This is a genomic window from Salinispora sp. H7-4, from assembly GCF_013416675.1.
Classification (GTDB): domain Bacteria; phylum Actinomycetota; class Actinomycetes; order Mycobacteriales; family Micromonosporaceae; genus Micromonospora; species Micromonospora vitiensis.
Window position 1 is genome coordinate 190,745 of the sequence record NZ_JABZED010000003.1, and the last position, 57,671, is coordinate 248,415.

A 57,671-nucleotide genomic window follows, 5' to 3' on the forward strand; every position below is an offset into this window, starting at 1 on the left:
ACGCACGAACCCGGCTGGAAGGCGCCAGCGCACCGGATAGCGGCCAAACTGGTCGCTTGGGCAGCGAAGGCACCGAGTCCGAAGGCGGCTGGGGCAGCGAAGGCTACATGCCCGAGGACAACCGAGGCAGCGAGGGCCACGACTACAAGCGCCACGACTACAAGGGCCACGACTACAAGGGCTACGAGTCCAAGGGCCACGACTACAAGGGCCACGACTACAAGGGCCACGACTACAAGGGCCACGACTACAAGGGCTACGAGTCCAAGGGCCACGAGTCCAAGGGCCACGACTACAAGCGCCACGACTACAAGGGCTACGAGTCGGCTGGAGACCACGGTGACCGGGGCGGGGACCGCTGGGAGCACAAGCGGGACTACGTCTACTACGGCGAAGCCATGGTTGACCGGAACGCCAAGCCGGGCACCTACAAGCTCGAGGGCTCGTGTGGCGAGGGCGAACTGGTCGTCCTGCCGCGGGGCGGTGTCGCTGGTGGTGACGGCGGCATGAGCGCCGGCACCAACTTGGGCCTCGCCGCCGGTGGGGCTGGTCTGGTCGGCGCGGCCGCCCTGGGCGGTCTGGTGCTGCTTCGCCGTCGGACCAATGGTTCCCTGGTCTGAGGTGACGACGACCCGGGCCGGTGGCCGCCACGGATTCTCGTGGCGTGCCACCGGCCCTGTCGTCCTCGTCTTGCTCGCCCTGGCCGGCTTCGGCCTGATCGGGGCATCGCTTCCGGATAGTCCCACGGCCCGACCCCCGCAGCCTCCCGCGCTGGCCAACTCTCCAGTCGGGGCAGCGGCCACCAGCCCGGAAGCCGCCCAGCCTGCCCCCTCTGGCCTCCCCCGCTCGGTGCCCAGCCAGATCGTCATCCCCAAGATCGGCGTCCATTCATCGATCATGAAAATCGGGACCAATCCGGACGGTACGGTCGAGGTACCTCCGCTCGATCAGGCGCAGCTGGCCGGCTGGTACGAGCCGGGAGCGAGCCCGGGCGAAATCGGTAACGCCGTGCTTGTCGGACACGTCGACTCGGCGGAGCTCGGCCCCGCGGTCTTCTTCTCCCTCGGTGACCTGCGACCTGGCGACACGGTTGGTGTGCTCCGGGAGGACGGCGAGCAGGTCGACTTCACCGTCGAGTCGGTGCAGTCCTACCCGAAGACCGATTTCCCGACCGAACTGGTCTACGGCCCCACGGACCAGGTCGCACTACGGGTGGTGACCTGTGGTGGCATCTTCGACGAGGCGGCCGGCGACTACCCGGACAACATCGTCGTGTTCGCCACCCAGGCCCAGGCCAAATGACCCAGGTATCGGAGGTCCCGGCGGCCGAGGCACGGCCGCCGGGACACCGTCCGGGTCAGGATGCCGCCGAGGTCCGCACCAGGGTTCGGATCTGACGCAGCAGCACCGACAGGGCGGCCAGGTCGGCCCGGGACTCGTCGAACTCCCCCATCGCCCGCTGGGCACGGTGGATCGAGGTGGCGTTCGACTGCTCCCACTGCTGCACCCGCTCCACCGGTGGCAGATCGCCTGGAGTACCACCCAACACCTCGGTGGTCAGCGCGGCGAGCGCGGCGTACAGGTCGTACCGCAGTGCCATCCGGGCCAGTGTCTGCCACCGGTCCTCTCGCGGCAGCAGCGAGATCTTCGACAGCAGCGAGTCCACCCGGAACCGGTCCGACAGGACGAAATAGACCGATGCGACTTCGGACACGTCCCGCCCACTGCTCGCCGCGGTCTCGACGACATCCAGCAGGCCGAAGCTGTACATCAGCCGGACCGTCTGCTGCGCCAGGTCCCGCGGCAGCCCCTTGGCGACCGTCGACTCGATGTGCGCCGCGATGGCCTCCCGCTCGCTGCCGTAGAAGAGCGTCTCCATCCGTGGTAGCAGATGGGCGACCCCGTCACGCAGCCGCGCGATCTCCGCCGACACGTCGATCGGAGAGCGGCGGTTGGTCACCAGCCACCGCACCGCCCGGTCCAGCAGGCGCCGGAAGTCCAGGTAGACATCGGTCTGCAGGTCAGGGGCGACTCGATTGTCCAACTCCTCGACGGCGTTCCAGATCTTGCGCAGCCCGAACACCTCGCGGACCACCACGTACGCGCGGAGTACATCGCCGGCGCTCGCCCCGGTCTCCTCGACCACCCGGTAGACGAACGAGATTCCGCCTCGGTTGATCGTCTCGTTCACCAGCATGGTGGTGACGATGTCCCGGCGCAACCGGTGGCGGGACATCCGGTCGGCGAACCGCTCCCGCATCGGCGTGGGGAAGTAGTTGACCAGCAGTTCGGTCGTCCACTCCTCGTCGGCCAGGCCTTCCGCCAGGATCTCCTTCTCAAGCACGATCTTGACGTACGCGAGTAGCACCGCGAACTCCGGCGCCGTCATCCCGGACTCCATCCGGACGGCCAGTTCCTCGTCCGGTGGTAGCGCCTCCAGCGCCCGGTCCAGGGCACCTGAGCGCTCCAGGGCAACGATCATTCGCCGGTGCACCGGCAACAGCGACGGCGCCTGAGCCTGTGCGTTGCTGATCGCCCGCGCCTGGTCGTAGTTGTCCCGCAGCACCAACTCGGCGACCTCGTCGGTCATCTCGGCGAGCAACTCGTCCCGCTCACCAACGGTCAGCTCGCCGTCGGCGACCGCCGTGTTGAGCAGGATCTTGATGTTCACCTCGTGGTCCGAACAGTCCACCCCGGCCGCGTTGTCGATGAAGTCGGTGTAGATCCGACCTCCCGCCTCGGCGTACTCGATCCGGCCGAGCTGGGTGCAGCCCAGGTTGCCCCCCTCACCGACCACCCGGCAGCGCAGGTCCTTGCCGTCAACCCGGATCGCGTCGTTGGACTTGTCCCCCACCTCGACGTTGGTCTGGCTCGATGCCTTGATATAGGTGCCGATGCCGCCGTTCCAGAACAGGTCGACCGAGGCGGTGAGGATCGCCTTCATCAACTCCTGCGGGCTGAGCTGGGACACGCCGTCCTCGAGGCCGAGCGCCGCCCGCACCTGAGGCGAGATCGGCACCGACTTCGCGGTACGGAGGAACACGCCGCCCCCCTCGGAGATCAACTCCGGGTTGTACTCCTCCCACGTCGACCGGGACAGGTCGAACAGCCGCTTCCGCTCCACCCAGGAGGTGGCGGCGTCCGGATTCGGGTCGAGGAAGATGTGCCGGTGGTCGAAGGCGGCCACCAGCCGGATGTGCCGCGACAGCAGCATCCCGTTGCCGAAGACGTCACCGGACATGTCGCCGACGCCGACCACCGTGAATTCCTGGTTCTGGGTGTCGTGCCCCAACTCCCGGAAGTGCCGCTTCACCGACTCCCAGGCGCCGCGGGCGGTGATCCCCATCTTCTTGTGGTCGTAGCCCGCCGATCCGCCGGAGGCGAACGCGTCACCCAGCCAGAAGTTGTGGGCCGTGGAGATCTCGTTGGCGATGTCGGAGAAGGTGGCGGTGCCCTTGTCCGCCGCGACAACCATGTACGGGTCGTCCCCGTCGTGGCGAACCACATCCGGCGGCGGCACGATCTCGCCGCTGACAATGTTGTCGGTGGCGTCCAGCAGCGCGGCGATGAACTCCTGGTAGCAGGCCACGGCTTCGTCCCGGTCGCCCGGCTTCTGCTTGAGCACGAAGCCACCCTTGGCACCGACCGGGACGATCACGGCGTTCTTCACCATCTGCGCCTTGACCAGACCGAGTACCTCGGTACGGAAGTCCTCCCGCCGGTCGGACCAGCGCAACCCGCCCCGGGCCACCGGCCCGAAGCGCAGGTGCACCCCCTCGAACCGGGGCGAGTACACGAAGATCTCGAACCGGGGCCGCGGCGCCGGCAGGTCCGGAATCGCCTGCGGATCCAGCTTCAGGGCAACATACGGCTTCGGCCGCCCGTCAACGCGCTTCTGGTAGAAGCTCGTCCGCAGGGTGGCCTGGATCAGAGTCAGGTACGACCGGAGGATTCGGTCCTGGTCGAGGCTGGCCACGTCGTCGAGCGCGGCACGTAGCTCGGCGACCAGCTCCCTGCTCTGCTGCTGACGCTGCTCGGCGCTCGTCGAGCCCGGCGCGAACCGGGCCTCGAAGAGCCGCACCAGCAGGGCCGCGATCCGCGGATACGCGATGAAGGTCGACTCCATGTAGTCCTGGGAGAAGACCGTGCCCGCCTGGCGCAGATACTTGGCGTACGCCCGCAACACGACCACCTGCCGCCAGGTGAGGCCGGCGCGCAGGACCAGCGCGTTGAAGCCGTCCACCTCGGCCTCGCCCCGCCACGCGGCCGCGAAGGCGTTCTCCACGTGCGGGCGAACCTCGGCCAGCTCCTGGTGCCCCTCCGGCAACCGCAGGCCGAAGTCGTACAGCCAGATCCGACCGTCGATGCGCTCCACCTCGTACGGGTGCTCGTCAACCGCCTTCACCCCGAGCGAGTGCAGCACCGGCAGCACCGCCGAGAGCATCATTGGCTCGCCGTACCGGTAGACCTTGAACCGGACGTCCATCGACTCGTCGCCGCCGGCCACCCGGCTCGCCGCACGAGGCGCCAGCTGCTTCCGGAACAGGTGCATCTCCAGTTGCCCGGGCTCCTCCAGCAGCTCCAGCTTCGCCAGGTCCTTCATCGCCTCGTACGGCGTGTGCCCGTCCTTGTAGCCCTCCGGGAAGGCGTCGGCGTACCGGGAGAAGAGATGCTTGGCCTGCTCGTCGCCGAGCTTGCGCTCCAGCACCAGCCGGTAGTCGTCGTCCCAGAGGCGGGTGGCGTCGGCCAGCTCCTCGGCGAGCAGGTCGGCGTCGATATCCCCCGGTGGCTTTGTCGGGTCGGTGCGCACGATGAAGTGCACCCGGGCCAGCATCGACTCGGTAACCCGGGTGGTGTAGTCGACCCCGACCCCGTTCAGCTCCCGCAGCAGGATGTCCTGCATCCGCAGCCGGTTCTGGGTGGTGAACCGGTCCCGCGGCAGGTAGATCAGGCAGGAGATGAAGCGTCCGTACGCGTCCCGGCGCAGAAACACCCGCAGTTGCCGGCGGCCCGCCATCCGCAGCACACCGATCACCGCGTGGTAGAGGTCATCGGTCTTGATCTGGAACAGCTCGTCGCGCGGATAGGTCTCCAGGATCTGGAGCAGATCCTTGCCGGAGTGGCTGCGCTGGCTCAGCCCGGACCGATCGACCACCTCCGCCACCTTGCGCCGCACCACCGGCAGTTCCTGCACGCTGGTGCGGTACGCGGCGGTGGCGAACAGCCCGATGAACCGACGTTCGCCGACCACCTCGCCGGCCTCGTCGAACACCTTGAAGCCGATGTAGTCCAGGTACGCGGATCGGTGCACGGTCGCCCGGGAGTTCGCCTTGGTGATGACCAGCAGGCGCTTCTCGGTAACCCGCTCGTGCGCCTCGGGCGTCATCGACGACAACGCCCGGGACTCCGTGGAATCCGAGCGCAGGATCCCGAGGCCGGTGCCGAGCACCGCGCGCAGGGCCTGGCCACCCGTCTCCCCCTCGGAGTCCACCAGGCGGTACTCCCGGTAGCCGAGGAAGGTGAAGTGGTCGTGGGCGAGCCAGCGCAGCAGCTCGACCGAGTCGGTGATGTCCTTCTCCGGCACTGGCGGCCGGTTCTCGCTGTTCCGGGCGGCCGCCAGCTCGTCGGCGAGCGTCAGCGCCTGCTGGCGCATCCTGGGCCAGTCCTCGACCGCCTCCCGTACGTCGGTGAGCACGCGTTGCAGCTCCCGACGCAGGTTGTCCCGGTCCGCCGCGTCCCGGACCGGGTCGATCTCGATCCGCATCCAGCTCTCGACCAGGCCACCGGTGGTCACCTCGTCGGGCTCCACGTCGGCGGCCACCTCGATCAGCCGGCCCAGCGGCTCGCGCCGAATCACCAACAGCGGATGGACCAGCAGGTGCACATCCAGGTGGTGCGAATTGAGCAGGGCGGTCACCGAGTCCACCAGGAACGGCATGTCGTCGGTGACGATCTCGACCACCGAGTGGTGCTGGTCGGCATCCGGCTCGTGGATGCGCAGTTTGAGTTCGCCCGGTACCCGCTGCTCGGCCAGTTCCCGGTGGGTACGGACGGAGCCGAGCATCTCCTCAGCCGTGAAGCCGATCAGTTCCTCATCGGGCGCGAACCGCCAGTAACGGCGAACCAGCGACGCCGAGTCGTGGTCGTCGCCGGCGAGCGCGATCGCCTGGGCCACCAAGCGCTCCGCGTTGGGTACCGTCTCGTCGAAGTCCGAATCCTCGGCGTCCTCCCCCAAGGCGTTGGCGGGCAGGCCCAAGTCGTAGATCGAGTCGATGCTCGAACCAGTCAAGCCGGTCACACCAGTCTCGACGTCACCGAACCCGTCGGAATCGGTCGCCGAATCGAAGTTGTCGTCCCGGCCGGTATCAACCTGCCGGAGGTCGGGTCCCGGTTTGGTAGCCGGACGCCGGTCCATCGGTGCCACTCCCCTCGACCCACCGCGTCGTGGGTCACTCTGCGCCCAGCCTAGGCCCTGCCCATCCGCGCCTTGGTCGGCGGACCATCATCCAGACGTCCGGTTCGGGACTGCCGTCTTTCACCTACTGCGATAGGGGTCGACCCACCCCCGGGTTACCCCGCCTCCGGACATTCATCACCCAATCGGAGCCTGTCTTCGGCGTCTCGGCCTCCAACTGGGGTGGGCCCGGAACCGGGCGCCGCTCTTCCGGACCCAGCCGCAGCACCGCTGCGGGCTGCCGGGGCAACCGGCTGGGCGGCGTTAGCTGGTTGGTCGCCTCACGGCCTGCGCAGCGGGCACCTCGGGAGCAACAGGCGCCCCCGCGCCGGTCGGGGGCGCCGGGGCCTGCGGGGGCTCCGAGGGCTGTGCCACCTTGGCCGGCTCACCCTGGTTGACGAGGTGAACCGGTGGCTCCGCACTCCGGCGGCGCTCCGACCCCCGCCGGAGTGCGGCAACGGTAGGCCGCCGGGGCGGGACCGATCCCGACGCGGTGACCGGGCGGAGGCCACCGACCAGGGTGTTAACGATCTCCGCGGCGTACGAACCGTCCGGGTCGTAGTCTGGGTCGAAAACGGTCAGCTCGACGCCAAGGCAGTGCGGGGTGTCGACCAGGCCGGCAAGCAGACTCTCCAGTTCGGCGAAGGCGATTCCGCCCGGGTCGGGAGCGTCAACGGCGGGCATCACGGCCGGATCCAGCACATCCACGTCAACGTGCAGCCAGTAGCCGGCGCAGTGGGTGAGCTGGTCGTGCGCCCACTGCGCGGTCCGGGCCGCACCCTCCGCGCGCAGCGCCGGTACCGATCGGGTGGTGATCCCGGCAGCTTGGAGGTCGAGCCGATAGTCGTCCTGCGCCCGGATGCCCAGCACCACCACGTCGATATCCCGAAAGTACGGCCGCCGGCCTTCAATAGCGGTCAGATCCAGCTGACCGCGACCGGTGACCAGGGCCAACCCCTCACCGGCCGCCGCGCCCACGTAGGAGGCGTTGCCGGGGTGCCGAAAGTCCGAATGCCCGTCGACGAAGACGAGCCCGACCCGACCCCCCACCGCCGCGCCGAGCCGGTGCATGGCCAGCGCCGAGCCGAGCACGACCGAGCAGTCCCCGCCGAGCACCAGCGGAAACTCACCTCGATCTATGACCGCTCCAATCCGGTCGGCGAGCGCCACCGAGTAGTTGGCTATCTCATACGCGTGACATACGCCATCGCCGGGCCGCCAGTCGCCCGGGTCGTACCGGGACGGGGTCAGGCAGCCGGCGTCCCGGGCCCGAAGCCGGCTGAGCAGGCCCTGGTCGCGCAGCGCACCAGGAGCCTTGCCGCAGCCCGGCACCGAGGTGGCGGTGGGTGGCCGTAGCCCGAGGTTGGTGGGCGCGTCGAGGACGGCGATCCGGCGCGTCATGGGCTCCCGTCCTCAAGCTCGTGCGGGCCGGTCGGCACACCGGCCCGCGCCGACATGACTGGATCAGAACAGGGCGCTGGCCAGTGCCCGACGGGCCAGCGCCACCGCGGAATCGTCGGGCCCGGCAATGGTGAAGAGGCCGACCAGGTGCTGACGCACCTTCTCGCGGTCCTCGCCGGCGGTACGGCGAACCAGTCCGACCAGCCGTTGGTAGGCCTGTTCCGCCATCCCGCCGAGCATCTCGACATCGGCGGCGAGCAGCTGGGCGTCGATGTCGTCGGTGGCCGTGGCCGCCGCGGCGAGCACCGCCTGCGGGTCGGCACCGGCGACCCGACGGGCCAGCCCGACCTGGGCCAGCCCCGCCTCCGCCGCGGCGTCCGACGGCGCCTCGGCCAGGATCTTGCGGTACGCCTGCTCCGCCGCGTCCAGGTCACCGTTGAGCAGCGATTCGTCGGCCTCGTCCAACCGCGGGTCGGCCGTCTCGGCCACGCTCGCGCCACCAGCCTTGAGAACCGCCTGGATCCACTGCCGTAGCTGCGCCTCGGGCACCACCCCGGAGAACGCGTCGACCGGCTGGCCGCCGACCACCGCGTAGACCATCGGGATGCCCTGCACCCGGAACATCTGCGCCAGCCGGGGGTTGGCGTCCACGTCGACCTTGGCCAGCACCCAGGCGCCGCCGCCCTCGACGGCGAGCCGCTCAAGCACCGGCGAGAGCTGTTTGCAGGGTTCGCACCACTCGGCCCAGAAGTCGACGACCACCGGCGTGCTGAGCGACCGTTCGAGGACCTCGGTCTGGAAGGTCGCCTCGGTGACAGCAATGACGGCGGCGGTGCTCCCGGCGCCGTCATCGGACGGGCCGGACTGGGCAGGCGCGGGGGCCGGGGAGGGTGCGGGGGTGCGCAGCGCGCTGAGGTCTACCGCGCCGCGGGTGAAGATCGACGGGGTGATCCGTGGGTCGCTCATGGTTACCTAGTCTCGCACGGGTGACGCCAATCTCCGCCCTTCGGTGATGCCGAAGGTCACGGTTCTCACGCAGGTCACCACACCTCCCCGCCGCGCCTGCGGGATGCCGGCGATCAGAAGCGTGCCGGCTCGCGGTAGACGCCCCACTCGAGGCGTAACGCGTCACAGATCTCGCCCAGGGTCGCCTCGGCACGGACCGCGTCGAGCATCGCCGGGATCATGTTCCCGCTGGTCCGGCTGACCGCGACCATCCGCTCCAACGCCGCGCTGACCTCGGCATCATCCCGGGCTGCCTTCCGCTCGCCGAGGGTGCGCCGCTGTTCCAGCTCGACCTCGTGCGAGATCCGCAGGATCTCCAGGTCCTTGGCGACCGTGCCGGTGTGGCAGTTGACCCCGACGATCTTCTTTTCGCCCTTCTCCAGCGCCCGCTGGTAGGCGAACGCCGCCTCGGCGATGTGCCCGGTGAACCAACCATCCTCAATGCCTCGGAGGATTCCCGAGGTCATCGGACCGATCTCGTGTGGTCCCTCACCACCGAGCTGCCGGATCCGGGCGAAGATCTCCTCCGCCTCGGCCTCGATCTTGTCGGTGAGCGCCTCGACGTACCAGGAGCCGCCCAGCGGGTCGGCCACGTTGGTCACCCCGGTCTCCTCCATCAACACCTGCTGGGTCCGCAGGGCGATCTCGGCTGACTCGTCGGTGGGCAGGGCCAGGGTTTCGTCGAGGGCGTTGGTGTGCAGCGAGTTGGTGCCGCCGAGCACGGCCGCGAGGGCCTCCACGGCCGTGCGGACCACGTTGTTGACCGGCTGCTGCGCGGTCAGCGAGACCCCGGCGGTCTGGGTGTGGAAGCGCAGCCACTGCGCCTTCTCGCTGGTGGCCCCGTAGACGTCGCGCAGCCAGCGGGCCCAGATCCGGCGGGCGGCACGGAACTTCGCGACCTCCTCGAAGAAGTCCACATGGGAATCGAAGAAGAAGCTCAGGCCCGGGGCGAAGACGTTCACGTCGAGCCCGCGGGAGAGGCCCAGCTCGACGTAGCCGAAGCCGTCGGCGAGGGTGTACGCCAGCTCCTGCGCGGCCGTCGAGCCCGCCTCCCGGATGTGGTAGCCGGAGACGGAGAGCGGCTTGTATCGGGGAATCTCCCGGGCGCAGTACTCCATCAGGTCGCCGATCAGGCGCAGGTGCGGCTCCGGGTCGAAGAGCCACTCCTTCTGTGCGATGTACTCCTTGAAGATGTCCGTCTGCAGGGTGCCGTCCAGGCGGGAGAGGTCCGCGCCCTGCCGCTCGGCAGCGATCAGATACATGCAGAAGACCGGGACGGCCGGCCCGGAGATGGTCATACTCGTCGTGACCCCGGCCAGGTCGATGCCGTCGAAGAGCACCTCCATGTCGGCGGCGCTGTCCACCGCCACCCCGCAGTGCCCGACCTCGCCGAGTGACTGCGGTTCATCCGAGTCACGACCCATCAGCGTGGGCATGTCGAAGGCGACGGAGAGCCCGCCGCCCCCCGCGCCCAGGATCATCTTGTAGCGCTCGTTGGTCTGCCGGGCGTTACCGAAGCCGGCGAACTGCCGGATGGTCCAGGCCCGCCCCCGGTACCCGGTCGGGTGTAGACCACGGGTGTACGGGAACTCACCCGGCCAGCCGATCCGCTCGAAGCCGGGGTGGTCCACCCCCTCCGGCGGCCCGTACACGGGGGCGACAGTCATCCCGGAGAGCGTGGTGAAGTCGGCGTCCCGTTTACGTGCGGCATCGTAGCGGTCCTGCCAGCGTTTGCGTCCAGCGGCGATCTCGTCGGCGTTCATCCGCGGGGCTCCTCCTCGGGTCTGCGACTCCACCTCCGAGTGTAGATCCTGTCCTGAACGCTCGCTAAGGACGTTAGTACCGGCCGGTAGGGTTACCGGTGCTGTCGCCGGCGATCTGGGTGAGGAGCTGATCAGCCGCCGCGTACGGGTCGAGCGAACCCGCGGCCACCCGGGCAGCGAGCGTCGACAGCTCGGTACCGTCCCGCAGCGAACCGATGCGGGCCCGGAGCGCGCCCAGCGCGATCGCCTCCACCTCAGCGGCGGCCCGTGCCTCCTGACGCCGGCGGAGTTCACCCCGCTCGACCAGCCAACCCCGGTGCTTGTCGATCGCCGCGGCGACGTCGTCGACCCCCTCACCGCGTACGGCGACAGCACGCACCACCGCGGGCCGCCACTGCCCCGGCCCTCGCTCCCCCAGTGCGATCATGCCCTGGATGTCCCGGACCGTGGCATCGGCGCCGTCCCGGTCGGCCTTGTTGACCACGAACACGTCGGCGATCTCCAGGATGCCGGCCTTGACCGCCTGGATCGCGTCCCCCATTCCGGGCGCGAGCAGCACGAGCGTGGTGTCCGCGAGCGAGGCGACCTCCACCTCCGCCTGACCCACGCCAACGGTCTCCACCAGGACCACGTCGCAGCCGGCACCCTCCAGCACCCGGACCGCCTGCGGCGTTGCCGCCGAAAGCCCACCGAGGTGCCCCCGGCTGGACATGGAACGGATGTAGACGCCGGGATCGGTGGCGTGGTCCTGCATCCGGACCCGGTCGCCGAGGATCGCCCCACCGGTGAACGGGCTGGACGGGTCGATGGCCAGCACGCCGACCCGGCGTCCCCGGGAACGCAGCGCGCGCACCAACTCGTTGGTGGTGGTCGACTTACCCACTCCCGGCGAACCCGTCAGGCCGACCACCTGGGCCTGGCCCGCGTACGGGGCGAGAGCCGCCGCGATCCGCGGCAGCGTCTCGTCCCCGGATTCGACCAACGTGATGAGCCGGGCGACCGCCCGGGGGTCACCCGCGCGGGCCCGCTCAACGAGCATGGGAATGTCCCGGCTGCGGCGCACCGGCGGCGCGGCCGGGACATTGTTGACGGCGTCAGTCATGGTGCCTTTCGTTCCCCACCAGGAGGGCTCGCCGGTCTGGCTCACCCCTGGCTCTCGGCCCCCGCTGGGACGTGGATGATCAGCGCGTCGCCCTGGCCACCGCCGCCGCAGAGCGCCGCCGCGCCGGTGCCGCCGCCACGCCGCTTGAGCTCCAGCGCCAGGGTCAGGACCAGCCGGGCACCGGACATACCGATCGGGTGCCCGAGGGCGATCGCACCGCCGTTGACGTTGACCTTGTCCGGGCTGATCCCGAGGTCACGGGTTGACTGGATGCCCACCTGCGCGAACGCCTCGTTGATCTCGATCAGATCCAGATCGTTGATGGTGAGGCCGGCCTTCCGGAGCGCGTGGCCGATCGCGTTGGACGGCTGCGAGTGCAGCGAGTTGTCCGGGCCGGCGACGTTGCCGTGCGCACCGATCTCGGCCAGCCAGGTCAGCCCCAGCTCCTTGGCCTTGGCTTTACTCATCACCAGCACGGCGGCAGCCCCGTCGGAGATCGGCGACGAACTGCCGGCGGTGATACTGCCATCCGGGGCGAAGGCCGGGCGTAGCTTCGCCAACGACTCCGCGGTGGCGTCCGGACGAATGCCCTCGTCCTCGCTGATCACCAGCGGCTCACCCTTGCGCTGCGGAAGCACGACCGGGGTGATCTCTTCGGTGAAATGCCCGTTCTTCTGGGCTGCGGCGGCACGCTGGTGGCTTCCCGCGGCGAAGGCGTCCTGCTCCGCACGGCTGATCCCCTTGGTGCTGCCGTGCCGCTCGGTCGACTCCCCCATCGAGCAGCAGTCCCAGGCGTCGGTGAGCCCGTCGAGGGCCATGTGGTCCTTGATCACCACGTCGCCGTACTTGTAGCCACCCCGCTGCCCCAACAGCAGATGCGGGGCGTTGGTCATCGACTCCATGCCGCCGGCCACGACGACGTCGAACTCCCCAGCTCTGATCAACTGATCGGCCAGGGCGATCGCGTCCAGCCCGGAGAGGCAGACCTTGTTGATGGTCAGCGCCGGAACGGAGAGCGGGATGCCCGCCTCGGCGGCTGCCTGCCGGGCCGGAATCTGACCGGCACCCGCCTGCAGCACCTGCCCCATGATCACGTACTGGACCTGGTCGGGGGCAACCTCGGCACGTTCCAGCGCCGCCTTGATCGCCACGCCACCAAGCCGGGTCGCGGAAAGATCCTTGAGATTTCCCAGCAGTCGACCCATCGGGGTTCGAGCGCCGCTGACGATCACCGAAGCCATACCTGCCTCCGAGGGTCCCGACCTGTACGCCTTAACGATTGTTAGGACGCACCTTAGCTTCTGAGCGCAGATCGGCGACGGTGACCCCGCGCACATCGACGACGCACGGTAGGGCCGACCCGGTGCACACCCGCGTCGCCCCGCCGCGCAAGGGGCGCCCGAACGCCCGGGTGGCCGCCCGGACAGGCTGCCGCAGCGCCTTCCGGTGGCGCGGGTCAGCGCCTTCCGGTGGCGCGCGTCAGCGCCTTCCGGTGGCGTGAGATTGCCAACCGGCCGGGCTCCCCGCGCACCCGTTCGGCCAGACTGACGCCATGGCCGAGCATCCCCCCGTCGAGTCCGCTGCGGACCACGGCACAGACATCGGATTACGTCGCATCGACCACATCGGTATCGCCGTACCCGACCTGGACGAGGCGATCGACTTCTACCAGCGCGCCTTCGGTATGCGGTGCGTACACACCGAGACCAACGAGGAGCAGGGCGTCCGCGAGGCGATGCTGGCAGTCGGCCCGACTGCCGCCGGCGGCTGCGTGCAGCTGCTCGCCCCCCTCTCGCCGGCGTCCACGATCGCGCGGTTCCTCGACCGGCAGGGCCCGGGCGTGCAACAGGTCGCGTACACGGTCGCCGACATCGACGTAGCCTGCACGAAGCTACGCGAGCGGGGTCTCCGCCTGCTGTACGAACAGCCGAAGCGGGGCACCGCGAACTCCCGGATCAATTTCGTCCACCCGAAGGACGCCGGTGGCGTCCTGGTCGAGTTGGTCGAGCCCGCCACAGTCCACTGAGACAGGGTGGGCCCGCCCTGCTCCCTGCCGAGCCGGGCCCACCCATCAATCGATGCACTTTTTCACACAGCACTTCCGAGCAAAGCTACCGTTCAGTAACGTCCGCCTCCACAGCAGCGTGGTCGATGCCGGATGCGTCAATGCCGAGACGGTGACTGACCTCCGGGCGCCGACGACGGCACGCCCCTGCCGGTGACGCGCGGGGCAGACGAACGGGAGGTCGAAGTGCAGGACATCCTCGAAACAATCATGGCTGCGGAGGGTTCGGCGCAGCCCGAACGTGAACTCGCCGGTGTTGCACGGCTCCCGATTCCGCAGTCCTACCGAGGCGTCGTCGTGCGCGCCGAGGAGACACAGATTTTCGACGGGATGGCCACGCGGGACAAGGATCCACGCAAGGCGCTGCATGTCCAGAACGTGCCCACCCCGCAACCCGGTCCCGGCGAGGCACTGGTGGCGGTGATGGCCAGCGCCATCAACTACAACACGGTCTGGACGAGCATCTTCGAACCGCTACCGACCTTCAAGTTCCTGCAGCGCTACGGCCGACTCTCCGAGCTGACCAGGCGACACGACCTGCCGTACCACGTGGTCGGTTCGGACGCGGCGGGCGTCGTGCTGCGCACCGGTCCCGGCGTAACCCGGTGGCAGGCCGGCGACGAGGTCGTCGCCCACTGCCTCTCGGTGGAGCTGGAGGAGGCCGCCGGACACGACGACACCATGCTCGACCCACAGCAGCGAATCTGGGGCTTCGAGACCAACTTCGGCGGTCTGGCCGAGCTGGCGATCGTCAAGGCCAACCAGCTCATGCCAAAGCCCCGCCACCTCAGCTGGGAGGAGGCGGCGAGCCCGGGGCTGGTCAACTCCACCGCGTACCGGCAGCTCGTCTCCCACCACGGCGCCAACATGAAGCAGGGGGATGTCGTACTGATCTGGGGGGCCTCGGGCGGCCTGGGCAGCTACGCCACCCAGATGGCGCTCACCGGCGGTGCCATTCCGGTCTGTGTGGTCTCCTCGCCGGAAAAGGCGGAGCTGTGCCGGCGGATGGGCGCGGAGCTGGTGATCGACCGGGCGGCCGAAGACTTTCGGTTCTGGAGGGACGAGCAGACCCAGGACCCGGATGAGTGGCGCCGCTTCGGTGAACGGATTCGCGAGCTGACCGGCGGCGAGGACCCCGACATCGTCTTCGAGCACCCGGGGCGGGAGACCTTCGGCGCCAGCGTCTTCGTCACCAAACGTGGCGGCACCGTGGTCACCTGCGCCTCGACCAGTGGCTACCAGCACCAGTACGACAACCGCTACCTCTGGATGCATCTGAAGCGAATCGTCGGCAGCCACTTCGCCAACTACCGGGAGGCGTGGGAGGCGAACCGGCTGATCGCCCTCGGCAAGATCCATCCAACCGTGTCGAGGACCTACAGCCTGGAGCAGACCGGCCAGGCCGCATATGAGGTGCACCGAAACGCACACCAGGGCAAGGTCGGGGTCCGCTGCCTTGCTCCGGCGGACGGCCTCGGTGTGCGCGACCCCGAGTTCCGCGGGCAGCACGAGGCGGCGATCAACCGGTTCCGCGGTCACTGATCAGACGGGCACGGGTCCGCCACCAATGTGGTGGCTGGATTGCCTTTCCATTCGCCGGTCAGGACGCTCATTCGGACGATACCGGTTCCCCCGATACCTGTGCAGAACGGAATGGGGCCGCGAGTCCTTGCTCACGGCCCCAATTCAGAGCCCACTTCAGACTGTCACGGCGTCCGGGAGCTGCCAAGATCGCGGATTGGTCCGGCCGCCGCGACCCAACCGGGTTGAACCCTGTAATGAGGATGGCAAAGGTCGGGGCGCTCTTGCGAAGGCCCCCAGGTCGTCTGCCAGTATGTCCCAATGCCCCAGCAGCAGTCCTCCCCTCTTGCGTTCTTCGATAGCGCGAACACCCAGCCGGACTTCACCGTCACCCTGCGCGGCTACGACAAAGGTCAGGTTGACGACTTCCTTGGTCGGCTGAGCGCAGCGCTGACCCAGTCCGAGCAGGCCCGCGCCGAGGCCGAGCAGCGGATGAACGACGCGCAGCGCCGGCTCCGCCAGGCCGAGCAGCGGATGACCGCCCTCGACCAGAAGCTCTCCGAGGCCAGCAAGCAACTCGAAGAGAACAATCGGCCCACCCTCTCCGGCATCGGCACCCGCGTTGAGCAGATCCTCCGGCTCGCCGAGGAGCACGCCAACGACCACCGCAACGAGGCCAAGCGGGAGTCCGAGGGCATTCTCTCCGCCGCCCGCCTCGAGGCCCGGGAGATCACTGACAAGGCGCGGGCCGAGGTGGCGGCGATGAAGGCCACGGCGGAGCGGGAGGTGGGCAACGTCCGGACCGCCGCGGAACGAGAGGCGGCCGAGGTTCGCGTCCAGGCCCGCCGCGAGGCCGACACCCTGCGGGCCGACGCCGATCGGGAGACCAAGCAGCTGCGTACTGTCACCGCGCACGAGGTGGCCGAGCTGAAATCCACCGTCGAGCGGGAGGTTTCCACCCTCCGCGCCACCGCGGAGCGGGAGATCACCCAGCAGCGGGCGAAGGCCGCCCGCGAGGCCGAGGAGAAACGCGCCGAGGCGACGAAGCTCCTCACCGACGCGCGGGACAAGCGCGACAAGGACCTACAGGCCCTTGAGCTGCAGCTGGCCGAGCGGCGGGAGAAGGCCGAGCGCGAGGAGTCGGAGCGGCACGCCACCCAGGTCGCCCAGACCCAGAAGCTGGTCAACGAGGCCGAGGAGCGGGCCCGGGCTGCCCAGGAGCGGGCCAAGGAGATTGAGCAGCGCGCCGAGGCGCGCCGGGTTGAGTCGGAACGCACCGCCCACGACACGGTCGAAGGGGCCAAGGCGACCGCCGAGAAGAGCCTGAACGAGGCGAAGACCGAGGCGGAGCGACTGCTCACCGAGGCCCGCACCGAGGCCGACCTGGCCACCCAGACGGCCCGCCGCGAGGTCGAGGATCTGACCCGCCAGAAGGACGCTGTCACCTCTCAGCTCGGCCAGATGCTCTCCGGGCTCGCCGGCATCGTCCCAGGCACGGGACCGGACGCCGCCGCGGCAGCAGCCTCCGCCGTGACCGCCGCCACGGGGGCGAAATCGGAGGACAGCACGGAGGCGAAGAAGAGCGAGAGCACCGAATCAGCCAGCTGATCAGCTCAGCCAGACCTGTTCCACCACGCGGGGCGATGCTGGACATCCGGCGTCGCCCCGCGCCGTACGTTGTTCTAAGTCCGGATCGCACCGGTTGAACCGCTGCATCCGACGAGTCCGTATCGCCCCAAGAGGGCCGATTGCGTGTGAGGATGGGGGCATGTCGAACGGCGAGGAACTGTTCGCTCTCGGCGGGGATGTGACCACGGAGCCCAGCTTCGAGTCCGGCCTGCGGGGGTACGTGAAAGGGCAGGTCAACCGGTACGTCGCTCGCGCCGAGCACGAGATCGCCACCCTGACCGCCGAGCGAGAGCAGGCCTACACCCAAATCCATAAGCTGGCTGGCCAGGTGGAGGTGCTCCAGCGAGATCTCGCCCAGGTCCGCAAACAGGTCGGCGTGGTGGACCGCGCCTCCTTCCGGCACCTTGGACCCCGCGTCGAGCAAGTCCTCACCCTCGCCGAAGAACAGGCCGAAGAGATCCTCGTCGCCGCAAACAAGGAGATCGATTCCCGCCGAGCCGCCGCCGAGCACATCATTGACGAGGCGCGGGCGGAGGCGGCCCAGGCACTCAAGGACTTCGAGCTGGCCCTGGCCGCTCGCCGCGTCGAGGAGGAGCGGCACACCGCAGCTCGGAAAGCGGAGGCAGACGCCACGGTCAAGGCCGCTGCCGAACGGGCAGACGCCACCGTCAAGACCGCCACCGAACAGGCAGACGCCACCGTCAAGACCGCCACCGAACAGGCAGACGCCACCGTCAAGACCGCCACCGAACAGGCAGACGCCACCGTCAAAGCCGCCAGCGAACAGGCAGACGCCACCGTCAAAGCCGCCAGCGAGGAGGCAGACGCCGCGGTGAAGGCCGCGACCGAGGAGGCCGCCCGGCAACGCAAGACCGCGCAGGAGGCGCTGACGCGGGCCCAGCAGGAAGCTACCCAACTGCGGGACACCGCGAAAGAGGTGCACACGCGGGCCCAGCAGGAGGCGACGAAGCTGCGCGAGGCGGCCCGCACCGCGCAGGACAAGGCCCAGCAGGAGGCGACCGAGCTGCGGGAGGCCGCCAAGGAGGTACAGGCCAAGGCGCAGGAGGAGGCCGGGCGCCTCGTGGAGCAGGCGACCGAGGCGAGCCGGGCCACCCACGCCAAGGCCCAGCAGGAGGCCAAGCAGATCATCGACGACGCCGGCACGGCCGGCCGGGCCGCCCACGCCAAGGCCCGCCAGGAGGCGGAGCTACTCGCCAAGCAGGCTGCCGACGCGGCAAAGCGGCAGCGGGCCGAGGCCGAGGCGTACGCGCAGGAAACACGCACCGAGACCGAGGCGTACGCCCTGCAAACCCGAGCCCAGGCCCAACAGGAGCTGGGAGCGTGGCGGGCGGGGGTGGAGAAAGAGGTCAACAACCGCCGGGCGGCGGCTGACCGCGAGCTGGACCAGCGCCGGGCCGCCGACGACCAGGAGTTCGCCAGCCGCCGCGACGAGTTGGAGCAACGGCACGAGTCCCGCCGCGACGAGTTGGAGCAGCGACACGAGTCCCGGCACACCGAGTTGGAGCAGCAGTACACAAGCCGACAGCAGGAGCTGGAGACCCGACAGCAGGAGCTGGAAAGCGGCTTCGCGAACCGGCAGCAGGAGTTGGAGACCGGGTTCACGACCCGACAGCAGGAGCTGGAGACCGGGTTCACGACCCGGCAGCAGGAGCTGGAAACCGGGTTCACGACCCGACAGCAGGAGCTGGAAACCGAGTTCACCTCGCGCAAGACCGAGTTGGAGTCCACGTACACGGCCCGCCGAAACGAGATCGAGGGTGCCGCCGAGAGCATCCGGCAGACCGCCGAGCAGGATGCCCAGGCCCTACGCGAGCGTGCCGACCAGGAGGCCTCGGCGCTGCTGAGCCAGGCCGAGGAAGCGGCGGCCGAGCAGCGCCGTACCGCCGACGAGTACGCCGCCACCTCCCGACGCCAGTTCGAGGAGTACGCCGCCACCACCCAGCAGGCCCTGGCCACCACCCAACAGCACCTGGCGGCGACCCAACAGGAGGCCGCGACCAGCCGGCAGCAACTCGCCCAGGTGATGGCGGAGATCGCGCAGGCGCAGCAGCAGCTCGCTGATCTGCGGCAGGAGACCTGGCGATCCCGTCAGGAGTCCGACGACCTGCAGCGACAGGTGGCAGAACTTCGGCTGGAGTTGTCCGGTGCTGCCAAACCCGCTCCGGTTGGGCCCGCGGGCAGCGATTCCGACAACGGTCGGGCCCCCACGGCCGCACCGGCGCCGCCCGCTGGCGACCGGGCCGGAGCCGGCAAGGTCGAACCGGCGGATGCCGGCCAGCCGGCCCGTGGGCGGATCGAACCCGCAGTTGACGAGTCCGCGAAGGGCAGCGTGAAGTCGGTCACCACGAAGGACGGTGATGAGGCCAGCGCCGGGGTGGACGGTGAGCCGACCGTCGCGGCCGTACCGGGTGAAGGGGGTCGGGCAGCCGCCCCCACAAAGATCACCAGTACCGGCGAGAACAACACCCGGCCGGCGAAGCCCACCACCGACGAGCGCAGCTCCAAGCCGAGCAAGGTCGTCGTTGACAAGGACTGAGCCGACCGGCTGGACGGCGACCCTGGGCCCGGCCGGCTGGACGGCGATCCCGGGCCAGGCTCGCCGCTGCCGACGGCGGAGCGAGGCGTGGCGGGCCGGCCGCGGCGCTGGGCGGGCGGCCTGAGCTCCGGTGGCGCCGGGCGAGCCGGAGTCGCAGCAGCACCGCGCCGACCAGGGGTCCGGGCGGTTCGGCGTGCCGGGGCGGCCCCTGCGGCGGAGCAGCTTTCTCGTCGGCTTCACCGGTGCGCTCGGCGCGCTGCTGGCCTACGCCCTCTTCCTCGGCGTGCGCAACGCCGCCGGCCTACTCGTCCCCGTCGTGATCGCGCTCTTCCTCGCCGTCGGGCTCTATCCGGCGGTGGCGCGGCTACGCCGGCTCGGGCTGCCCCACGGGCTGGCGGTCGTGGTCGTCATGCTGACCCTGCTCCTCCTGCTGTGCAGCGGGGCGGTCGCCCTGGTTCCGCCGATCATCACCCAGTCCAGCCAGTTCATCGAGCAGTTCCCCAGCTATCTGGAGACGCTGCGGCGCAGTGCGACCATCAATGAGCTGATCGAGCGGTACGACCTGATCGAACGGGCGCAGCAGGCCGCGGACACCGGCACCCTCGGCCAGGCACTCGACGGAGTACTCGGCGGCGCCCAGCTCATCTTCGGCACCGCCTTCCGAACCCTGACCGTGCTCGTACTCACCATCTACTTCCTGGCGTACTTCAACCGGCTGCGGTCGCTCGGGTACGCGCTCGTCCCCCGGTCCCGTCGGGATCGGGTACGTCTCATCGGTGACGAAATCATCGCCAAGGTCGGCGCGTACATCGTCGGGGCGCTCATCATCGCCCTCCTCGCCGGTACGACCACCTTCGTCTTCGCGTTGCTTGCCGGGTTGCCGTACCCGTTCGCCCTGGCCGTCGTGGTGGCGGTGACCGACCTGATCCCGCAGATCGGTGCCACGCTCGGGGCGGTGATCGTGAGCCTGGTCGGCTTCGCCACCGACCTGCCGGTGGGGATCGCCTGCGTGCTGTTCTTCCTCATCTACCAGCAGGTGGAGAACTACCTGATCTACCCCAAGGTGATGCGCCGATCGGTGCAGGTCAACGAGGTGGCCGCTCTGGTGGCGGCGCTGCTCGGCGTCGCCCTGATCGGCGTGGTGGGCGCCCTCATCGCGATCCCCACCGTCGCGGCGTTCCAGCTGATCCTGCGCGAGGTGGTCATCCCGCGCCAGGACTCCCGCTAACTCCCGCTAGCCGGCCGTTGGGCCCGGCACCGGCCGGTCGGCGAAGGCCGCCACCGTGCGATCGGCATACGCGCTGACATCGCCGGTCTCCATCGGGCCGTCCCAGGTGGTTGGCAGCGGCACGGGGACGGAGGGGTTTGCCCGCCGGACGACCTCGTCGAGGACGGTCTCGGCGTCACCGACCCACAGGTGTTTGGCCCCCGGCACTCCGACCACCTCAGCCTGCGGCACGGCCGCGAAGCGCTCCCGCGCCTCCTCGGGCCGCAGGTAGTCGTCGAACTCCGGCACCAACGCCGTGACCGGCTTGCCGGCGGAGGCCCAGCTCGCCAGATCCTCGGGGCCGGAGAACCGCAGCGGCGGGGAGAGCAGGAGGGCACCCGCCACCGCCGGGTCACAGCCGTACCGCAGGGCCAGGTCGGTGCCGAACGACCAGCCCAGCAGCCAGATCTCCGGCAGCTCGTGGAACTCCGCGTACTCGATGGCGGCGGCGACGTCGTACCGCTCGCCGACCGCGTTGTCGAACGTCCCCGCACTGGTACCGCGCATGCTGGTCGTGCCCCGGGTGTTGAACCGCAGCACCGCCAGGTCCGCCAGGGCCGGCAGGCGCCAGGCAGCCTTGCGGAACACGTGGCTGTCCATCATCCCGCCGTGGGTGGGCAGCGGATGCAGGCAGACCAGCGTGGCGACCGGCGCACGGCCGACCGGACGGGCCAGCTCACCGACGAGGCGCAGCCCGTCGGCGGTGTGCAGCTCGATCTCCTCCCGGCGGCCGGGCAGGATCGACGAGGCGCGGATGGGTGTGCTCACCCGCCCAGTCTCCCCCGTCACCGGGCCGGCAACCCGGCCGGGGTCAGGAGACGGCAACCAGATCGCGCCGTACCCGTGGCGGGGCGCGCCTCAGCCGTGGCGGGGCGCGCCACGGCCCCGCTGCACGATCGGTGCCCGCCGGTCCCGGGCCCGCCAACAGCCGCTGTGCCAGTGCCGGCGGTCGGTCAGGTCCCCCCACCCCTGGGCGGGCCACACCACGACATGCGCCACACCGGGCCGGATCTCCTGGTCACAACCGGGGCAACGGTAGGTCTTCACCGACGCGCCGCCGCTGATCAACCGGACCTGCCAGTCGCCGTCCCGCCACTGCTGCACCGACTCGGCCCCCTGCCGCAGCCGCGCGGAATCGAACTGCACGCTCTCATCCCGGCGGGATCGGTTACGACGAGGGCTCACACCCTCCAGCCTACGGCGGGAGGACGTCGTACGACGTCGGCGGGCCGGCGACGCGACCGGCCCGCACCTGCCCCCACTGCTCAGCGACGAGTGTGATCGCGGAAGCCCCGGCCAGTCTTCCGCCCCAGATAGCCGGCGGTGACCAGGTGCTCCAGCAGCGGCGCGGGGGAGAACCCCGGCTCGCGCAGTTCCAGGTACAGCTCCCGCTGAATCGCCAGGGACACGTCGAGGCCGACCACGTCGAGCAACTCGAACGGACCCATCGGGTACCCGCAGCCGAGCTTCATCGCATGATCGATGTCGTCGGCGGTCGAGTAGCTCGCCTCCAGCATCTTCACCGCGTCGTTGAGGTACGGGAAGAGCAGCGCGTTGACGATGAACCCGGAGCGGTCACCGCAGACCACGCCAGTCTTGCCCAGCTCACCGCAGACCGCCTTCGCGGTCGCGGTGGTCTCTGCCGAGGTGCGGATGGTCTGCACGATCTCCACCAGCGACATGACCGGTGCCGGGTTGAAGAAGTGCAGGCCGACCACGTCCGCTGGACGCTGGGTGGCCATCGCGACATCGATCACCGGCAGCGACGAGGTGGTGGTGGCGAGCACGACACCGGGCTTGCAGATCTCGTCGAGGCTGGCGAAGAGCGCCTTCTTGACACTCAGCTCCTCGATGACGGCCTCGACCACCAGGTCGACGTCGGCGAGGTGCTCCAACGTCGCGGACCAGGTGACCCGGCCCAGCGCGGCGTCCCGGTCGGCCTCGCCCAGCTTGCCCCGCACCACGCCCTTGTTGAGCGAGGTCTTGACCGCCTCGAAGAGCTTGCCGGACTTCTCCGCCCCGCGGGTCACCGAGACCACCTCGTAGCCAGCCTTGGCGAAGACCTCGATGATGCCGGTCGCCATCGTCCCGGAACCGACCACACCGACCTTCGCGATGCCCCGCGCACCGGCCTCGGCCGTCGACTCCGCACCCACCGGCGTCTGGTCGTCCGGTACGACCACCGGCGAACCCGACCGCTCGTAGGAGTAGAAGCCGCGCCCCGACTTCCGACCGAGCAGCCCGGCGGTGACCATCTGCTTGATCAGCGGCACCGGGGCGTGTCGCCGGTCCCGGCCGCCCCGCCGGTACATCGTGTCCAGAATCTCGTACGCGGTGTCCAGCCCGATCAGATCCATCAACGCCAACGGGCCCATCGGCAACCCGCAGCCGAGCTTCATCGCCGCGTCGATGTCCTCCCGGCTGGCGTACCGCGCCTCGACCAGGCTGACCGCATGGTTGAGGTAACCGAAGAGCAGGGCGTTGGCGATAAAGCCCGCTCGGTCGCTGATCGTCACATCGACCTTGCCCAGCCGCGCACAGAGCCGCTCCACGTCGGCGACGACCTCGGCCGAGGTGACCACCGTCCGGACGATCTCCACCAGCTTCATGACCGGCGCCGGGTTGAAGAAGTGGATGCCGATTACCTGGTTGGGGCGGGTCGTGGCCACCGAGATCTCGGTTACCGACAGCGACGAGGTATTCGTGGCCAGCACTGTCTCGGGCTTGCAGACCCGATCCAGCTCCGCGAAAATTCGCTGCTTCAGATCGAGCTGCTCGGGAATGGCCTCGATCACCAGGTCGACCGCGTGCAGGGCCGCCAGCCCGACCTGCCAGTCGACCCGGGCCAGGAGCGCGTCCCGGTCGGCCGCCGCGAGCTTGCCCTTGGCGACCGCCCGGTCGGTCGAGCCGGTCAGGGTGGCCCGGCCGCGCTCCAGCGCCGCCTCGGTCACCTCGACGGCGACGACGTCGATGCCATTTCGGGCGAAGACTTCGACGATGCCGGCACCCATGGTGCCCAGACCCACCACACCCACACTGGCGAACTCGCGCGTCACGCCAAGCCTCCCTGGTCAGCTCCATGCAGCCGGCATTAACGGCCGCTAAGGTATGCGCGCGAGTCTGCCATGTGCCGCAGGGTTGTCGAGATGCCGTGGGCTATGTCACGGCGCCGGGGCGACAGTAGGCGGGCACCGCCGGCCCTACCGGCGAGTAGCAAGCCGGGTCTAAACTTCTGCCATGACGGCTGTACATGTTCCGGGCCTGCCGGTGATCGAGGACGGTCGACTCGTGTCGACGAACCCGGCGACCGGCGCGGAGGCCGGGCGGCTGCCGGTCGCCTCCCCCGCCGATGTCGAAGCAACCGTCGCCCGGGCCCGTGCCGCCAGCGGGTGGTGGGCCGGGCTCGGCGTCGCCGCCCGACGGGAACGGCTGCTGCGCTGGCGGAGCCGACTGGCGTCCCGGATCGAGGAGCTCGCCGAGCTGGTGCATGTCGAGGGCGGCAAGCCGGTCGCCGAGGCCGTCGTCGAGGTGGTCACCGCCGTCGAGCATCTCGACTGGGCCGCGCGCAACGCCAAGCGGGTGCTCGGCCCCCGCCGGGTACGGTCCCGGCTGATGCTGGCGGAGTTCGCCGCCCACCTGGAATACCAGCCGTACGGGGTGGTCGGCGTGATCGGCCCGTGGAACTACCCCGTGTTCACCCCGATCGGATCCATCGCCTACGCCCTGGCCGCGGGCAACGCCGTGGTCCTCAAGCCCAGCGAGTACACCCCGGCTGTCGGCCAGTGGCTGGTGGACAGCTTCGCCGAGGTCGTCACCGAGGAGCCGGTGTTCGCCGCGGTGCACGGCCTCGGTGACGTCGGCGCGGCGCTGTGCCGATCCGGGGTCGACAAGGTGGCCTTCACCGGGTCCACAGCTACTGGTCGAAAGGTGATGGCCGCCTGCGCCGAGTCCCTGACCCCCGTGCTCATCGAGGCCGGCGGGAAGGACGCGATGATCGTCGACACTGACGCCGACCTGGACGCCGCGGCCGCGGCAGCCGTCTGGGGCGGTCTCACCAACGCCGGCCAGACCTGCATCGGCATCGAGCGGGTCTACGCCGTCGAAGGGGTCTTCGACGGCTTCGTTAACCGGGTGGTCCAGCGGGCTGGACGACTCACCGTGGGCGCCGACGGCACCGACATCGGCCCGATCACCATGCCGAGCCAGCTGGAGGTGATCCGCCGGCACATCGACGACGCGCTGGCCCGCGGCGGCCGGGCGGTACTCGGCGGGGCAGACGCGGTGCAGCCGCCGTACGTGCAGCCGACCGTGCTGGTGGACGTGCCGGAGGACTCCGCCGCCGTACGCGAGGAGACCTTCGGCCCCACCCTGACCATCAACCGGGTCCGTGACGTAGACGAGGCGGTCGCCCGGACCAACGCACTGCGCTACGGGCTGGGCGGCTCGGTCTTCGGCCGGCGTCGGGCCATGGCGGTCGCCCGGCGGCTGCACTCCGGGATGGCCTCGGTGAACTCGGCCCTGACATTCGCCGGGATGTCCACCCTGCCCTTCGGTGGCGTGGGCGACTCCGGTTTCGGGCGCATCCATGGCGCGGACGGGCTGCGGGAGTTCGCCCGCCCCAAGGCCATCACCCGGCGCCGGGCCCGGTCGCTGCTGCCCGCGACGACCTTCGACCGCACCGACGCGGACATCGCCCGACTGGTCAAACTCGTCAAGCGCTTCTACGGCCGCTGACCCACCCGCGGCCGCCCTGCCTTCGAGCTGCGCCGCGGGCCCACTGTCCTCGCGCCGCGGCCCACTGTCCTCGGGCTGTGGGGCGCGGGCGACTCAGAACAGGGTCAGCTCGTCCCGCTCGATGCCGCGCAGCTTGTCGTAGTCCACGACCACGCAGCGGATCCCGCGGTCGGTGGCGAGCACCCGCGCCTGCGGCTTGATCTCCTGCGCGGCGAAGACGCCCTGCACCGGCGCCAGCAGTGGGTCCCGATTGAGCAGTTCCAGGTAGCGGGTGAGCTGCTCCACCCCGTCGATCTCACCGCGACGCTTCACCTCGACCGCCACGGCGCCCTGCGCCGCGTCCCGGCACAACAGGTCCACCGGGCCGATCGCCGTCATGTACTCCCGGCGCACCAGGGTGAAACCCTCACCCAGCGTCTCCGGACTGGCCGCCAGCAGCTCCTGAAGGTGCGCCTCCACGCCGTCCTTCCGCAGGCCCGGGTCGACCCCCAGCTCGTACGCGGTGTCCTGGAAGACCTCCTCCAGGGTGATCCGTAGCTCCTCACCAGCCTTGTTGACCACCCGCCAGACGCCCGGGGACTCCTCCAGCCGGCACGGGGGGCTCATCCAGTTCAGCGGCTTGTAGGCCCGGTCGTCGGCGTGGATCGACACCGACCCGTCCGCCTTCACCATCACCAGACGGGTGGCTGGCGGCAGGTGGGCCGAGAGCCGTCCAACATAGTCCACAGAGCATTTCGCAATCACCAACCGCACCCGACGAGGGTAACGGAGCTACTGCTCCGGTAGGCCGTTGGCGTGGCGGACCACGGTCACCAACTCGTCGATCACCCCGGTGAGCGCGAAATCCTTTGGCGTGAAGACCCGGGCGACGCCGGCATCCCGAAGGGTCTGCGCGTCCGCCTCCGGGATGATGCCGCCGACCACGACGGGCAGATCCCCCCGCCCGGCGGCGCGCAGCCCCGCCAGGACGGCCGGCACAGCCGCCAGGTGCGAGCCGGAGAGGACCGAGAGGCCGACCAGGTCCACGTCCTCCTCCACGGCGGCGGCCACGATCTGCCCGGCGGTCAGCCGAATGCCTTGGTAGACCACCTCGAAGCCGGCATCCCGGGCTCGGACCGCGATCTGCTCGGCACCGTTGGAGTGCCCGTCCAGACCGGGCTTGCCGACCAGCAGCCGCAGCCGTCCACTGCCCAGTTGCCGGGCGGTGGCGGCGACCCGGGTCCGGACCGCCGACAGCGGGCCGTCCGCGCCGGAACCGACCGCCCCGGACAGGCCGGTGGGGGCCCGGTACTCCCCGAAGACCTCCCGCAGCGCGCCCGCCCACTCACCGGTGGTCACCCCGGCGCGTACGCAGTCGAGCGTGGCCGACATCAGGTTCGTGGTGGACGCGGCGTCCGCGCGGAGCCGGGCGAGCGCGGCGTCCACGGCCACCGCGTCCCGGCTGGCCCGCCAGTGGCGTACGGCAGTCGTGGCGGCTACCTCCACCGCCGGGTCGACCTGCTCGATCGCGGCGGCACCGGCCGCGGTCAGCGGGGAGGGCTCGGTCTCGGTGAACCGGTTGACGCCGACCACCACATCGATGCCGGCCTCCATCCGGCGTCGCCGGTCAGCGAGCGAGGCGACCAGGGCGCTCTTCAGGTAGCCGGTCTCGACCGCGGCGACCACACCCCCCATCTCCAGCACCTTCTCCAACTCGACCCGGGCTCCGGAGACGATCTCGTCAACCAGCGCCGTCATCAGGTGCGAACCGTCGAACAGGTCGGGGTACTCCAGCAGGTCCGACTCGTACGCGAGCACCTGCTGCATCCGCAGCGACCACTGCTGGTCCCACGGTCGGGGCAGGCCAAGGGCCTCATTCCAGGCGGGGAGCTGCACCGCCCGGGCCCGGGCATTCTGGGACAGGGTCACGCCGAGCATCTCCAGAACGATGCGTTGGATGTTGTTCTCCGGCTGCGCCTCGGTCAGCCCCAGGGAGTTGACCTGGACGCCGTAGCGAAACCGGCGCTGCTTCGGGTTCGCCACGCCGTACCGGTCGCGGGTGATCTCGTCCCAGAGCACACCGAAGGCCCGCATCTTGGCGATCTCCTCGACGAAGCGCACCCCGGCGTTGACGAAGAAGCTGATCCGCTGGACCACATCCCCCATCCGCTCGGCCGGCACCTGGCCGGAGTCCCGGACGGCGTCGAGGACGGCGACCGCGGTGGCGAGCGCGAAACCGACCTCCTGGACCGGGGTGGCGCCGGCCTCCTGAAGGTGGTAGGAGCAGATGTTGACCGGATTCCACCGGGGCATCTCCCCCAGCGTGTACGCGATCAGGTCGGCGGTCAGCCGCAGGGACGCCGCCGGCGGGAAGATGTAGGTCCCGCGGGACAGGTACTCCTTGATGATGTCGTTCTGGGTCGTACCGGCGCAGCGGTCGAGCTGCGCCCCCTGCTCGGCGGCGACGGTGCGGTAGAGGCCGAGCAGCCACATCGCGGGTGCGTTGATGGTCATCGAGGTGTTCATCTCGGCCAGGGGAAGGCCCTGGAAGAGAGCCCGCAGGTCACCGAGGTGCGCCACCGGCACCCCGACCCGGCCGACCTCCCCGGCAGCGAGCTCGTGATCGGGGTCGTACCCGGTCTGGGTGGGCAGGTCGAAGGCGACCGAGAGCCCGGTCTGCCCCTTCGCCAGGTTGCGGCGGAAGAGCGCGTTGGTCGCGGCGGCCGAGCTGTGCCCGGCATAGGTTCGCATCACCCACGGACGGTCCCGCTCGGGCAGCCGACCTGGGGGGGCCTTCTCGTCCATGGCGGGAGTTTAAGTTACTGACGGGTAGAACGGGCTGTGGAAAATTCCACAGCGACCACCACACCCCGGCGCTCGACCGGTTGCGCGGGGGCAGCACACTTGTTGCATGGACAACGAGCTCGCGATCGTCGCGCGGGGGCTACGCAAGGCGTACGGGAAGAACGTGGCCGTGGCCGGGGTGGACCTGGAGGTCCGCCGAGGTGAGGTGTTCGCCCTCCTCGGCCCGAACGGCGCCGGCAAGACGACCACCGTGGAGATCCTGGAGGGCTACCGGCGGCGCGACGCCGGCGAGGTCTCGGTGCTCGACAGCGACCCAGCAACCCCCGCCGCGAACTGGCGCAACCGGATCGGCATCGTCCTCCAGGGCGTCGGTGAGTTCGACGAGCTCAGCGTCTCCGAACTGGTCCACCACTTCGCCGGCTTCTACGCCGACGCCGACGATCCGGAGAAGGTGATCGCCCGGGTCGGGCTGGCTGGTAAGGCCCGGGCCCGCACCCACACCCTCTCCGGCGGGCAGAAGCGCCGCCTGGACGTGGCGCTCGGCATCATCGGCCGACCCGAACTACTCTTCCTCGACGAACCGACCACCGGCTTCGACCCGGAGGCACGGCGCGAGTTCTGGCAGCTGATCCGGGATCTGGCGGCGGCCGGGACGACGATCGTGCTGACCACGCACTATCTCGACGAAGCGGAGGCGCTCGCGGACCGGGTGGGGGTGATCGCCGGCGGCCGACTGATCGAGGTAGCCGCCCCCGAGCACCTGGGCAACCGGCAGCAGGCCCACGCGACGGTCTCCTGGCGTACGCCCGAGGGGCTTACCGAGAGCACGGAGAGCGCGACGCCCACCGAGCTGGTGACGGAGTTGGCCGCGCGCTTCGGCGGTGAGGTGCCCGGGCTCACGGTTACCCGGCCAACCCTCGAGGACATCTACCTGAAGATGATCGGACACCGATGACCACGACGTTGAAGCCCACCACCGCCGCCCGAGCAGCCGGCCACCAGCCCGGCCCGCTCGCCCTCGCGCTGCGGCAGGGTCGGCTGGAGCTCACCCAGTTCCTGCGCAGCCGGGAGTCCGTCGTGTTCACGATGGGATTCCCGATCATCATGATCCTGATCTTCGCCGCGGTCTTCGACGGCGAGATCGCGCCCGGAGTGAGCTTTCCCCAGTACTTCATCACCGGCATGATCGCCGCCGGTCTGATGACGGTGAGCTTCCAGAACCTCGGCATCTGGATTCCGATCGAGCGAGACCGCGGGGTGCTCAAGCGCTACCGTGGCACCCCGATGCCGAAGTGGGTGTACTTCGCCGGCAAAGTGATCATGGTGGTGGTGGTCGGCGTCATCGAGACCGCGCTGCTGCTCGCCGTCTCGGTGGCCGCGTTCGACCTACAGCTGCCCGGCACCGCCACGAAGTGGCTGACCTTCGGCTGGGTCTCCGTCCTCGGCATCACCGCCTGCACGCTCTGCGGCATCGCGATCTCCTCGCTGGCGCGGACGGCCCGCAGCGGCTCGGCGGTGGTCACCCCGGTCGCCCTCATCCTCCAGTTCACCTCCGGGGTGTTCTTCGTCTTCACCCAGTTGCCGAGCTGGATGCAGCAGGTGGCCGCGCTCTTCCCGCTCAAGTGGATGTGTCAGGGGCTCCGCTCGGTCTTCCTGCCGGACACCTTCGCCGGGCAGGAGCCAGGGGGCTCGTACGAGCTGGGTCGGGTCGCCCTGGTGCTGGCCGCCTGGTGCGTGATCGGGCTGCTGCTCTGCCTCGGCACCTTCCGCTGGACCACCCGCCGCGACGGCTGAGGGCGAGCCCGGATCAACCGACGGGAGGCGGGCCCCTTCGGGCCGCTGTCTCGAAGGGGGCCCGTCCCGCCGGTCGGCCCAGGCTAGCCGTACGAGTAGAAGCCCTGGCCGGTCTTGCGGCCCAGGTCACCGGCGGTGGCCATCCGCTGGAGCAGCTCCGGGGGGAAGAACTTCTCGTCGGCGGTGTCGGTGTAGATGTTGCGGGTGGCGTTGAGCAGCACATCCACCCCGGTCAGGTCCACCGTCGCCAACGGGCCCATGGCGTGGCCGAAGCCCAGCTTGCAGGCATTGTCCAGATCCTCGGCGGAGATCACGCCGGATTCGACCAGGCTGACCGCCTCCATCGCCAACGCACAGATCAGCCGGGTGGTCACGAAGCCGGCGGTGTCCCGGTTGACGACCACGACCGTCTTGCCGATCTCCTCGGCGAACCCCCGCGCCGTGTCGATGGTGGCGTCGCTGGTCTTGTAGCCACGGACCAACTCGCACAGCTTCATCATCGGCACCGGCGAGAAGAAGTGGGTGCCGACCACCGACTCGGGGCGTTCGGTGGCGGTGGCGATCTGGGTGACCGGGATCGCCGAGGTGTTGGTGGCCAGCACCGCATCCGCCTTGCAGATCTTGTCTAACGCGCGGAAGACCTCGTGCTTGAGCTCAAGCTTCTCAAAGACCGCCTCGACGACGATGTCCGCGTCGGCGGCCGCCGCCAGGTCGGTGGTGGGGGTGATCCGGCCGAGTGCCGCCTCGGCGTCGGCCGACGAGATCTTTCCCTTCTCGGCGAACTTCTCCAGCGACCGCTGGATGCCCGCCAGGCCCCGCTTGGTGGCCGTGTCGTCCAGGTCCCGCAGCGTCACCTGCCAGCCTGCCTGCGCCGCGACCTGGGCGATTCCCGAGCCCATCAGTCCAGCACCGACAACTGCGAGTCGACCCGCCATCTGCCTTCTCCCTCACTGCGTTTGGTGTCTGCCTGCACCCTAACCGGCAGACCTGAACGCAGCTTAAGGGCAGGGCGGCGGTCGATTGAGGGCCCGCTGGGCCGCCGTGGCACCCTCACCGTCCGAGCGAGATGCCCCCGTCGGCAGCGCCGCCCCGCTCCACCTCGACGCCGAGGGCCCGCAGGTCCGCGACGAAGTCCGGGTAGCCCCGGTCGACATGGTGCACCTGGGAGACCTCGGTGACCCCGTCGGTGCAGAGCCCGGCGATCAGGAGGCCCGCTCCGGCCCGGATGTCGGTTGCCCGGACCAGCGCCCCGGAGAGCCGCTGTCGCCCCCGAACCACGGCATGGTGGCCGTCGGTCTGAATGTCCGCGCCGAGTCGCATCATCTCGTTGGCGAACATGAACCGACCGTCAAAGATGTTCTCGGTAATCAGGGAGGCGCCGTCGCTGACCGCCGCCAGCCCGATCGCCATGGGTAGCAGGTCGGTGGCGAACCCGGGATAGGGCAGGGTGACCACATCCACCGCACGGGGGCGTTCCGCCATCCGGACCCGAAAGGCGTCCCGCCGGGTCTCCACCATCGCACCGGCGGAGACCAGCTTGTCCAGGGCGATGTCGAGGAAGGCCGGGGAGGCGCCGGTCACCGTCACATCACCCCGGGTCATCGCCGCGCCGAACGCCCACGTACCCGCGACGATCCGGTCTCCCACGGTGGCGTGCCGCACCGGATGCAGCCCCGGCACGCCGACGACGGTCAACGTCGAGGTGCCGGCACCGTCGATGAGCGCACCCATCTGTTCAAGCATGGTGCAGATGTCCACAATCTCGGGTTCCCGGGCGGCGTTGTCAATGACTGTGGTGCCCTGGGCGAGCACCGCCGCCATCACCAGGTTCTCGGTGGCGCCAACACTGGGGAAGTCCAACACGATCTCGGCACCGCGCAGCCCGCGTGGAGCCGTGGCGACCACACAGCCGCGTTCTCCGGAGATCTCGGCGCCCATTTGGGTGAGCCCGGAGATATGCATGTCCAGCCCGCGCGAGCCGATCGCGTCGCCCCCCGGCTGGGCGACCCGGACAGCTCCCCGACGCGCCAGCAACGGACCGAGGACGCAGATCGACGCGCGCAGCCGACGAACCAGATCGCAGTCCGCGTCGATGTCGGGGCGCTCCGGCACGTCAATGATCACCGACCGGGAGCGGGGAACCCCACCGTAGGCCACCATCGGGTCCACCGGATCATCCTCGTCGAACCGAACCCCGCAGCCGAGCCGACGCAGCACCTCTCCCATGATCGCGATATCGGTGATCCGTGGGACATTGGTGATGACACTCCGGCCCGGCGCCAGCAGCGCAGCCGCCATGAGTTTCAAGGCCGAGTTCTTGGCGCCCACCACATGCACGGTGCCGGCCATCTGGATGCCACCACGCACCCGAATGACATCGTCAACCGGCACACCGCCCGCATCACCCGGGCCGGTCAGCCAGGCGGGGTCCGGCCGGTCCGGGATCATCAGATCCGGTGTCCGTAGGCTGTGCGTCATGGCCGTCCACCTCACGCGCATCTACACCAAGGCCGGCGACGCCGGCACGACCAGGCTGAGCAACAACGAGCAGGTTCCGAAGACCGACCCGCGGATCGCCGCGTACGCGGACGTAGACGAGTGCAACGCGGCGATTGGCGTGGCGCTCGCCCTCGGGCAGCTCAACGAAGAGCTGCGCACGATCCTTGGAGCTATCCAGAACGACTTGTTCGACGTGGGGGCCGACCTGGCGACGCCGGTCGAGCCGAACCCGAAGTACCCGCCGCTGCGGGTCACCGAGGCGTACGTCGAGCGCCTTGAGGCCTGGTGCGACGAATACAACGCACGCCTGAGCAAGCTCGACTCCTTCACCCTCCCCGGCGGCACCGCTGGCGCGGCGCTACTGCATGTTGCGCGGACGGTAGCCCGGCGCGCCGAGCGTGCGGCGTGGGCCCTGATCACCCAGGACCCCGACCGAACCAGCACGCTCCCGGCAAAGTATCTCAACCGGCTCTCCGATCTACTCTTTATCCTGTCAAGGACGGCAAATCCGGACGGAGATGTGCTATGGGTACCCGGCGGTAAGCACTGACCGATAGTCGCCCGACGCGCCGGTGTGGGAGCCGACGCGCCGGTGTGGGAGCCGGCGCGCCGCACCGAGGTCTGCATACCCGACCTGCCGGATACCATCCGCGCCCAAGGGCAGCAGCTCGACGGGGAAAACAGCAGGATTGTCCGGTCAGGCCCTCCCCGTGCCGTTCCGCCGGGGCTTCCCGGTGCCGTTCGGGCGGGGTGCGCGGTGCCGTTCCGCCGGGGCTTCCCGGTGCCGTTCCGCCGGGGGTCCGCTCGGTCGATGAACTCCGCCCCGGCGCTGCGCCCCGGGAGGCTCCGTACCGGCCCGCGACGGGGCCCTAGGCCGCTGGCCAGTCCTGGGCGGTTAGATTCGGCGAGGCCGCCCCCGGGGGAGCGGCCTCAAGCCAGGAGAGAAACCCGGTGACAGTCGAGCGCGCCATGGCGATCTCGACCGGGGCGTGGCGGCTGGTGCAGCGGAGAATGATCCAATCGGCGGGCATCGAGAACCGCTCCTGCCCTTCCGGCAGCCGACGGCGTTCCACCGCGAGGCCCTTCCGGGAGAGCGTCCGCCGGGGGCGGAGGGCAAGACTGAACATCCGGTAGAGGCGAAGCTCGTCCCCCACAAAACGGCCGAAGCCGGGGGCCCAACCCCGGCCATCGAGCATCGCGGAGGTCCGGACGCTGAGCCGGATAATTCCCCCGCTGCGGGTGACCAACGCCCGCCGGACGAAGAGAATCAGGAGCGCGCCGACGACAACGGCGATGCCGATCCCGACCCCTTCGACGATCTCCATCGTCGGGTGGCGCTCAGCTACCCTGCGCGGCCCGGACCGGGCTGGCGCTCTCGGCCAGGACGGTGACGCCCTTGTCACTCACGGAGAGAAAACCGCCAGCCACCTCGTAGGAGAGCTGGTCGCCTCCGGGGACCTTGATCCGAACCTGGCCGGACTCCGCGAGCTGGCCGAGCAGGGGAGCATGCCCCGGCATCACACCAAGCTCACCCTCGGTCGTCCGGGCCATGACCATCTCGGCCTCGCCGGACCATACCGTCTCCTCGACGGCTACGAGCTCGACGTGAAGCTGCTGTGCCACGCTGTCTCCTTGCTGCGGCGGCGGGTTGCCGAAATTCTAGTCTCGCCATCGGGGGGCCGGTAACGCGGGTGGCGAGACGTACGCCACTCGGGTTCGGATGTGGCCCGATGCGGTCAGATCTTGTTCTGGAAGTCCGGGTGCTCCAGCAGGAACGCGTCGAGCTGCTCATCCTGCAGCGCCCGGAAGAAATCCTGAACGGCCGGCTCGAAACGTTCACCGCGGTATTGCCCACCATCCATGATGCCACCACCCGGCAATTTGATCATCTGAATGTTGCCCGGCCGGAGGTCCTTCAGGGCAAGGCCAAAGTCAATCACGCTGTGCCCCCGACCGTTGAAGACCAGTGACTCACCGGCCGCCCGAAGCACCGAGTCCAGCTTGATCGGGTTGGTCACCACATCAGCGCTGAGGGCCTGACTCGCCATGGCCTTGACAAACTGTTGCTGGTGCCGCTGGCGGCCGTAGTCGCCGTCTGGCACACCGTTCTTGGGGTAGCGCTGACGGACGTAGTCCAGCGCCTGCCAACCCTCGAGGAGTTGCTCCCCCTCCGGATAGACCGCCTGCTCACCGAGGTACCCCCCACCGCCGGGGCGCAGTTCCCGGTGCGTGCCATCGGGGTGACGATGCTCCGAGCGCACCTCACGCTCGATGTCCATGGTGACGCCACCCATCGCGTCCACAATGTCGATGAAGCCACCGAAGTTGATGATCGCCCCGGCGTCGAACCGCTGGATGCCGGTGATCGACTGGACCGTCTTGGCGAGCAGTTCGAAGCCCTGCGCCGTACTGGGGTTCTCCCCCTGTATCCGGCTGCCGTAGGACATCGCCGCGTTGAGCTTGTCCGCACCGCCGCGGAATCCGGCCTTGTCGAAAGCGGGAATCTCGACGTAGAGATCCCGGGGCATCGAGAAGAGATATGCCTGATCGAGCCCTTCCGGCACGTGCAGCACCATGATCGAGTCAGCCAGCGGTAGCTGCTCCTCCTTGCGGGGGTCAACACCGACGAGCAGGATATTCAACGGGCCCTTGATGTCGCTCGTGCGCTCACTGGCTCCCGCCGCCTGGTCCCCGAACAGATCCGCCTTGCCCACCGCACCCTCGTACCGTGCCACCAGCGCCTCGACGCCGACCAGTGCCACGCCGCTGACGAACATCAAGACAGCGCCGAAGACGGTGCACACCTGGGCCCACCGCGGCACGCCCGCCCACACCGACGGCTTCTTCCTACCGCCTTTGCCGGCCTTACCCACGATCATCTCCGTTCGTCAACGTCTGTCGGGACGGGCGTACGTCAGCGAATGATTGCACGAATGCGCACACAGTCAGCGCGACGCGCGTGAACGGTACCGCGCCACGCATCAAGATCACCCACCGTCGATACGAAGCCCGCGACCATAAAGGCGGCAACGGATGCACCGAAAGGCCGCTCCGGTGTCAACCAGAGCGGCCTTTCGTCGCTGCGCGCGCAGTCTGCGGCGGTAGCCACAGCGGGGCAATCAGCCCTCCGCCATCAGCTCCTTGGCCTTCTTCTCCAGGTCGTCCAGGCCACCGCACATGAAGAATGCCTGCTCGGGGAAGTGGTCATACTCCCCCTCACTGATCTTCTTGAACGCCTCGATGGTCTCCTTGATCGGGACCGTCGAGCCCTTCATGCCGGTGAACTGCTCAGCGGCGTAGGTGTTCTGCGACAGGAAGCGCTCGATCCGGCGCGCCCGGCCGACCGTGAGCTTGTCCTCTTCGGAAAGCTCCTCAATACCCAGGATCGCGATGATGTCCTGCAGGTCCTTGTACCGCTGCAGGATCCGCTTCACCTCGGTAGCCACCGTGAAGTGCTCCTGGCCGACGAACTCCGGGGCGAGGATCCGGGACGAGGACGCCAGCGGGTCCACCGCCGGGTAGATGCCCTTGTCGGAGATCGAACGCTCCAGGTTGGTGGTCGCGTCCAGGTGGGCGAAGGTGGTGGCCGGCGCCGGGTCAGTGTAGTCGTCGGCGGGCACGTAGATCGCCTGCAGCGAGGTGATCGCCTGGCCCCGGACCGAGGTGATCCGCTCCTGGAGCTCGCCCATCTCGTCGGCCAACGTCGGCTGGTAACCCACGGCGCTCGGCATCCGGCCGAGCAGCGTGGAGACCTCGGAGCCGGCCTGGGTGAACCGGAAGATGTTGTCGATGAAGAGCAACACCTCCTGCTTCTGCACATCCCGGAAGTACTCCGCCATGGTCAGCGCGGAGAGGGCGACCCGGAGACGGGTGCCCGGCGGCTCGTCCATCTGGCCGTAGACCAGCGCGGTCTTGTCGATCACGCCGGACTCGGTCATCTCGGCGATCAGGTCGTTACCCTCACGGGTACGCTCACCCACCCCGGCGAAGACCGAGGTACCACCGAAGTTCCGGGCGACCCGGGTGATCATCTCCTGGATCAGCACCGTCTTGCCCACGCCGGCGCCGCCGAACAGACCGATCTTGCCGCCCTTGACGTACGGGGCGAGCAGGTCGATGACCTTGATGCCGGTCTCCAGCATCTCGGTCTTCGGCTCCAGGTCCGCGAAGGCCGGGGCCTTGCGGTGGATCTGCCAGTGGTCGTCCGGGCTGAGCGTCTCGCCCGGCTCCAGGTTGAGGCACTCGCCGATCGCGTTGAACACGTGGCCCTTGACCGTGTCACCCACGGGGACCGTGATCGGCGAACCGGTGTCCCGCACCTCCACCCCGCGGACCAGGCCGTCGGTCGGCTGCATGGAGATGGCGCGGACCAGGTTGTCCCCCAGGTGCTGGGCGACCTCCAGGGTCAGCGTCTTCTCGCCGCCGGAGAGGGTCACGTCAACGTGCATGGCGTTGAACAGGTCCGGCATCGCGTCGCGCGGGAACTCGGCGTCGACGACCGGGCCGATGACCCGGACCACGCGACCGGTGGCCGCGTTGGTGCCGGCCGGCCCATCAGCAGTAGCGGAAACAGTCATCACACTTCACTTCCCGACGCGGCCAGCGCGTTCGCGCCGCCGACGATCTCGCTGATCTCCTGGGTGATCCCGGCCTGGCGGGCCGAGTTCATCTCGCGGGTGTACTTCTCGATCATCTCTTCGGCGTTGTCGGTGGCGCTCTTCATCGCCCGCCGCCGCGACGCCGACTCGCTCGCCGCCGACTCGACCAACGCCGCGTAGATCCGCGTGTTGATGTACTTCGGCAGCAGCGCGTCGAGGAGCGCCTCCGCCTCCGGCTCGAATTCGTAGGCCGGCAGAATGCCTTCGGAACGGGGCCGGTCCTCGATCTGCATCGGTCCGAGGATCTTCGCGACCGGCACCTGGGTCATCAGGGACTTGAACTCGGTGGAGACGATGTGCAGCTCGTCCACACCGAAGACCCCGTCCGGCCCCGGGTCCCCGTCGCCGTCGTCCACGCCGGCGGTGAACGCCTTGATCAGCGTCTCACCCACCTCCCGTGCGTCGGCGAAGGTCGGCTGCTCCGAGAAGCCGGTCCAGCACGCCGTCATCGGCCGGTTGCGGAACCGGTAGTACTGCACGCCCTTGCGGCCGATGACGTAGAGCGAGGGCTCCTTGCCGTCGGCGCGCAGCCGGGCGAGCAGTGACTCCGCCGTCTTGATGGCGTTGGAGCTGTAGCCGCCGGCCAGGCCCCGGTCACTGGTGACCAGCAGCACACCGGCCCGCCGCACCCGCTCCCGGGGAGTGAGGAGCGGATGATCGATCCGCGTGTTGGACGCCAGCGCCGTGAGCACCTCGGTGATGGCCCGGGAGTAGGGCAGGGAGGCCGCCACCTGCTCCTGGGCCTTGGCGATACGGCTCGTCGCGACGAGCTCCATCGCCTTGGTGATCTTCTTCATCGACTTCGCCGCGCGGATGCGTTGGCGGAGTACGCGTACCTGGGCGGCCATCGGTCAGCTTCCAGCCGGACGGTCGGTCGGCTCGTCCTGGAACCGGGTAACCGTCTCCCGGTCCTCCGTACCAGCCAGCGGCTCGGCGGCCGGCTCGTTGATCCGCCGCTCGTCCTCCTTGCCCAGGAAGAGCTTCTTGAAGTCGGTGATCGCCGCGTCCAGGGAGGCAATGACGTCGTCGCCCCAGGTGCCGCCCGCGATCTGCGCGAGGATCCCCTCGTGCTTGTGCCGCAGGTACTGCAGGAACTCCGACTCGAAGCGACGGATCTCGCCGACCGGGATGTCATCCAGCTTGCCCTCGACACCGGCCCAGACCGAGACGACCTGATCCTGCACCGGGAAGGGCGAGTAGTTCGACTGCTTGAGCAGCTCGACCAGGCGGGCACCCCGCTCCAGCTGGGCGCGGGAGGCCTTGTCCAGGTCCGAGGCGAAGGCGGCGAACGCCTCCAGCTCACGGTACTGGGCCAGGTTCAGCCGCAGCGAGCCGGCGACCTTCTTCATCGGCTTCACCTGCGCGGCGCCGCCGACCCGGGAGACCGAGGTGCCGACGTTGATCGCCGGCCGGACGCCCTGGTTGAACAGGTCGGTCTCCAGGAAGATCTGGCCGTCGGTGATGGAGATGACGTTGGTCGGGATGAACGCCGAGATGTCGTTCGCCTTGGTCTCGATGATCGGCAGACCGGTCATCGAGCCGCCGCCCATCTCGTCGGAGAGCTTCGCGCAGCGCTCCAGCAGCCGGGAGTGCAGGTAGAAGACGTCACCCGGGTACGCCTCGCGGCCCGGCGGGCGACGCAGCAGCAGCGACACGGCCCGGTACGCCTCGGCCTGCTTGCTCAGGTCGTCGAAGACGATGAGGACGTGCTTGCCGCCGTACATCCAGTGCTGCCCGATCGACGAGCCGGTGTACGGGGCGAGGTACTTGAAGCCGGCCGGGTCGGACGCCGGGGAGGCCACGATGGTGGTGTACTCCATCGCGCCCGCCTCCTCCAGCACGCCCTTGATCGAGGCGATCGTGGAGGCCTTCTGGCCGACGGCGACGTAGATGCAGCGGACCTGCTTCTTCGGGTCGCCGGAGCGCCAGTTGTCCCGCTGGTTCAGGATGGTGTCCAGGGCGACGGTGGTCTTGCCGGTCTTCCGGTCACCGATGATCAGCTGGCGCTGGCCCCGGCCGATCGGCGTCATCGCGTCGATGGCCTTGATGCCGGTCTGCAGCGGCTCGTCGACCGACTTCCGGGCCATCACGTTCGGGGCCTGGAGCTCCAGCTCCCGGTAGCCCTCGTTCGGGATGTCGCCGAGGCCGTCGATCGGCTCACCGAGCGCGTTGACCACGCGGCCGAGGAAGGCGTCGCCGACCGGGGCCGAGAGCACCCGGCCGGTGCGCTTGACGCGCTGCCCCTCCTCGATGCCGGCGAAGTCGCCGAGGACGACGACACCGATCTCCCGGACGTCGAGGTTCAGCGCCACACCGATCGTGCCGTCCTCGAACTCGAGCAGCTCGTTGGTCATGGTCGAGGGCAGGCCCTCGACGTGGGCGATGCCGTCGCCGGCGTCAGCGACGGTGCCGACCTCCTCGCGGGACACGTCGGCGCGGTAGGAGGAGACGTAGCGCTCCAGCGCGCCGCGGATCTCCTCCGTCGAGATGGTCAGCTCGGCCATCCTCTGCTTCCTTAAGTATCAGGGGCCCGGGATACCTAGTACCGACCGGTCCGAATGACGTCTGGTCAGGGCGCTGGCGCGGCAGTTTCCGGCTCAGCGCTTAGCGAGCGCGTTACGGGATTCGTTGAGGCGACGCAGGACGGTGCCGTCGTACAGGTCGGAGCCGACCTGGACGCTGACCCCACCGAGGACCTCGGGGTTGACCGACTGCTTGACGGTCACCTCGCGACCGTAGATGGCAGAGAGGCGGGCGACCAGGCGCTGCTCCTCCTCCGCACCCAACGGGGCCGCGACGGTCACGTACGCCACCTGCCGGTCCCGCTGCTCGGCGGCGAGCTCGACCAGCCGGGTGAGCGCCCCGACGAAGGAGCGCCCGCCGAACCCGCCGAGCGCCACCTCGACCAGCCGGACGGTGACCGGGCGGGCCTTGCCGGCGAGCAGCTCACCGGCGAGGGTGGCCCGCTGCGCGGCCGGGGCCGCCGGGTCCGACAGCACGTTGGAGAGCGCCGACTGGCCGGCCACGACCTGACCGAAACGGAACAGCTCGTCCTCGACCTCACCGAGGTCGCCCGCCTTGTCGGCGGCGGCCAGCAGCGCTGCCACCCCGAGCCGCTCGGCACCGTCGAGCAGTTCCGACGAGGCTGACCAGCGGTGGGAGACCAGCGTGGTCAGTAGGTCGAGCGCGTCCCCGCCGACCTTCCCGCGGAGAATTCCGGCGAGCAGGTCGGCCCGGTCCGCACCGGAGCGGGCCGGGTCAACGAGAGCCCGGCGCAGCCGTGGCTCGCGCCGGAGCAGGTCGGCGACGGAGAGAAGGTCCTCGGCGGTGGCGGCCACCGCCGAAGACTCCGCGCCCCGGACGTACGCGTCGAGGCGGTCGGCCGCGATCTTGTACGACTCCCGACTGGTGGCGGCCTGCATCAGCGGGCCCCCGCGCTCTCGAGACCGTCCAGGAACCGGTCGACCGTGCCGGCGCGGCGCGCCTCGTCGGCGAGCGACTCACCAACGATCTTGCTGGCCAGGTCCACCGCGAGCGTGCCGACCTCGGTGCGCAGCTCGCGCACGATGGTGGTCCGCTCGGCGACGAGCTGCTCCTTGCCCGCGGCGATGATCCGGTCGGACTCCTCCCGTGCCTTGGCGAGGATGTCCTGCCGGATGCCCTCCGCGTCGGCCCGGGCGTCGTCCCGGATCCGGGCCGCCTCGGTGCGGACCTCGGCCAGCTGGGCCCGGTACTGCTCGAGCAGCTGGTTGGCCTCGGCCTGGGCAGCCTCGGCGCGCTTGAGGCCACCCTCGATCGCGTCCACCCGCGCCTGGTACATCGCCTCCATGCGCGGCATGACGAACTTCAGCAGCACGAAGACGAGTAGGGCGAAGGCGATGGTCCCGACGACGAGCTCTTGCCAGATCGGCAGGATCGGATTGTGCCCACCTTCGGCGGCGAGATACATGTCAGACCTCCGGGTCGGGGAAGGGTACTCGTCAGCTCAAGGCGAAGGCGAGCACCAGGCCGAAGAGGGCGAGCGCCTCGACCAGGGCGAAGCCCAGGACCAGCCAGGTGCGGTTGAAGCCGGCGGACTCCGGCTGACGGGCGCTGGCCTGGATGTACGCCGCGAAGACCAGCGCGACACCGATACCGGGGCCGATGGCGGCGAGGCCGTAGCCGACGGTGTTGAGGTTGCCTTCCAGGGCGGCGAGAACGTCCATTGCGGGTATTCCTCCTAGCTCACACGTGCGGTTTCACGCGTTCGGGGTTTGTACCAGAAAGCTTGGTCGGGCCGGGCAGCCCGCCGAGCGGGATCTCAGTGCTCCTCGGCCAGCGAGGTGCCGACGTAGTTGGCGGTCAGCGTGACGAAGACGTACGCCTGCAGCACGGCCACCAGCGCCTCGAAGAAGGCCATCACGATCGCCATCGCGAAGGAGAAGACCGAGGTCACCTGAACGAAGAGGTTGTCCGCGGACAGCATCACGAAGCCACCGACGGTGAAGACCAGCAGGAGCAGGTGACCGGCGAACATGTTGGCGAAGAGCCGGAGGGCCAGGGTAACCGGCCGGTTGATGAAGTTCTGCAGGAACTCGATCGGGACCAGCAGGAAGTGCATCGGCCACGGCACGCCCGGCATGATCAGGGTCATCTTGAGGTACTTGACGAGACCGTGCTTGCGGATCCCGACAGCGAGGTAGAGCACGTAGGAGATCGCGGCGAGCACGATCGGGAAGGCGATGTGCGAGTTCGGCGAGATCTGCAGCCCGGGAACGATGCTGAAGATATTGGTAACCAGAATGAAGCTGAACAGCACCGTGAAGTAGGGGGCGAACCGGATGCCGGCATTACCCATCTGTTCCCGGGTGATGTTGTCCCGCACCAGCCCGTAGACCGACTCGGCCAGCCACTGCCCCTTGCTGGGGACCAGCTTCGGGTTCCGGTAGGCGGCCATGTAGAAGATGATCACCAGCCCGACGGCCAGCCAGACCATGAGGGTGAACTTCGTGACCCACGGTCCAGCCACCGCTGGCGGGTAGAAGTCATTGACGCTGGGGGGCCAGGGAAGGTCCTGGGCGACGACCAGCTGTCCGCTCACCGTGTCATCCTCCACACTCGACAGACCGGTGCGTGCCGACGCTCAGGCACCGAGCCTCTTCATGATCAGGTAGATCGCTGCGGCTGCGCCGAGCATCATGCCGACGGCGATCCCCACGCCGGCCGGCACACCGAGGAAGCCCTCCGCCAACCAGCCGAGAAACCCCCAGACCAGGATGCCGGCGAGAAGGTAGCCAAGCACGGCACCCGCCACACCCTCCGACGAGTTGGCGTCGGACGGTTCGCGGTCTGGGTTGTCGGCCATTACGACGCGTACATTAGCAGCCGTAACACGCAGGAGTGTGCGGCACCCCCCACACTGCAGGACGGCGTGCGGGCGGCGGCTGGCGCATCAATCCGGGCCAGCCTACTCCTGTCCGACACGCCGCACAGGACATCAAAACGTCGGGTAGCAGCCAGTCGTCCGCCTGGGGCCCGCCAACCGCTGCTCAGCGCCGCGACGAGTCGACTGTGGGTAGCGGAGCGCGGAGCGCCCAGGTCAGGTGGGCGGCCGTCCACACCACCACGGCGACGATGATGGCCACCCCCAGGTCCGGCAGCCCGGCCCAACCAGTCGCGGCGACCGCCGCCATCACCACCCCAAGCACCACAATCTTCGTGACGTAGGTGACCAGCCCAACCGACATGATCAGCTGCGGGCTGATCGCGTCCGCCCAGGCCACCGAGAGACCGGAGACCAGATAGCTCACGACAACGAGCGCGATCCCCGCCGCCACCGCGACCGCGGAGGTCGCACCCCGGACGGCCGCCGCGGCCGGTACCGCGACGACCGCGAGGAGGGCACACGCGGCCAGGGGCAGCCGCAGGTACGGCAGCCGCGCGCGGATCGCGCCCGGCTCGCCCGCGGCCGGATCGGTCCGCCGCGGCTGGTCGTCGTCCCGCCCCTGGGCGGTCGGCGTCGTCTCGGTGCTCACAGCACCACAGTCTATTGCTCCCCGCGCCGGCGGCCGCGCGACGCCAGGTGCGGCGGTGCTACGGGGCACACCGGCGGGCGGCTCCCGCCCCGCGGGCGAGACCGCGCCGCACCGGGCAGGAACGTCCACCCCGGGCGGGGCTCCTACTCCCTGCTCCGGGCCGGGGTCACGTCGAAGGCGGTTACCTGGCTCGGCGGGACGAAGTCCCGAACCGGCTGCCCCCGCAGCGCGACGGACATCAGCTCCGCCACCCCGTCGGCCATCCGCGCCTGGACCGCGTGCCCCACCGCATCGCGTGGCTCATCCGGGTTGGTGGCGATCGCCGCCACCGCGAGCTGCGGCGTGAACGCGACGAAGGACTCCGTGCCGTACCCCTCCGAACTGCCGGTCTTACCGGCAACCGGACGTCCCAGCTGGGAGCGGAACTCCTCCGCGGTCCCCCCCTCACAGCCCCGGTACATCGACTGGTCCCCGACCGGGCAGCGGGCGGCATCCACCGCCGCCCGGGCCACGTCCCGGTCCACGACCTGCCGGCAGTCCGGCGACCCCGCCGCAACCGGCCGCCCGGCCGCATCGGTGATCCGCACCACCGGTAGCGGCGCGCACCACCGGCCCTCGGCCGCGATGGTGGCGTACGCGTTCGCCAGATCCAACGGGGTCGTGGCCGAGACCCCCAACGTGAACGGGCCCCATGCCCGAGCACCGTGCCGGGCCAGCTGCTCGTCGCTGGGCGCCCGGAACTCGATGCCCAGCCGCTCGGCCATCTCCACCACCCGATCCGCGCCGGCCTGCTCGGTCAACCAGGCGAAGTACGTGTTGACCGACTTGCCGAACGCGCTCCACATGGTGTGCTCACCCTTGACCAGTGGGCTGGCGTTGCGGGGGCACCACCTCCCGTCGCAGCTCACCGGACCGCTGACCGGGAAGCCGGTGACGATCCGGTCGGGCGCGTCAAACACGGTGTTCAGCGGCAACCCCGCCTCCACCGCGGCCAGCACGGTGAACAGCTTGAATGTGCTTCCGCCCTGGTAGCCCTGGATCGCGCCGCCACCTGCGACCAGCTGGTTGACCGTGTTCGGGCGGTTCTTCCACCCAGCCGGGTTCGGCGCCACGCCGTAGGTACGGTTGACCGCCATCGCGAGCACCCGCCCGGTGCCGGGCTGCACCACCGCGGTCGGCAGCGCGTGCGGGTGCTCCGCCGAGTAGATCCGCCGCACCTGCTCGATCGCGGCCTGCTGCACCGCCGGGTCCAGGGACGCCACAATCTGGTAGCCGCCCCGACGCAGGGCGAGCTGCCGCTCGTCAACCGTCGAGCCGAACGCCTCCTGCGAATTCCACCAGCGGGTGAACCAGTCGCAGAAGAAGCCCCAGTCGTTCTGCTCCGCCGGCACCGCCGCGCAGTCGTTCGGCGTCTCGGTGGGGCGCAGCCGCAGTGGTTCGGCCGCCACCCGGGCCGCCTCCTCCGCCGCGAGCTGACCGGCCTCGACCATCTGCTCCAGCACGTACGCCCGCCGTTCCAACGCGGCATCGGCATCCCCGTTGAGCGGGTCGTCGGTGTGCGGGGACTGGACCAGTCCGGCGAGCAGCGCCGCCTCGGCCAGGTTCAGGTCCGCCGGGGACTTGGTGAAGTAGCGCTTACTCGCTGCCGCCACCCCGTACGCGCCGGCGCCGAAGTACGCGATGTTGAGGTACCGGGCGAGGATCTCGTCCTTGCCCAGCTCCCGCTCCAGCGCCAGCGCGTACCGCACCTCCTGCACCTTGCGCGCGGGGGTGACCTCGGTGGCGGCCCGGCGCTGTTTCTCGGTGAGACGGGGGTCGCTGGACAGCACGTTGCGGACGTACTGCATGGTCAGGGTGGACGCCCCCTGCTGGACCACCCCGCCGCGCTGGTTGGCGGTGAACGCCCGGACCACGCCCCGCAGGTCCACCCCCCGGTGCTGGTAGAAGCGGGCATCCTCGGCGGCGAGGATCGCCTGACGCATCACCGGGGCCACCTCGTGCAGCGGCACGTCCACCCGGTCCTCCTGGTAGAAGGACGTGATCAACGTACTGCCGTCGTTGGCGTACAGGTTGGACCGTTGGGGGGTGGGTGGTGTCCGGAGGGTGTTCGGCAGCTCGGTGTAGGGCGCGGCCAGCGCCGAGAGGCCGACCCCGTACACCAGGGCGGCGGGCAGGGCCGCCACCGCGAGCCCGAGACCGGCCAGCAGGCCGGCGAGCAGGACGGTCATCAGTTTGTTCAGGTGTGCCCGGGTCATCAGCTCTCCCCGCAGGAGCCGGCAAGACCCGTCAAGAATGACCCGAATGCGCCTCTTGTCCGTCTCGTTCGTCGGCGGGTAACCCGGGTGGGTTACGGCAACAACGCCGCCGTCAACGGACGCACCGTCGCCTCCACCTCGTTCGCGACCCGGCCGAAACACTGGTCGCCCCGACCCCACGGATCGTCCAGGTCATCCGTGGGTAGCGGCTCAGCCCCAGCCCGAACGGCGTCGATCGCCTCGACCAGCGCCACGCCCCGCGCGTAGACGGCAGCCGGGGTCGCTCCGGCCGCCGGCAGACCCGCCAGGTCCACCGCGGGCAGCAGACGGCCGAACTCACCCAGCACGAAGGTGCGGGAAACCGCGTCCGGCCGCAACACCGACACGAACTCCTGCTGGTCGGCGGTCGCGGTGAGCACCAGGTCAGCGCCGTCGATGTGCTCCGAACGCAGCTTGCGGGCCGCGAAACCGTCGGTGCCACCGCCCCGCCCGGTCACCTGTCGGGCCGCCGGCGGGTTCATCTCCTCACCGGCGTGCCAGCCGCCGGTGCCGGCGCTGTGACTGTGCAGAAGCTCGTCAGCGAGCCCCGGTACGGCATCGCCGCGCCGGGCCAACTGCTCCTGGACAGCCAGGACCAGCAGCCGCTCCGCCATCGGCGAGCGACAGATATTGCCCATACAGACGTGGAGAACGGTAAACGGCGGCACTCAGGCCACCCGGCTCGAGTCGATTTCCGGCACCACATCCCGCAGCCGGTCCAGCTCGATCGCACCGGCCCGGAGCAGCTGGGGCACCGGCCCGGTCAGGTCCACGATCGTGCTCGGCACCGGATCAACCGCCGGACCCGCCTCCAGATACGTGCGCACCGAGTAGGCGAGCTGTCCACGGGCCGCCTCCGCGGTGGTCGCCGCGGGCAACCCAGCCGTATTCGCCGACGCCACCGCCATCGGGCCAGTCTCCCGGAGGACCTCCAGCGCGACCGGATGCAACGGCATCCGCACCGCCACCCGACCCGCGGTCTCCCCCAGATCCCAGCGCAGACTGGGCGAGTGCTCGACCACGATGGTCAGCGCACCCGGCCAGAAGGCCGCCACCAGGTCCCGGGCCGCGCTGGGCAACGAGAAGACCAGCCCGTCCAGGGTGTGCCGGGAACCGATCAGCACCGGTGGCGGCACCGGCTGACCGCCCTTGGCGTCGAGCAGGGCCTTGACCGCTTGCGGAGCGAACGCGTCCGCCCCGATCCCATAGACCGTGTCGGTCGGCAGAACGACCAACTCGCCGTCGCGGATCGCCTTGATGGCTGCCGCGATGCCGCGGTCCCGGTCAACGGGCGACCGGCAGTCGTAGAGCATCACGAGCAGCAGTCTGCCACGCCCGGGTCCGGGCGGTGTGCCGGCCATACCGGGGCGGCGGTAGACACGCGCTCCACCCCTACCCCGGAGGTGGGCGAGTTCACCGCCCTAGCCGCCAACGCCACCGGGCTCTCGCGGGTCCCCGGCCTCCCGGCGCCGGGTCGCGGTAGCGAATCGGGGACGGCCGGCGAGGTCGGCGTGCTCGGCGATCGAGTCGTACCGGCCATCCCCGGCCAGCAGCCCGGGCACCGCCGCGCCCTGCGTGTCGTCGTGTTCGATCCCGAGCCGGCCCCCGGCCCGCAGCAACAGCGCGGCCCGGGACACCACCGGCCGGATCACGGCCAACCCGTCCGCGCCAGCGAAGACCGCAGCCGCCGGGTCATGCCGGCCGACCTCTGGCGGCACCACCACGTCCGCCGGCACGTACGGCGGGTTGCACAGCAGCACGTCCACCCGGCCCAGGAGGTCGTCGAGCAGGTCCGGCGCCGTGACATCGGCGACCACCACCTCCACCGGCCGATCGCCGGCAGCGGCCCGGCTGGTCGCGTTGCGCCGCAGCCACGACAGCGCCGCCGGGGAACGCTCCACCGCGACCACCCGGGCCGCCGGTACCTCCTGCGCCACCGCCAGGGCGATCGCCCCGGAGCCGCTGCACAAGTCCACAACCAGCGGCGCCGCCTCCCGGCGTGCCTGCTCAACACCCCACCCGGCGAGCAGCTCCGTCTCCGGGCGAGGCACGAAGACACCCGGCCCAACCGCCAGGTCGAGATGTCGAAAAGGGGCGCTGCCGGTGAGATGCTGCAACGGTTCCCGGCCGGCCCGCCGGGCCACCAACGCGTCGAACCGGCGACGCTGGTCCAGGCTCAGCCCATCGGCCAACGCCAGCCGTCCCCGCGGCACTCCCAGCACGTACGCGGCCAGCACCTCCGCCTCCCCCCGGGGTCCCTCCACCCCGGCGTCGGCCAGCACCCGGGCTGCCCGGACGACCGCCCGGGTGGGTCGCTCCCGGTTCGTCCCTTCGGACGGCTGTTGCGCCAAAAAGCTCACGCCATAATCATGAAGCGTCACGCAACCAACCACGAGCCGGTGCGGTCAGACGCACACAGACAGGAGGTCGCGGGTGGGTTGGCTGGACCAAGTCGGCGACGAGGTTGACACCCTGACCCGGGCACGCAGGCTGCAGGAATCGAGCCGCTCCGCCGAGGCGTACCGCATCCTCTCGGAGGTGCTCGCCACCACCAACGACCGCTACGCCCGGGCCGACGCCCTGGTGCAACGCCTTTCCGCGGTGGTCAACCTGGGCCGGACCGCGGAGTACACCCGGGCCATCGAGGAGGCCACCACCGCCGTCCGGGACCTCGCCGAGCCGTACCCGCACGGACACCTCCACGCGCTCGCCGCGCTCGCCGCCCACCACCAGGGCGCGCTGGACCGGTGTGTCATGCACCTGGTGCGGGCCGCTCGCGCGCTGGGCGCCGTCAGCGACCCCGACCGGGACACCGCCTGGGGCTGGCACGACCTCGCGATGGCCTACTCCTACCTCAGCTTCCACGGATACGCGCTGGGTGCGATCGAGCGGGCACGACAGCTCGGGCTCGCCGCCGGCATCCCGGCAGAGACCTTCGCCGCCCCCGGCATCCGCCTGCGCAACGCCGTCGCGCTGGACCACACCGGCGACAGCGACGGCTGCCTGCGGGTGCTCCGCGACATCGGCAGCGACCTGAGGCAGTTCCTGCAGGCCGGACAGGCCGGGCGGCTCCGCCCGAGCAGCCTCGCCGCGTACGGCTACGCCGCAGCGCGGCAGGCCGCCCTGGGTGACCGGTTGGAGGTGGGAACGGACGCCGCTCCGGCCCGACTGCTGGGCCACGGCGGCGACAGTGCCCGGGCGCGGGACATGCGCCAACTCGGCGGGGTCTGCCTGGCCATCGCGGCCGACCGCCCGATCGAGGCGGTCAGCCGACTGGACACCGTGCAGGTCTCCACCGAGACCCTGGGCGCGGCCGAGCCCGATCGGCTCCGCAGCATCGCGCTGGGCCGGGCCGGTGAACACGTCGCCGCGCATCGGGTCGACCGGCGGGCGTTCCGGCTCGCCGCGCAACGCAACGATCGACTTCGGGACGTCTACATCGACGGAATCGCCGCCCGCATCGATCACGAGGAGATGCGCCGCGAAGCCGCCCGCTTCGAGGGAGAGGCACTGACCGACCCGCTGACCGGGCTACCCAACCGACGCCGGCTGGAACGGTACATCGCCGCCGTGATGGCCCAGGGGAAACGGGTGGTGATCGGCGTCTGCGACCTGGACGGGTTCAAGGCGGTAAACACCTACCACGGACACCACTCCGGCGACCTGGTCCTGCAGCGTGTCGCCGGAGTGGTCAACCGGGTGATGCGGCGGGACGACTTCGTTGCCCGCTACGGCGGCGACGAGTTCGTCGTGGTGCTACCCGGCACGGACATGGCCGAGGCCCAGGAGGTGGCACGCCGGATCAAGTCCGCCGTGCGGACCGAGGACTGGGAATCGCTCGTGCCCGGCACCCCGGTCGGGGTCAGCATCGGCTTCGCCGAGGTGGCCGCCACCGGCCCCGACGTACCGGACGCGCTGAGCGTCGCCTTCGAGACCGCCGACCGGGAGATGCTGCGCGCCAAGACCCGCCCCCGCGCCTCCTGACAGCCACCGAGCGGGGCCCGCGTACCGTCCGCGGGGACGCTGCCCGGGGCGGGCGGGGCGCTTGCCCGGGGCGGGCGGTCAGCGGCGCCCCAGCTCCACGTTGCCGGCCAGCCGGGCCGCCCGGTCGGCCTCGGCGAGCGCCGCCAGCACGCCGTCCAACTCTCCGGCGAGGGCCAGGTCCAGGTTGTACGCGGTGTAGCCGATCCGGTGGTCGGTGATCCGGTTCTGCGGGAAGTTGTAGGTGCGGATCCGCTCCGAGCGGTCCACCGTCCGGACCTGTGCCTTACGCGCGTCGGAGGCGGCGGCGTCGGCCTGCTCCTGCGCCACCGCCAGGAGTCGGGCCCGCAGGATCCGCATCGCCTGCTCGCGATTCTGCAACTGGGACTTCTCGTTCTGGCAGGAGACGACGATGCCGGTCGGCAGGTGGGTGATCCGGACCGCGGAGTCGGTGGTGTTCACCGACTGACCACCGGGACCAGAGGAGCGAAAAACGTCGATCCGAAGCTCATTCGGGTCGATCGTCACGTCGATCTCCTCGGCCTCCGGCAGCACCAGTACGCCGGCGGCGCTGGTGTGGATGCGTCCCTGCGACTCGGTGACCGGTACCCGCTGCACCCGGTGCACCCCGCCCTCCCACTTGAGCCGGGACCACACCCCGTTGCCGCCCTCCGGCACTCCCTTGCACTTGATGGCGAGCGAGACATCCTTCACCCCGCCCAGGTCGGAGTCCTGCGCGTCGATCACCTCGACCAGCCAGCCGCAGCGCTCGGCGTACCGGGTGTACATCCGCAGCAGGTCGCCGGCGAAGAGCGCCGACTCCTCGCCCCCCTCCCCCGCCTTGATCTCGACGATGACGTCCTTGGCGTCGTGCGGGTCCCGCGGGATCAACAGCTCGGCGAGGCACTCCTCCAGCGCCGGCAGGGTCGCCGCGATCGCCTCGGCCTCGGCGGCGAAGGCCGGCTCCTCGGCCGCCAGTTCCTTCGCCGCCGTCAGGTCGGCTCGGGCCTGCGCCAGCTCGGTGGCGGCCTTGTGCAGCGGCACCAGCTCCGCGTACCGGCGGCCCACTCGGCGAGCCGCGTTCTGGTCGGCGTGAATCGCCGGGTCGGCCAGCCGCCTTTCCAGCTCCGCGTACTCGTCGAGGAGGGTGGCCAGACGCTCGCTACTCATGGACAGCTACTCCTTCGACAACGGCGCTGGACGGCGGCGCCCCGGGCCGCCGGGGCAGAATACGGACGACGCCCGCGCCCGGCAAGAAACCGGACACGGGCGCCGACCGGGGCGTTACTTGGCCTTCTTGGCCTGAACCTTGGCGTACTTCTGCTGGAACTTGGCCACCCGGCCGGCGGTGTCCAGAACGCGCTGCTTACCGGTGTAGAACGGGTGGCAGGCGCTGCACGTCTCCACGTGGATGGAACCGCCCTTGGCGGTGCTGCGGGTGGTGAAGGTGTTACCGCAGGAGCAGGCGACCTCCGTGGTCGCGTACTCCGGGTGGATGTTGGGCTTCATGTCGCCTCGGTCCTCTCGTTGGTGGTCGCCGGGTCGCCCGGCCGCAGGTGTACGACGGATGGGCGTGAACCGGAACCGGTGGCCGACGAACCAGTCTGCCACGGGGTCACGTCGGCTCGGCAGGCGGGCCGCGCCACGGCACTGGCAGCGTAAACGTCGGCCCGTACCACCGCATTCCCCAATCGGCCGCCGAGCATTCGCCCGGGCGGTTCCGCTCCGGGCGTACGGACGATCCGCCGCGGTGTCGCCGCTGCCACCGGCGCCGGGGCACGACCCACGTGGCCGTGCCCCGGGCCGACCGGGGGCTCACTCCCCGGGCGTCGACTTCGCGATCTGCATCAGGAACTCGATGTTGGTCCGGGACTGCTTGAGCCGGTCCAGCAACAGATCCAGCGCGGCCTGTGAGTCCAGCGCGTGCAGCACCTTGCGGAGCTTGTGGACGATGGCCAGCTCCTCCGGCGCGAGCAGGATCTCCTCCTTACGCGTGCCGGACGGGTGGATGTCGATGGCCGGGAAGGTCCGCTTGTCGGCGATCTTCCGGTCCAACTTCAACTCCGCGTTGCCGGTGCCCTTGAACTCCTCGAAGATGACCGTGTCCGCCGTCGAACCGGTCTCCACCAGCGCGGTGGCGAGGATGGTCAACGAACCGCCGTTTTCGATATTGCGGGCCGCACCCAGGAACCGCTTGGGCGGATACAACGCAGTGGAGTCGATACCACCCGACATGATCCGGCCACTGGCCGGCGCCGCCAGGTTGTACGACCGGCCGAGCCGCGTCACCGAGTCCAACAGCACGACCACGTCGTGGCCCAACTCGACCAGCCGCTTCGCCCGCTCGATCGCCAGCTCGGCGACGGTGGTGTGGTCCTGCGGCGGACGGTCGAAGGTTGCCGCGACGACCTCGCCCTTCACCGACCGCTGCATGTCGGTGACCTCTTCCGGGCGCTCGTCCACCAACACCACCATCAGGTGGCACTCCGGGTTGTTGTGGGTGATCGCATTCGCGATCGCCTGCAACACCATCGTCTTACCGGCCTTGGGTGGCGAAACGATGAGTGCCCGCTGGCCCTTGCCAATCGGCATCACCAGGTCGATCACTCGCGTGGTGAGGATGTGCGGCTCGCTCTCCAACCGCAGCCGCTCCTGCGGGTAGAGCGGGGTGAGTCGGTAGAACTCCGGCCGGCGCTTCGCCTCCTCCGGCTCCATCCCGTTGATGGTGTCCAGCCGGACCAGCGGGTTGTACTTGTCCCGCCGCTGCTCGCCCTCCCGCGTCGCGCGGACGGCACCGGTAATCGCGTCGCCGCGCCGCAGCCCGTACCGCTTGATCTGGGACATGGAGACGTAAACATCGTTCGGCCCGGCCAGATAGCCGGTAGTCCGGACGAAAGCGTAGTTGTCGAGCACGTCGATGATGCCGGCCACCGGGACCAGGACGTCGTCCTCGCTAACCTGGGGCTCCCGGCCGCCATCGCCGTCCCGGTCGCCACGGCCGCGCCGACGGTCCCGGAAGCGGCTGCGCCGGCCACGCCGACCGCCGCCCTCGTTCTCCTCCTCGCCGTCGTTGTCACGCTGACCCCGGTCGTTCCGGTCGCCACGCTCAGCACGGTCGCCACGCTCAGCACGGTCCCGGCCGCCGCGGCCCTCACCGCGCTCCCGGCGTTCGCCGGCCTCGGTCCCCTCCGGTCGTGTCTCCGCGCGGGCCTCACCGGCCTCGCTGGCCGCCCGGCCACGTCGGCCACGGGCGCGGCCGGTGGTCGGCGTGGTTGTTGACGACTCGGCGGGACGCGACTCGGCCTCCGGCCGCTCGCCCGACTCCCGAACCTCCGCGTGGACCTCCTCCCGGGCGGGGGCCGCAGCAGCCGCAACCTCGGCCCGCGGTCGAGGGGTTCCGGTGGCCGCCCCGCCACTCTGGCGCTCGGTGATCGCGCTGATCAGCTCACCCTTGCGCATGCGGGCCGTGCCCGAGATGCCGAGCGACGCGGCCAGGCTCTGAAGCTCCGGCAGCAGCATCGCCGACAGACCTGTGCCGCTACGCCGACGACGGGTGGGAGCAGCGGTCGTGGCATCGCCAGCGACGTTGGAAACATCCGACGTCACGTCGGTGGTGTCGCTCAATGGAATCCTTCCCTCGATAGGCCGGGACTGCCCGGAATCGACATACAGGTGGCCGGGCGGCCTCGGTGCACCCGCCTCGCATGGAGCGTCGCGGGAGATGGTGGCACAGCAGCCGGCAGCCTTCCCGACTCACCGAGGTGATGAGGACGGGCTCGCCGTCTGCCGCGACCGGTGCGCACTGCGGTGCGGCGTATCTAGGCAGGGGTGACGGGCAGACCGCCGATAGCTTCGGGGGTGCGCCGACCCGCAGGAAGATCGCGTGCTTCGCGGCTGTGCTAAGTCTAGAGCGTAATCAACTCTTCCGACCTGCGGCAACAGGATCCCGCTCCGCGTGTCCCAGTCTACCCCGTCCAACCCGGGCGCCGTGCACCTCTACCGGTAACGACCAAACCTGCCAGTCTGGCCCCGTTACCAGGTCGGCGGGGGGATCATGCAGCGCCAGCACAGTCGGGCCGGCCCCGGAGATCACCGCTGGCACATCCGCCGCGCGGAGTTCGGCGACCAACGCGGCCGTCGCCGGCATGCTCTCGGCCCGATAGTCCTGGTGCAACCGGTCAACCGTGGCCGGCAGCAACAGCTCCGGTGCGACGCTGAGCGCATGGACCAGCAGGGCGGCCCGGCCCGCGTTGCGCGCCGCGTCCTGGTGCGGCACGGTGGCCGGCAGGGCGGCCCGTGCGGCGGCGGTGAGCCCCCGTTCCGCCGGCACGAACACCGTCGGCCGGACCCCGACGCCGACCGGAAGCGACACCGCCCGCGCGCCCTCCGGCTCGGTCCAGGCGACGGTAAACCCACCCAGCAGGCAGGGCGCCACATTGTCCGGATGGCCCTCGAGCCGGGCTGCGAGACGGAGCACGGCCGCGTCGTCCAGCCGCTGCTGCCCGTCGGGCACCAGGGCCCGGGCCAGCAGCACCCCGGCTACGATCGCCGCCGAGGACGAGCCGAGGCCACGCGCCTGGGGGATCCGGTTGACGCACTCCACCGCCAGCCCCGCCGGCTGGCCCCCACACTCGGCAAAGGTGGCCCGCATCGCGCCCACCACGAGGTGTCGCTCATCGCTGGGCAGTTCACCGGCGCCCTCGCCGAGCACCCGCACGGTTACACCGCCAGCGGTAACCTCGGCGCAGACATCGTCATAGAGTCCAAGGGCGAGCCCGACGGCGTCGAAACCCGGCCCCAGGTTGGCGCTGGTCGCAGCGACTCGCACCCGGACCGGGCCGGGCAGGAAATTGGTCGACACGCGCTCATGCTAGGACCGCGCACCGACGTTCCGAACCACCGCCCCCAGCCCGGCTGTCGGGGAGATGACGGGGCGGAGAACCGCGGCCGGTCAGCGCGGAGCCGACTCCGGCTCGGTGACCGGCTCGGTCAGCGAGAGGTGGCGGGTCGCCACCCGCCAGCCGATCGCATAGACCAGGGTGACCAGACCGCCACCGGCCAGCACCACCCGTTGGTCCACCACGTCAATCACCGACGCCACCACCAGTTGGCTCACCGAGATGGCGAGCGTCGCCAGCATCATGTCGGTGGCGAAAACCCGCCCGCGTAGCCGGTCCGGGACCTCACCCTGGAGGGCGTAGTTGGACATGACCCAGTTACTGCCCCCGGCGAAGTGCGCCACAAAGACCAACACGAGCACCAGCGGGAACCAGTTCACCGCCGAGGTGCCCAGGTAGGCCAGCCCGTACAGCGACATGGACAGCGCCAGGCCCGGCAGCAGCCAGGCCCGGTTACCCAGGACCCGTCGCATCAGGATCGGACCGACCAGCGCTCCCGCCCCACGGACCGCGAAGAGCAGACCGGTGCCGATCGGGCCGGCCCCATAGGTCGCTGCCAGCAAGGGAAAGACCGTCAACACACCGTTACCGAGACCGACTGCCGACTTCACCGTGACCAACGCCAGCACCCGGGGCCGGTGGCCGATGTAGCCAAGCGCCTCCCGGACAGCCGCCCAGGTCTGCTGTGCCGGCCGATCCTGCTCTCGGGGCGCCTGCAACGGCCGGCGGATCAGCGCGGCCAGGATCGCCGCCAGGACCAGACCGCCGGCAGCTACCCAGAAGGCGACGTACGGTCCGGTGGCGCTGCTCAGCACCCCGCCCAGCGATGCCCCGACAATCGTCATCGTGCCCCACGCCGAACCCGCGACCGCGTTACCCGCAGCCAACTCGTCCCGGTCCAGCACGTTCGGCAGGGCGGCCTGCGCGGCCGGCGAGTAGAACGCCTTGGCTACCGCCACCACCCCGATCCCCACCAACGCCAGCCAGGCGGTGTCGGCGTCGCGTACCCCGAGGAGCAGCAGGACGCCGACCAGCGCGGCGAGGTTGGCTCCGATCATGATCCGGCGGCGGTCGAACCGGTCCGCCACCGCACCGGTGTACGGCAGCAGCAGCGCCACGACGCCGGTGTCCATGGCCAGCAGCAGCGCACCCCACACGCCGCTGCCGGTCAACGCCGGCAGGAGCACCAGCAACGGAACGATGACGAACCAGTCCACGCCGAAGACCATCAGCTCGGCCAGGAGCAGTTTGCGGAAGCTCCGGTTACGACGCAGAACCGAGAGGACGGACGGCATCACCGAACCCTATCCACCGCGGTGCCGCGCTTTGGTCATCGTGCGGACAGCAGGGCCCGGAAGCGGCGCGGACGCCCTCGACCAGCCGTCGAGGGCGTCCGCGAGCCGCGGAGTTACTCCGCCGGCGGAAGCGGCGAGGTACGGCTTCTGGGCAGTCGCAGCACCTCGAACTGGTCAGTTCCCTCCACCAGCGCCGGCGAGGGCGTCGGTTGGTCGGACACCTCGTCGGCGGTGCCGGTGTCGGCGCCACCGCCCGAATCCGCCGAATCCGCCGCACCGGGACCGCTGACCGTGGCGGTGGCCGCACCGGGACCGGTGGCCGCCGGCTCGGCTGAGGCGGGCGTGCCGACCGCAGCATCCGCCCCGGCCCGCGGCCCCCGCCGACCGGCCCGCCAGTCCCGGATCGACTCCTTGGCGTGCTCCACCATCACGTACAGGGTCGGAACCAGCACCAGGGTGAGCAGGGTCGAGCTGAGCAGACCACCGATCACCACGATCGCCAGGGGCTCCGAGATGAAGCCGCCCTCGCCGGTGAGGCCGAGAGCCATCGGCAGCAGCGCGAAGATGGTCGCGACCGCGGTCATCAGAATCGGACGCAGCCGCCGCCGGCCGCCCTCGACAACCGCCTCCCGGACCCCCAGGCCCTGCGCCCGGTACTGGTTGACCAGGTCGAGCAGGACGATCGCGTTGGTCACCACGATGCCGACCAGCATGAGAACACCGATCAACGCCGGCACTCCCAGGGGGGTTCCGGTAGCCAGTAGCAGCCCGATCGCGCCGGTCGCCGCGAACGGCACGGAGACCAGCAGGATCAGCGCCTGAGTCAGGCTACGGAACGTCACAACCATGATCAGGAAGACGATCGCGATCGCGGCGAGCACCGCCAGCCCCAGATCAGCGAAGGCCTCCTCCTGATCCGCGCTGACGCCACCGATGACAAAGGTGGCCCCGGGGACATCGATCGCGTCCAGCCGCTCCTGCAACTCCTGGCTGGTCGCGCCGAGGTCGGAGCCGGTGGCCGTGCCGGTCACCGAGACGCTGCGCGCACCGTCGATCCGGGTGATCTGCTGGGGGCCGAGAACCTCACTGACCTCAGCGATGGCGCCCAGCGGGACCGCGCCGACCGGCAGCGCCCGCAACTGCTCGGGCGACACCGGCGGTTGGGCGGTTTGCAGGACCACGTTCCGCTGCTGGCCCTCGATCGTCAGCTGCCCCAGCGGGGCGCCCCGGAATGCCTGCGCGACGAACTGCCCGACGCCCGCCTCGGTGAGCCCGGCCGCCGCGGCCTTCGCCCGATCAACCTTGACCTCGATCTGCCCGACCTGGGTTGCCACGCTGGTGGTCACATCCTCGACGCCGGGCAGCCCCGTCATCGCGGCCAACGCCTCGTCAATGGCCTGGGTCCGGATCGCCGGATCGGCAGCCTGCACGACCACCTCGAGCTGATTCGCGGCGGCTCCACCCTGCCCGGCCCCGAACCGGAACTCACCCGCCTCGGCACCGAACTCATCGAACTTCTCGCGCAGGACAGCACGCATCTGCTCGGCGTCGGTATCCGTGAGGGTGAGCGACCAGGTCGCCACACTGTTGCCGCCGGCACCGGCCCACGGGTTACCCCCCGCGCCGGCCGTGACCTGATAGGTCTCGATGCCCTCGGTCCCGGCCAGCACCTCCTCCACCTGTTGGGCCGCCGCGTCCGTGCCCGCCAACCCGGTGCCCGGCGGTAGTTCCTGGGTGATGGCCATCGTGTCCTGGCCGGAGTCGTCGAGGAAGTTCGTCTCCAGCTGGCGGGAGAGGCCGAACGTGCCGAAGAGGACCAGAACGCCGAGGCCGAGGGTGATCCACCGGGTCGACCGCTCCCGGGTGGCGTAGCCGATGACCGGCAGGTACGCGCGCTGCAGCGGGTTACGCAGTTCCTTCTCCTCCGCGGCCCGGCGCACCGCCGCCTCGCCCGCC

The 57,671-nt window shown here is 70.0% G+C and carries 46 protein-coding genes and 1 pseudogene (1 of these 47 cut by a window edge); 12 read left to right on the forward strand and 35 right to left on the reverse strand.

Annotated features, from left to right (window positions below; translation table 11 throughout):
• Both H0524_RS02820 and H0524_RS02825 read left to right on the forward strand, forming a co-directional pair.
• Window positions 1–620: pseudogene (locus tag H0524_RS02820) on the forward strand (hypothetical protein); the annotation flags it as partial.
• A gap of 1 nt (window position 621) precedes the next feature.
• Complete coding sequence (locus H0524_RS02825) at window positions 622–1,302, forward strand: class F sortase (protein ID WP_180197257.1); 681 nt, start codon at window positions 622–624, stop codon at window positions 1,300–1,302.
• 55 nt (window positions 1,303–1,357) lie between these two features.
• Here the strand turns inward: H0524_RS02825 and H0524_RS02830 are convergent, their stop codons facing one another.
• From H0524_RS02830 to H0524_RS02855, 6 genes are all read right to left on the reverse strand, one after another.
• Window positions 1,358–6,415 (reverse strand): NAD-glutamate dehydrogenase, encoded by a 5,058-nt coding sequence (locus tag H0524_RS02830; RefSeq protein ID WP_180197258.1) that lies wholly within the window; start codon window positions 6,413–6,415, stop codon window positions 1,358–1,360.
• A 303-nt stretch (window positions 6,416–6,718) separates the two neighbouring features.
• On the reverse strand, window positions 6,719–7,855 hold the full coding sequence (locus H0524_RS02835) for an arginase family protein (RefSeq protein WP_180197259.1): 1,137 nt from the start codon (window positions 7,853–7,855) through the stop codon (window positions 6,719–6,721).
• 63 nt (window positions 7,856–7,918) lie between these two features.
• Window positions 7,919–8,821, reverse strand: coding sequence for a tetratricopeptide repeat protein (locus tag H0524_RS02840; protein ID WP_180197260.1), 903 nt, complete (start codon window positions 8,819–8,821; stop codon window positions 7,919–7,921).
• Window positions 8,822–8,934: 113 nt separating this feature from the next.
• On the reverse strand, window positions 8,935–10,623 hold the full coding sequence (locus tag H0524_RS02845) for a methylmalonyl-CoA mutase (RefSeq protein WP_180197261.1): 1,689 nt from the start codon (window positions 10,621–10,623) through the stop codon (window positions 8,935–8,937).
• A gap of 73 nt (window positions 10,624–10,696) precedes the next feature.
• Window positions 10,697–11,725 carry a methylmalonyl Co-A mutase-associated GTPase MeaB gene (meaB, locus tag H0524_RS02850; RefSeq protein ID WP_180197262.1) on the reverse strand — a complete coding sequence of 343 codons (1,029 nt, stop codon included), beginning with the start codon at window positions 11,723–11,725 and terminating at the stop codon, window positions 10,697–10,699.
• A gap of 41 nt (window positions 11,726–11,766) precedes the next feature.
• A complete protein-coding gene (locus H0524_RS02855) occupies window positions 11,767–12,966 on the reverse strand; it encodes an acetyl-CoA C-acetyltransferase (RefSeq protein WP_180197263.1) in 1,200 nt (399 codons plus the stop codon).
• A 311-nt stretch (window positions 12,967–13,277) separates the two neighbouring features.
• On the opposite strand from H0524_RS02855, the gene mce reads away from it, so the two are divergent.
• From mce to H0524_RS02880, 5 genes are all read left to right on the forward strand, one after another.
• Window positions 13,278–13,751 (forward strand): methylmalonyl-CoA epimerase, encoded by a 474-nt coding sequence (gene mce / locus H0524_RS02860; protein WP_180197264.1) that lies wholly within the window; start codon window positions 13,278–13,280, stop codon window positions 13,749–13,751.
• A gap of 225 nt (window positions 13,752–13,976) precedes the next feature.
• Window positions 13,977–15,332, forward strand: coding sequence for a crotonyl-CoA carboxylase/reductase (gene ccrA, locus H0524_RS02865; protein WP_180197265.1), 1,356 nt, complete (start codon window positions 13,977–13,979; stop codon window positions 15,330–15,332).
• 300 nt (window positions 15,333–15,632) lie between these two features.
• Complete coding sequence (locus tag H0524_RS02870; RefSeq protein ID WP_180197266.1) at window positions 15,633–16,919, forward strand: DivIVA domain-containing protein; 1,287 nt, start codon at window positions 15,633–15,635, stop codon at window positions 16,917–16,919.
• A gap of 160 nt (window positions 16,920–17,079) precedes the next feature.
• On the forward strand, window positions 17,080–19,497 hold the full coding sequence (locus tag H0524_RS02875; RefSeq protein ID WP_180197267.1) for a hypothetical protein: 2,418 nt from the start codon (window positions 17,080–17,082) through the stop codon (window positions 19,495–19,497).
• A 130-nt stretch (window positions 19,498–19,627) separates the two neighbouring features.
• Window positions 19,628–20,725 carry an AI-2E family transporter gene (locus H0524_RS02880; RefSeq protein ID WP_180197268.1) on the forward strand — a complete coding sequence of 366 codons (1,098 nt, stop codon included), beginning with the start codon at window positions 19,628–19,630 and terminating at the stop codon, window positions 20,723–20,725.
• 6 nt (window positions 20,726–20,731) lie between these two features.
• On the opposite strand, the gene H0524_RS02885 is transcribed toward H0524_RS02880, so the two are convergent.
• The 3 genes from H0524_RS02885 to H0524_RS02895 form a co-directional block, all read right to left on the reverse strand.
• Window positions 20,732–21,532 carry an alpha/beta hydrolase gene (locus tag H0524_RS02885; protein WP_180197269.1) on the reverse strand — a complete coding sequence of 267 codons (801 nt, stop codon included), beginning with the start codon at window positions 21,530–21,532 and terminating at the stop codon, window positions 20,732–20,734.
• A gap of 90 nt (window positions 21,533–21,622) precedes the next feature.
• Complete coding sequence (locus H0524_RS02890; protein WP_180197270.1) at window positions 21,623–21,910, reverse strand: hypothetical protein; 288 nt, start codon at window positions 21,908–21,910, stop codon at window positions 21,623–21,625.
• Between the two features lie 119 nt (window positions 21,911–22,029).
• Window positions 22,030–23,820: a 3-hydroxyacyl-CoA dehydrogenase family protein gene (locus tag H0524_RS02895; RefSeq protein WP_180197271.1), complete on the reverse strand. Its 1,791-nt coding sequence runs from the start codon at window positions 23,818–23,820 to the stop codon at window positions 22,030–22,032.
• Between the two features lie 181 nt (window positions 23,821–24,001).
• Here H0524_RS02895 and H0524_RS02900 point away from each other — a divergent pair, with 181 nt between their 5' ends.
• Window positions 24,002–25,498 carry an aldehyde dehydrogenase family protein gene (locus H0524_RS02900; RefSeq protein ID WP_180197272.1) on the forward strand — a complete coding sequence of 499 codons (1,497 nt, stop codon included), beginning with the start codon at window positions 24,002–24,004 and terminating at the stop codon, window positions 25,496–25,498.
• A gap of 93 nt (window positions 25,499–25,591) precedes the next feature.
• Here the strand turns inward: H0524_RS02900 and nucS are convergent, their stop codons facing one another.
• Both nucS and H0524_RS02910 read right to left on the reverse strand, forming a co-directional pair.
• Complete coding sequence (gene nucS / locus H0524_RS02905) at window positions 25,592–26,251, reverse strand: endonuclease NucS (protein ID WP_018222864.1); 660 nt, start codon at window positions 26,249–26,251, stop codon at window positions 25,592–25,594.
• Window positions 26,252–26,269: 18 nt separating this feature from the next.
• Window positions 26,270–28,282, reverse strand: coding sequence for a protein meaA (locus tag H0524_RS02910; protein ID WP_180197273.1), 2,013 nt, complete (start codon window positions 28,280–28,282; stop codon window positions 26,270–26,272).
• 106 nt (window positions 28,283–28,388) lie between these two features.
• Here H0524_RS02910 and H0524_RS02915 point away from each other — a divergent pair, with 106 nt between their 5' ends.
• Together H0524_RS02915 and H0524_RS02920 are read left to right on the forward strand one after the other, a co-directional pair.
• Complete coding sequence (locus H0524_RS02915; RefSeq protein ID WP_180197274.1) at window positions 28,389–29,237, forward strand: ABC transporter ATP-binding protein; 849 nt, start codon at window positions 28,389–28,391, stop codon at window positions 29,235–29,237.
• Complete coding sequence (locus H0524_RS02920) at window positions 29,234–30,076, forward strand: ABC transporter permease (protein WP_180197275.1); 843 nt, start codon at window positions 29,234–29,236, stop codon at window positions 30,074–30,076. The genes H0524_RS02915 and H0524_RS02920 overlap by 4 nt, the downstream gene beginning before the upstream one ends.
• 83 nt (window positions 30,077–30,159) lie before the next feature.
• Here H0524_RS02920 and H0524_RS02925 read toward each other — a convergent pair whose 3' ends face one another.
• Both H0524_RS02925 and murA read right to left on the reverse strand, forming a co-directional pair.
• Window positions 30,160–31,011 (reverse strand): 3-hydroxyacyl-CoA dehydrogenase family protein, encoded by an 852-nt coding sequence (locus H0524_RS02925; protein ID WP_180197276.1) that lies wholly within the window; start codon window positions 31,009–31,011, stop codon window positions 30,160–30,162.
• A 115-nt stretch (window positions 31,012–31,126) separates the two neighbouring features.
• Window positions 31,127–32,554, reverse strand: a complete 1,428-nt coding sequence (murA, locus tag H0524_RS02930; RefSeq protein WP_180197277.1) for a UDP-N-acetylglucosamine 1-carboxyvinyltransferase — start codon at window positions 32,552–32,554, stop codon at window positions 31,127–31,129.
• Between murA and H0524_RS02935 the strand changes: the two genes are divergently transcribed.
• A complete protein-coding gene (locus H0524_RS02935; RefSeq protein WP_180197278.1) occupies window positions 32,553–33,125 on the forward strand; it encodes a cob(I)yrinic acid a,c-diamide adenosyltransferase in 573 nt (190 codons plus the stop codon). The two genes, murA and H0524_RS02935, sit on opposite strands and share 2 nt — an antisense overlap.
• 319 nt (window positions 33,126–33,444) lie before the next feature.
• On the opposite strand, the gene H0524_RS02940 is transcribed toward H0524_RS02935, so the two are convergent.
• From H0524_RS02940 to prmC, 16 genes are all read right to left on the reverse strand, one after another.
• A complete protein-coding gene (locus H0524_RS02940) occupies window positions 33,445–33,900 on the reverse strand; it encodes a DUF2550 domain-containing protein (protein ID WP_018728373.1) in 456 nt (151 codons plus the stop codon).
• Between the two features lie 13 nt (window positions 33,901–33,913).
• The gene (locus H0524_RS02945) at window positions 33,914–34,198 is read right to left on the reverse strand and encodes a F0F1 ATP synthase subunit epsilon (protein WP_018728374.1); all 285 of its coding nucleotides are present in this window, start codon (window positions 34,196–34,198) and stop codon (window positions 33,914–33,916) included.
• 113 nt (window positions 34,199–34,311) lie between these two features.
• Window positions 34,312–35,454: an LCP family protein gene (locus H0524_RS02950; protein WP_180197279.1), complete on the reverse strand. Its 1,143-nt coding sequence runs from the start codon at window positions 35,452–35,454 to the stop codon at window positions 34,312–34,314.
• A 240-nt stretch (window positions 35,455–35,694) separates the two neighbouring features.
• A complete protein-coding gene (gene atpD / locus H0524_RS02955) occupies window positions 35,695–37,152 on the reverse strand; it encodes a F0F1 ATP synthase subunit beta (protein ID WP_018216779.1) in 1,458 nt (485 codons plus the stop codon).
• Window positions 37,152–38,081: a F0F1 ATP synthase subunit gamma gene (locus H0524_RS02960; RefSeq protein ID WP_180197280.1), complete on the reverse strand. Its 930-nt coding sequence runs from the start codon at window positions 38,079–38,081 to the stop codon at window positions 37,152–37,154. Before H0524_RS02960 ends, atpD begins: the two co-directional genes overlap by 1 nt.
• Window positions 38,082–38,084: 3 nt before the next feature.
• Window positions 38,085–39,737: a F0F1 ATP synthase subunit alpha gene (gene atpA / locus H0524_RS02965; RefSeq protein ID WP_180197281.1), complete on the reverse strand. Its 1,653-nt coding sequence runs from the start codon at window positions 39,735–39,737 to the stop codon at window positions 38,085–38,087.
• A gap of 93 nt (window positions 39,738–39,830) precedes the next feature.
• Window positions 39,831–40,655, reverse strand: coding sequence for a F0F1 ATP synthase subunit delta (locus H0524_RS02970; protein ID WP_180197282.1), 825 nt, complete (start codon window positions 40,653–40,655; stop codon window positions 39,831–39,833).
• Window positions 40,655–41,182, reverse strand: a complete 528-nt coding sequence (locus H0524_RS02975) for a F0F1 ATP synthase subunit B (RefSeq protein ID WP_018728380.1) — start codon at window positions 41,180–41,182, stop codon at window positions 40,655–40,657. Before H0524_RS02975 ends, H0524_RS02970 begins: the two co-directional genes overlap by 1 nt.
• Before the next feature lie 31 nt (window positions 41,183–41,213).
• On the reverse strand, window positions 41,214–41,438 hold the full coding sequence (gene atpE, locus H0524_RS02980) for an ATP synthase F0 subunit C (RefSeq protein ID WP_018216784.1): 225 nt from the start codon (window positions 41,436–41,438) through the stop codon (window positions 41,214–41,216).
• Between the two features lie 95 nt (window positions 41,439–41,533).
• Window positions 41,534–42,313 carry a F0F1 ATP synthase subunit A gene (gene atpB, locus H0524_RS02985; RefSeq protein WP_309224987.1) on the reverse strand — a complete coding sequence of 260 codons (780 nt, stop codon included), beginning with the start codon at window positions 42,311–42,313 and terminating at the stop codon, window positions 41,534–41,536.
• Window positions 42,314–42,355: 42 nt separating this feature from the next.
• Window positions 42,356–42,577, reverse strand: coding sequence for a hypothetical protein (locus H0524_RS02990; RefSeq protein WP_018817580.1), 222 nt, complete (start codon window positions 42,575–42,577; stop codon window positions 42,356–42,358).
• 184 nt (window positions 42,578–42,761) lie between these two features.
• Window positions 42,762–43,247: a hypothetical protein gene (locus tag H0524_RS02995; protein WP_180197283.1), complete on the reverse strand. Its 486-nt coding sequence runs from the start codon at window positions 43,245–43,247 to the stop codon at window positions 42,762–42,764.
• Window positions 43,248–43,390: 143 nt separating this feature from the next.
• On the reverse strand, window positions 43,391–45,502 hold the full coding sequence (locus H0524_RS03000; RefSeq protein WP_180197284.1) for a transglycosylase domain-containing protein: 2,112 nt from the start codon (window positions 45,500–45,502) through the stop codon (window positions 43,391–43,393).
• Between the two features lie 92 nt (window positions 45,503–45,594).
• Window positions 45,595–46,209, reverse strand: coding sequence for a phosphotyrosine protein phosphatase (locus H0524_RS03005; RefSeq protein ID WP_026323011.1), 615 nt, complete (start codon window positions 46,207–46,209; stop codon window positions 45,595–45,597).
• Entirely contained in the window at window positions 46,210–46,854 is a 645-nt protein-coding gene (locus H0524_RS03010; RefSeq protein ID WP_180197597.1) for an L-threonylcarbamoyladenylate synthase, read from the reverse strand.
• Between the two features lie 108 nt (window positions 46,855–46,962).
• Complete coding sequence (gene prmC, locus H0524_RS03015; protein ID WP_180197285.1) at window positions 46,963–47,901, reverse strand: peptide chain release factor N(5)-glutamine methyltransferase; 939 nt, start codon at window positions 47,899–47,901, stop codon at window positions 46,963–46,965.
• A gap of 73 nt (window positions 47,902–47,974) precedes the next feature.
• Here prmC and H0524_RS03020 point away from each other — a divergent pair, with 73 nt between their 5' ends.
• Entirely contained in the window at window positions 47,975–49,525 is a 1,551-nt protein-coding gene (locus H0524_RS03020) for a diguanylate cyclase (RefSeq protein WP_180197286.1), read from the forward strand.
• Window positions 49,526–49,603: 78 nt separating this feature from the next.
• Here the strand turns inward: H0524_RS03020 and prfA are convergent, their stop codons facing one another.
• From prfA to H0524_RS03050, 6 genes are all read right to left on the reverse strand, one after another.
• Entirely contained in the window at window positions 49,604–50,692 is a 1,089-nt protein-coding gene (gene prfA, locus H0524_RS03025; RefSeq protein WP_018216793.1) for a peptide chain release factor 1, read from the reverse strand.
• Window positions 50,693–50,806: 114 nt separating this feature from the next.
• The gene (gene rpmE, locus H0524_RS03030) at window positions 50,807–51,031 is read right to left on the reverse strand and encodes a 50S ribosomal protein L31 (protein WP_180197287.1); all 225 of its coding nucleotides are present in this window, start codon (window positions 51,029–51,031) and stop codon (window positions 50,807–50,809) included.
• Between the two features lie 306 nt (window positions 51,032–51,337).
• Window positions 51,338–53,146 carry a transcription termination factor Rho gene (gene rho, locus H0524_RS03035; protein ID WP_180197288.1) on the reverse strand — a complete coding sequence of 603 codons (1,809 nt, stop codon included), beginning with the start codon at window positions 53,144–53,146 and terminating at the stop codon, window positions 51,338–51,340.
• 292 nt (window positions 53,147–53,438) lie between these two features.
• Window positions 53,439–54,383, reverse strand: coding sequence for a homoserine kinase (gene thrB / locus H0524_RS03040; RefSeq protein ID WP_180197289.1), 945 nt, complete (start codon window positions 54,381–54,383; stop codon window positions 53,439–53,441).
• Window positions 54,384–54,473: 90 nt separating this feature from the next.
• Window positions 54,474–55,715: an MFS transporter gene (locus H0524_RS03045; RefSeq protein WP_180197290.1), complete on the reverse strand. Its 1,242-nt coding sequence runs from the start codon at window positions 55,713–55,715 to the stop codon at window positions 54,474–54,476.
• 113 nt (window positions 55,716–55,828) lie between these two features.
• Window positions 55,829–57,671 carry the 3' portion of an efflux RND transporter permease subunit gene (locus tag H0524_RS03050; RefSeq protein WP_180197291.1) on the reverse strand. 1,472 nt of this gene lie beyond the right edge of the window, so 1,843 of the gene's 3,315 nt are visible here — the last part of the coding sequence; the start codon falls outside the window, past its right edge; it ends in the stop codon at window positions 55,829–55,831.

Excerpts from the sequence above, each read along its gene's own strand:
- H0524_RS02830 (WP_180197258.1), bottom strand. The coding sequence starts at position 6,415 with ATGGACCGGCGTCCGGCTACCAAACCGGGACCCGACCTCCGGCAGGTT.
- H0524_RS02835 (WP_180197259.1), bottom strand. The coding sequence starts at position 7,855 with ATGACGCGCCGGATCGCCGTCCTCGACGCGCCCACCAACCTCGGGCTA.
- H0524_RS02840 (WP_180197260.1), bottom strand. The coding sequence starts at position 8,821 with ATGAGCGACCCACGGATCACCCCGTCGATCTTCACCCGCGGCGCGGTA.
- H0524_RS02845 (WP_180197261.1), bottom strand. The coding sequence starts at position 10,623 with ATGAACGCCGACGAGATCGCCGCTGGACGCAAACGCTGGCAGGACCGC.
- meaB (WP_180197262.1), bottom strand. The coding sequence starts at position 11,725 with ATGACTGACGCCGTCAACAATGTCCCGGCCGCGCCGCCGGTGCGCCGC.
- H0524_RS02855 (WP_180197263.1), bottom strand. The coding sequence starts at position 12,966 with ATGGCTTCGGTGATCGTCAGCGGCGCTCGAACCCCGATGGGTCGACTG.
- mce (WP_180197264.1), top strand. The coding sequence starts at position 13,278 with ATGGCCGAGCATCCCCCCGTCGAGTCCGCTGCGGACCACGGCACAGAC.
- H0524_RS02870 (WP_180197266.1), top strand. The coding sequence starts at position 15,633 with ATGCCCCAGCAGCAGTCCTCCCCTCTTGCGTTCTTCGATAGCGCGAAC.
- H0524_RS02875 (WP_180197267.1), top strand. The coding sequence starts at position 17,080 with ATGTCGAACGGCGAGGAACTGTTCGCTCTCGGCGGGGATGTGACCACG.
- H0524_RS02900 (WP_180197272.1), top strand. The coding sequence starts at position 24,002 with ATGACGGCTGTACATGTTCCGGGCCTGCCGGTGATCGAGGACGGTCGA.
- H0524_RS02910 (WP_180197273.1), bottom strand. The coding sequence starts at position 28,282 with ATGGACGAGAAGGCCCCCCCAGGTCGGCTGCCCGAGCGGGACCGTCCG.
- H0524_RS02915 (WP_180197274.1), top strand. The coding sequence starts at position 28,389 with ATGGACAACGAGCTCGCGATCGTCGCGCGGGGGCTACGCAAGGCGTAC.
- H0524_RS02920 (WP_180197275.1), top strand. The coding sequence starts at position 29,234 with ATGACCACGACGTTGAAGCCCACCACCGCCGCCCGAGCAGCCGGCCAC.
- H0524_RS02925 (WP_180197276.1), bottom strand. The coding sequence starts at position 31,011 with ATGGCGGGTCGACTCGCAGTTGTCGGTGCTGGACTGATGGGCTCGGGA.
- H0524_RS02935 (WP_180197278.1), top strand. The coding sequence starts at position 32,553 with ATGGCCGTCCACCTCACGCGCATCTACACCAAGGCCGGCGACGCCGGC.
- murA (WP_180197277.1), bottom strand. The coding sequence starts at position 32,554 with ATGACGCACAGCCTACGGACACCGGATCTGATGATCCCGGACCGGCCG.
- H0524_RS02940 (WP_018728373.1), bottom strand. The coding sequence starts at position 33,900 with ATGGAGATCGTCGAAGGGGTCGGGATCGGCATCGCCGTTGTCGTCGGC.
- H0524_RS02950 (WP_180197279.1), bottom strand. The coding sequence starts at position 35,454 with ATGATCGTGGGTAAGGCCGGCAAAGGCGGTAGGAAGAAGCCGTCGGTG.
- atpD (WP_018216779.1), bottom strand. The coding sequence starts at position 37,152 with ATGACTGTTTCCGCTACTGCTGATGGGCCGGCCGGCACCAACGCGGCC.
- H0524_RS02960 (WP_180197280.1), bottom strand. The coding sequence starts at position 38,081 with ATGGCCGCCCAGGTACGCGTACTCCGCCAACGCATCCGCGCGGCGAAG.
- atpA (WP_180197281.1), bottom strand. The coding sequence starts at position 39,737 with ATGGCCGAGCTGACCATCTCGACGGAGGAGATCCGCGGCGCGCTGGAG.
- H0524_RS02970 (WP_180197282.1), bottom strand. The coding sequence starts at position 40,655 with ATGCAGGCCGCCACCAGTCGGGAGTCGTACAAGATCGCGGCCGACCGC.
- H0524_RS02975 (WP_018728380.1), bottom strand. The coding sequence starts at position 41,182 with ATGTATCTCGCCGCCGAAGGTGGGCACAATCCGATCCTGCCGATCTGG.
- atpE (WP_018216784.1), bottom strand. The coding sequence starts at position 41,438 with ATGGACGTTCTCGCCGCCCTGGAAGGCAACCTCAACACCGTCGGCTAC.
- H0524_RS02990 (WP_018817580.1), bottom strand. The coding sequence starts at position 42,577 with ATGGCCGACAACCCAGACCGCGAACCGTCCGACGCCAACTCGTCGGAG.
- H0524_RS03000 (WP_180197284.1), bottom strand. The coding sequence starts at position 45,502 with ATGACCCGGGCACACCTGAACAAACTGATGACCGTCCTGCTCGCCGGC.
- H0524_RS03010 (WP_180197597.1), bottom strand. The coding sequence starts at position 46,854 with ATGCTCTACGACTGCCGGTCGCCCGTTGACCGGGACCGCGGCATCGCG.
- prfA (WP_018216793.1), bottom strand. The coding sequence starts at position 50,692 with ATGAGTAGCGAGCGTCTGGCCACCCTCCTCGACGAGTACGCGGAGCTG.
- rpmE (WP_180197287.1), bottom strand. The coding sequence starts at position 51,031 with ATGAAGCCCAACATCCACCCGGAGTACGCGACCACGGAGGTCGCCTGC.
- H0524_RS03045 (WP_180197290.1), bottom strand. The coding sequence starts at position 55,715 with ATGCCGTCCGTCCTCTCGGTTCTGCGTCGTAACCGGAGCTTCCGCAAA.